This window comes from Xanthomonas sp. WHRI 8932A (assembly GCF_035012785.1).
Classification (GTDB): Bacteria; Pseudomonadota; Gammaproteobacteria; order Xanthomonadales; family Xanthomonadaceae; genus Xanthomonas.
The window spans coordinates 57672-115342 of the sequence record NZ_JAYGQQ010000008.1 but is presented as its reverse complement, the minus strand read 5'-3'; the positions used below and the strand labels follow the sequence as shown (position 1 = coordinate 115342).

Below are 57671 nucleotides of genomic sequence, written 5' to 3'. Positions count from 1 at the left end.
GCAGGGATTTCCGACCATGCCGGAACCGCCACCACTGTTCTGGCTGCCCCCAGACTGTCCCTCGCACTGGAGGGCGGTGACTTCGATCGTCGCGATGATCTCCTTATTTGCGCAGGCTTGTTCGCTGATGTACCAGTTGGTAGCAGGCTTGGGACAGTCTGTACGCTTTTGCCGGGCTATGGATGTAGTGTAGTTATAGCTAACGCTGCAATCGCTAGAAAAAACATAGGCCGTGTAAGATTTAGCCTGCATTTCCATACCAAGGTCGTACTCTGGATATGGGCCCGCTTGCGCAATCCATCCGCCTTGCGGGGCGACGGACGCGGTTCCACATTGGGGCGCCTGTTCGCTCAACTTCTGCACTAGCACTGCAACGGCTTCTTCTTCCGTTGGAATCTTGGACCTGTCCCTTGCGATATAGGTCCAATCTTCGTTGTTCGCCTTCGCGCGCCCCATCCAGTAGGTGATAAGCATCTTTCCGTCTTCCTTGACTATCTGGTCCTTGATAGTGTCGACGTACTGATAAGCCTCTTTCGCGTACTGCGGCCCAGGAATCGCCTTGATCGCCGCTTCCGCCTGCGCCTGGGTGTCGTAGACGCCGTGGGACGCTCCTTGCGCATCGCGCACAAAAAATTGCTGTTTCTTTTCTTGAGCAGAGACGAGCGGGGAAAGAAAGAAAAGGCAGAGCATCGCCATCAGAAGCGCAAAGCGCACAGAGGCAGTCTTTTTCTGCTCACGGTAAGGAGTGGTCATTGCAAGTCCTTGCAAGAAGTCAATCGATCCAATCGAATCAAATACTGCAGACGGCAACATCCGCCTGGCCGCCCTTCGGACTGATCTGGTGCGATCAATCTCCTTCAGACGCATGTTGGCTGCATGGGCAATGCTCTTCATCATCCCTGAGAGAGGCAGCGCGAAAAACGGGATACACACGTATCGCATACGACAATCCTTGTCAGCACAGGCTGCGATAGTACGTAATGGCCTCAAGGCTGACAAGCGACTTTGTTACTTGCTAGCGACTTCAGACGGTTCAGGCGCTAGGTGGATGCATATGGTGCTTGGCAATATAAGCGCGCCAGGAGGGGTGTCTGTCACGTCGCACAAGGCAAATATGCAAGACGCTGTCCGGCCGGGGCCGCCTGCCGTTTCAACCACCGGTTCCGCCTGCGCGAAATGCTGCCGCGATTTGCCACGGCGGTGACGCATTGCAAGGCCTGTCCTGGCCGGTTATGCCACGCCGAGCAGGTTTTATGGCTGAAAGTCAGGGCTAATCAGGCGTTGCAATGACATGGTGTGAGATAGGTAGAAGACGAGTATCGTGAAGCGGCAAACAGCGCACTTCATCGGAAGCTAGGAAAATGCGTCAACCATTATGACAATGGCTGACGCGTGCGGATCAACTGCGCGGCTTGCGCGCATTTGCCATTTTGCTGGCTGACTTCTTCGCTGCCACCTTGCCGACTACTGATTTGCTCAAGGTCTTTGCGGCAACTTTTGCAACTTGTTTGCTCGCGCGTTTGACGACTGCTTTTTTGGCGACCTTCCGGCTCGCGGCTGCTGCACTTTCAGTAGATGCAGCAGCCACCGCCGGCGTGCGCCTGGCTGGCGCCTTGCTCGCCTTTTTCGCGGCCTTCTTGGCGGCTTTCTTCACCGGTGTCGCAGCACCCGCACGCACTTCCGGCGGGCGGCGCGGCGGCGGTTTGCGGCCTGGGGTCAGTGCGCGCCAGGCGTGTCCGCCGTTCATGGCGAGTAGCGCGTCGGCGGCCGAGGGGCCGGCGCTGCCGGCGGCGTAGTTGGGGAAGTCGCTGGCCGGTTGTTTCCAGGCATCCAGGATAGGCTGCACGATGCGCCAGGCGCCTTCCACCATCGCCGCGTCCTGGAACAGGCCGGCTTCGCCGTTCATGCAGTCCTGCAGCAGACGCTCGTAACCCACGGTGTATTCCTTGGGGAACCAGTCGCGGTAGCGGAAGTCCATGCGCACCGGCGCCAGTGCCACCTGCGCGCCGGGGCGCTTGACGTCGAACTGCAACGAAATGCCTTCATCAGGTTGGATATGCAGCACCAGCCAGTCGGGGCCGTAGCCGCCGACCTCGGTGCTGCGAAACGGTGCCAGCGGCGCGGGTTTGAAGCGGATGGCGATCTCGGTGGTGCGCTCGCGCAGACGCTTGCCGGTGCGCAAATAAAACGGCACGCCAGCCCAGCGCCAGGTATCGACCTGCAGCTTCATCGCCACATAGGTTTCGGTTTCCGAATCGTCCGGCGCGGTGTCTTCTTCGCGATAGCCCGGCACAGCGCTGCGATTGACCGCGCCGGACGCATATTGACCACGCACCACGTCTTCCGGCTTGATCGGGCGCACGGCTTCGATCACTTCGGCGCGGCGGCGATGCATCGCCTCGGTGGTGAATGCGGCCGGCGGTTCCATCGCAATCATCGCCAGCAACTGGAACAGGTGATTGGGCACCATGTCGCGCAAGCAGCCGGTGGGATCGTAGAAGCGCCCGCGCCCTTCCACGCCGATGGTTTCGGCGGCGGTGATCTGCACATGATCGATGCGGTCGCGGTTCCACACCGGCTCGAACAAACCATTGGCAAAACGGAAGGCAAGAATGTTCTGCACGGTTTCCTTGCCCAGGAAATGATCGATGCGGAACACCTGATCCTCATGCAGCACCTTGGCCACGGTGGCATTGAGATGCTTGGCGCTGGGCAGATCGTGGCCGAACGGTTTTTCCACGATGACGCGGCGCCAGCCCTGATTTTCGCGCTGCTTGACCAGGCCGGCTTCGCCGAGATTCAACAGCACCGGCTCGAAAAAGCGCGCGGCGGTGGCGAGATAGAACAGCACATTGCCTTGCGTGCCATAGCGCTTGTGCAGTTTCTCCAGCACGCCGTCCAACGCCTGATACGCGCCAAGGTCGGTAAAGTCGCCGCGCAGGTAATGCATGCGCTCGCGCAGCCAGTCCCAGGTGTCGGTGTCGAATTCATCGGTCTGGAATTCGGCATCGCGGCTGCTCAGCAGCTGCGTCATCGACTGCCCCATGTTGCTGCGCCACGCGCGTTCGCTGATGTCGCCATGGTCCATGCCGACGATGGCGAATTCCTCGCCCAATGCACCGGCGCGGCGCAGGTTGTACAGCGCCGGCATCACCAACCGCTTGGTCAGATCGCCGCGGGCGCCGAAGACCACGATGATGCACGGCGGGGTTGTGGCTTGTTCGTTCATGGATGTGTTTCCTTTTCGCCCATGCGTCCGTGCAGGCGCAATGCCGCATTGACCAGGGCCACGTGGGAATACCCTTGCGGGAAGTTGCCAAGCATGCGTTTGCCGCGCGGGTCGTATTCTTCTGCGAGCAGGCCCACGTCGTTGCACAGACCGAGCAAACGCTCGAGCAATGCGCGCGCCTCATCGGTGCGACCGATCAACGCAAAGTTTTCCACCAGCCAGAAACTACAGGCCAGGAAGGTGCCCTCGCCTGCTGGCAGGCCATCGGCGCTGTCGTCGGCGCGATAGCGTTCGACCAGGCCATCGATGGTGAGCTCGCGCGCGATCGCATCGGCGGTGGCGGCGATGCGCGGATCGTCCGGCGGCAGAAAGCCGACGATGGGAATCAGCAACAGCGATGCATCCAGACGATCGGAGCCGTAGCTCTGCACGAAGTGGCCATCTGGATGCACGCCTTTTTCCAGTACTTCGGCGCGGATCTCTTCAGGGAGCCGGCCCCAGTGCGCGCGCTTGTCGGCATCGGCATTGGTGATGCCATCGCGACTGCCGCAATCGAATGCCAGCCACGCCATCACTTTGGAATGCACGAAATGCCGGCGCTCGTCGCGGATTTCCCAGATGCCTTCGTCCGGTTGGCGCCACAGGGTTTCAAGCGTGTCGAGAATCTTTTCCAGCAAGGACGCCGACGACCCATCGTCATCGGCAGGCGGCGCCACGCCTTTTTCGCGTGCGTAATGAAAGGCGCCGATCAGCTCGCCGTACACATCGAGCTGAAATTGATCCACCGCACCGTTACCGATGCGCACCGGAACGGAATTTTCGTAGCCGGGCAGCCAGTGCGCTTCCCATTCCTGCAATCGGCGCTCGCCGCCGATGCCATACAGCGCCTGTAATTGATCCGGCGACCCGGCGATGGTGCGCTGGACCCAGTCGCGAAACGCCGCAGCCTCATCGCGATAGCCGGCTTGCAGCAACGCGATCAGCGTAAACACCGAATCGCGCAACCAGCAGTAGCGGTAATCCCAGTTGCGCGTGCCACCCAGATGCTCCGGTAACGAGGCGGTGGGCGCGGCCACGATGCCGCCGGTGGGCAGATAGCTGAGCCCTTTCAACACCACCAGCGAGCGACGCACCTGCTTGGTCCACGGGCCGACATCGGTGCAGCGACGTGCCCAGCCATGCCAGAACGCGGTCGTGCGTTGCAGCGCCTGTTCCGGGTCGATCGCCGGCGGCGTGGGCTGATGCGATGCGCCGTGACTGAGCAGAAACCAGGTGCTTTCGCCTTCGCGCAACGTGAAGTCGGCTTCGGTGCCCAGGTCTTCGCCATGCAGTTCCTGCGGCGAGCGCAACGCGAGCTGGTCGGGGCCGGCGATCGCGCGAATGCCGCCGTCGATGCCGGTCACCCACGGCACCGTGCGGCCGTAGTTGAAACGGAACGTCAGGCGCATATGCATGGGCATCTCGCCCTGCACGCAGCGCACGATGCGCACCAGATGCTGGTGGCTGTCGTCCTTGTCGCTGGCGACCATGAAGTCGACCAGTTCCACCGTGCCGGTGTCGGTGCGCATGCGCGTGCACAACACCAGACTGTCGTCTTCGTAAGCGCGTTCGCTGCGGAATGCGGCGGCGGGCGACAACGCCCATTGCCCGTGTTGCTCGTCGCCCAGCAGCGATGCGAAGACCGCATCGGAATCGAAGCGTGGCAGACACAGCCAGTCGATGGTGCCGCGATGGTCGACCAGGGCCGCGCTGTGGCAATTGCCCAGCATGGCGTGGTCCTCGATACGCACGCTCATCGTGTGGGCGTTTCCTTCCAGCGAAAGAATCCGCAGTCTTACATGCGCGGTGTCGGGATCGGGTTACGAATACGCGGGCAAACGCAGCAACGGTGGCACCGTGTGTTCCAGCCGACGGATCAGTGCCGGATCCATATAGGTGTAGTCGTCGGGAATCTGCAACGACACCACGCGGCAATGGCGCAGATGCGCGGCGAAGCGTTTGCGCAGCAACTGCAGGTGGCGGCGCTCCATCACCAGCACCAGGTCGGACTCCTGCAGCAATTCGGGCGTGACCTGCACCTCGGCGTCCGCTGCCAGCCCGGCCGATTGGGTCTGCACGCCCGGCCAGTCGGCGAACACGCGCTCGGCGGTGGGGCTGCGCAGGCGGTTGCGGCTGCATACGAACAGCACCCGCAGCGGTGTGCCGCCGCGCTGGCTCAGCGGCCTTCGCGCAGGAAGCGCGCCATCGAAGAGACACCCGGCAACGCGGGTTCGAACTGGCCGGCCACATCGATGAAGCCGCGCATGATGGCGATCTCGCGCGGGGTGCGGTTGAGCGCATCGCGACGGTCGGCATCGGCACCGGCGCGCAGCAGGCGCTGCACCAGCAGCGGCAAGCCATGCAGGGCGGCCAGATGCAGCGGGCCGAAGCCGCGTTGGTCTGCCACATCCAGCGAGACGTCTTCGTCGAGCAGACGTTCGACGCCGGCCAGCACCACCTTTTCGTCGCAGGCGGTGCCCGGTTCGGCGCGCGCACCCAACAACAACAGCAGCGGGCTGACCCGTCCACCGGCGAGCGCGTCCGGGTCGGCACCGGCCAGCAGCAAGGTGTCCAGCAGCGCCAGCAGGCGGGTGGTGTCGCGCGCGGTGAAACCGTACAGCGCCGCGCAATGCAGTGGTGCCAACCCCTGATCATCGGTGGCATGCACGTTGGCTGCGGCCGTGAGCAGACGCGCCACGATGTCCGGCAAGCCGAGTGCGCAAGCCAGCATCAGCACGGTCACGCCACCGGGCAGGCGATGTTCGATCTGCGCGCCGGCCTGCAGCAGGGCGGCGACGATATCGGTCTGGCGCATGCTCACCGCGGCCGACAACGGCGTGGCGCCGCTGTTGGCTGCGCGCTGCGGGTCGGCACCGCGGCCGAGCAGGTGCGCAACCACACCCAGGTGGCCGCCACCGGCCGCACGCAGCAGCGCGGTGCAGCCTTGCGCATCGACAGCATCCACCGGCAGACCGAGGTCGATCAGGCGTCGCACCGCATCGGTATCGCCAGTCATCGCGGCCGCGGGCACGTCTGCTTCGCGCAGCGTGCGGCGTGGCAGCGACCAGATCCGCCAGTCCAGCCAGTCGGCCAGATCGCGGCGGCCGATCGACAGCGCCACACCCAGCGGGGTCTGCCCGTCGGCAGCGCGCGCTTCCGGCGAGGCGCCCTGCTTGACCAGCAATTTCAGCGAGGCATCGCGGCCCAGCGCGGTCGCCAAATGCAGCGCGGTCATGCCGTGGCTGTCGCGCGCTTCGCGGTCCACGCCGTGTTCCAGCAACCACTGCTGCAGGCGCAGCCAGCCCAGCCGCACGGCCAGCGACAACGGCGGATCGCCGGCCGCCGACGGCGCAAACGGGTCGGCGCCACGTTCGAGCAATTCCACTGCGAACTGTTCCAGCCCGCGCGATGCCGCATCGTGCTGCACGCAGGCGCTGAGCAGCCGGGTCAGGCCACCTGCACCGGCCGGCGACACGCCGTGACGCAGCAGCACCTGCAGCGCCGGCACCGCCTCCACACCACGCGAGAGCAGCGCAAACATCGGCACGTCGCCGCAGGCATCGCGCACTTCGGCATCGGCGCCGTGGCGCAGCAGCCAGTCCACCGCATCGGCGTTGAGCGCCAGATGCGCGTCGTGCAGCAGGCCGCCAAGTTCTTCCGGGCCGCACAGTCGCGCCAGCGCGTCCAGGCCATCGCGTTGGCCGAACTGCAGGCCTTCGCGCAGCAACACCAGCGGCGGGCGATCGGGCAGCACCGCCACGCCGGGGGTATCGCCATGCGCATCGCTGACGGCGGCCGGCAAGGGATAGTTGGGGTCGAGCAATTGCACGATCGCCCAACGCCCGGCTTCGGCGGCCACGTCCACGGCGCGACGGCCATGCACATCGACGCTGTCGGCCGGCACCTGCAGATCGAGCAGGCGGCGGATCAGCGCCGGCGACACGCTGTCGGCAGCGCAGGCCAGCATCACCGCGTTGCGGCCGTCGCCGTCGATGGCCAGCACATCGGCCTTGCGGGCGACCAGGCGTTCGAGCACCGCGCTGCGCGCCTGACGCGCGGCATCCAGCCACGGCGTGCGGCCGAGCAGATCGCGTGCTTCCAGATTGGCGCCGGCCGACAACAGCGCTTCGACGATGTCGCCGTGGCCGGCTAGCGCGGCTTCGTGCAAGGCGCTGCGGCGCTGGCGGTCGCGCGCATCCACGCGTGCCTTGTGCTTGAGCAGCAACTGCACGCCGGCCGGGTCGTCTTCTTCGGTGCCGGCGGCGGCCAGCAACACCGGCGCGCCGCCGTCCGGTTCGGAATGGGCGCCGCGTTCCAGCAAAAATTTCGCCAGCCGCCAATTGCCGACCTGGCACGCCATCGCCAGCGGTGAATGACCTTCGTTGTTGAGCGCGTCCAGGTCGGCGGCGGCATCGCGCAGCAATGCGGCCACGCCGGGGTCGGAACTGCGCACCGCATGATGCAGTGGCGTATTGCCGTCGTTGTCGGTGGAGCGCGGGTCGGCACCGTTGGCCAGCAGCGTCATCACCGCATCCGGGCGGCCATGCCAGCTGTCGCGGGTGGCGGCCAGCAGCGGCGTCATGCCGCGATGCGGCTGGTTGACGTCCACGCGGCGCACGATCAGCTCGCGCAGCAGGCGCAGATCCGGCAGCACCGCTGCCAGCGCCGGCAGGCTGCGTTGGTCGCGCCATTCCGGCAGCGGCATCGCCTGCGGGTCGGCGCCGGCCTCCAGCAATTGCAGCGCGCGATCCACCCGGCCGCTACGCGCGGCTTCGAACAATTCGGGCACCAGTTGATGCTGGGCGACCGGCTCCAGCGGGCGCGGTTCGGCGGCCGCTTCGGAGAAGAAGTCGGCAGCCTGCCGGGCCACCGGCACATCGCTGCGCGCCGGTGCGGCGGTACGTTGCAACAGCAGATGGGCGGCGGGCAGCAGCGCGCTAGCGGCAATCGCCAAACCCCAGCGCAGACCGCCGGATAACCAACCCGGCCAGGCCAGCGCCACCACCAGGGTGCACACCGCCAACACCAATGCGGCGGCCAGCAGGCCGCGCCAGGCATGCAGTTCCTGCGTGGCCAGCGCGTGCCAGCGTGGCGCCAGCGCGCCACCGTCGCGTTCCACTTCGCCCCACAACGGCCAGGTGCGCCACAGTCCCAGCAAGGCGGCGCTGACGGCCACGCTCAAGGCCAAGGCGGCGGCCAGACTGCCGCTATCGCGCAGCGCGGTCAGCGGCCAGCTGATCAATGCCGCCAAGGCGAGCAGGCCTACGCCCCAGATCGCCAGCAACGGCGGCAGCGCCTGTGCGATGGCCCGCGGCTGCGTGGCCAGCGCGCGGGTGCCACGCGCCCACGACACTGCCAATGCAAAGGCCGGTTGCGCCAGCCACAGGCTCACTGCGGCAACGGCGCCACCAAGGCCACCGAGCAGGGACAACACCACGCCGGCTGCACCTGCCAGCGCTGCGGCGCGCAATCGCGCGGCACGCTGCGGCTCAGTCATAGTCGCACTCGCCCGCCAGCACCACCGTCTTGGGCAGTTGCAGGTAGAAGCCGTGCTTGGCGAGCGCTTCGCGCACGGTCACCACGTCGGCCTGCGCCAGGCGGCGCTCAGGCGTCAACGCCACCTCCAGCACGAATGCGAATGGCGCCAACGGCGCGTGCACGGCAGCGGGAAGACCGGAGAAATCGTCACGCTTGGCGAGGTAGACGAAGGTGTCCTGCTTGCGTTGGCTTTTATAGACGTAGGCGTGCATGCGCGCGTGATCGCGCTCGTAGAGCGGTGGGTCGCAGGATTGTGTCCCAATTGCGGCGACGGCGAAAGCGCGGCCGCTGCGAAAAATCCCAGCCACGTCAGCGACATGACCGGCGCGTTCAGTTGCGCCATCGACGGGGCTGGCGTACGCCACCGATATACTGCGAGCACTTTTTGCCAGCCAGACCATCGTGAGCCAAGCGCAGCATTCGTCCCAGATGGCCCCGGTCGCCGTCACCGCCTATACCTCCACCACCGCGCTCGGCGCCGGGCTCGCGGCCCAGGCCGCCGCGCTGCAGTCGCGCCGCAGCGGCCTGCGTTACAACGATTTCGGACCGAAACCGCTGCCATGCTGGATCGGCCGCGTCGACGGCGTGGAAGAGGTGGTCCTGCCCGATGCGCTGCAAGGCTGGGACTGCCGCAACAACCGGCTGGCCTGGCTGGCCCTGCAGCAGGACGGCATGGCCGACGCCGTGCAGGCCGCCGCGCAGCGCTACGGCGCCGAGCGCGTGGCGGTGATCATCGGCACCTCCACCTCCAGCATCGGCGCCAGCGAAGAGGCGTATACGCGCCTGGTCGACGACGCCGATGGCGCGCGGTTTCCGGACGATCTGGACCGCCCCATCGTGCACACCCCGCATTCGTTGGGCGACTTCGTCCAGCACGCCACCGGCCTGCGCGGCCCCAGCGTGACCGTGGCCACCGCCTGTTCGTCCAGCGCCAAGGTGTTTGCCCAGGCGGCGCGGCTGATCGAGGCCGGGGTGATCGACGCGGCCCTGGTGGGCGGCGTGGACACCTTGTGCGGCAGCGTGCTGTTCGGCTTCAACTCGCTACAGGTGGTCGCCCCCGAACCGTGCCAGCCGTTCGACGCGCGCCGGGTCGGCCTGAGCCTGGGCGAAGCCGGTGGCTTTGCGCTGGTCGAACGCACCGCCGCCGCTCCGGATGCGACGTTGTGGCTGTACGGCTATGGCGAATCCAGCGATGCGCACCACATGTCCGCCCCGCATCCGCAGGGCCTGGGCGCCCAGCTGGCGATGCGCGGCGCGCTCGAACGCGCCGGCCTGGACGCGGCGGCGGTGGGCTATCTGAACCTGCATGGCACCGCCACGCCGGCCAACGACAGCGTGGAAGCGGCAGCGGTGGCGGCGATCTTCCCCGACACCTTGCACGCCAGCTCGACCAAGGCCTGGACCGGCCACACCCTGGGCGCGGCGGGCATCGTCGAATCGGTGATCGCCCTGCTGGCCCTGCGCGACGGCGTGCTGCCGGGCACGCTCAACAGCGAGGTGCCCGACCCCGCCTGCGGCCCGCAGATCCGCTTCGACAACGCCCATTCCCGGATCGATTACGCAATGAACAACTCCTTCGGTTTTGGCGGCAACAACTGTTCGCTGCTGTTCGGGCGGGCACGCTGATGCTGACCGCCACCATCGAAGGGATCGGCTTCTGGACCCAAGGCTTGCCCAACTGGGAGGCCGCGCATGCCTTCATGCAGGGCGGCCCGCTGCAGGAGACGCCCGCACGTCCGGCGCCGCAGCTGCTGGCCGCCAACGAGCGCCGCCGTGCGCCGGATACGGTGGCGGTGTCGCTGGAAGCCGCACTGGCGGCCTGCACCGCCGCCGGCCGCGACCCTGCCAGCTTGCCGTCGGTGTTCACCTCCACGCACGGCGATCTGGCCATCACCGATTACATGTGCACCACGCTGGCCAGCGACCCGCTGGCGATCTCGCCGACCAAGTTCCACAACTCGGTGCACAACGCCGCGGCGGGCTACTGGACCATCGGTGCCGGCGCGATGACCCCGGCCACGGCGATCAGCGCCCACGACGCCAGTTTCGCGCAAGGCTTGCTGGAAGCGCTGGTGCAACTCACCGCCGGCGTCGATGCAGTGCTGCTGGCCGGCTACGACGCGCGCTCGGTGGGGCCGCTTGGGCGCATCTCGCCCAGCCAGGGCCTGCTTGGTGGCGCGCTAGTGCTGGGCAGCGCTGGCCAGGCCAGCAAGCCGCAGCTGCAAGCGTGGCTGGACGATGGCGCGCCGTCTCCCGCTGACGGCGCGTTGGCGCGCCATGTCGCCGCCAATGCGATGGCGCCGATGCTGCCGCTATTCGCGCTGTTGGCGGGCCACGGCGACAGCGCCGCGCTGTATGCCGGCCCTGGCCGGGTGCTGCGTGTGGAGCTGCAGCGATGAGCCGGGTACCGCTGACCCGCGAGGACACCGCGATTCTGGTGCCGGCCTTGAACGAGGCATTGCGTATCCGCGAAGTGGTCAACGATGCGTTGACCTACTGCTCACATGTGATCGTGATCGACGACGGTTCCGACGATGGCACCGCCGATTGCATCGCCGACCTGCCGGTGCGCCTGATCCGCCATCCGCAGCGCATGGGCAAGGGCGCCGCGTTGCGCAGCGGCTTTGCGCAGGCGCAGCAAATGGGCATGCGCGCGGTGATGACCATGGACGGCGATGGCCAACACAAGGCCGCCGATTTCCCGCGCCTGCTGGCCGCAGCCAACCGCCACCCCGGCTGCGTGATCGTCGGCGCGCGTATGCGCAAGCGCGCCACCCAGCCCACCATCCGCCGGATCGGCAACGACTTCGGCGACTGGGGCATCGCCTGGGCCTGCGGTTTTCAACTGGTGGACAGCCAGAGCGGCCAACGGCTGTATCCGGCCTCGGTGTTCACCCTGCCCAACGTGTCCGGCGAAGGCTTCGTGTTCGAGGCGCAGCTGCTGATTTCCGCCGCACGCCAGGCCGGCGCACGGGTGGTCGCGGTGCCGATCGAAACCCGCTACGCGGGCAGCGCGCCGGGCACCTTCCGCAAGAGCCATTTCCGGCTGGTGCGCGACCTGTGGAACATCACCTCGCACGTGGTCGTGCAGGCCTGGACCTACGGGCACATCTGGCGCGAGTACCGCAACGTGCGCGCCAACCCGGTGATCATTGACGATGTCGACGGCGAATTTGCTACTGTGCCCGCGGCTACCAAGAGCAACCCGTCCCCATGAATGCACAGCGTCGCGATGTCGTCATCACCGGTGGTGGTCTGGCCGGCCTGAGCCTGGCCCTGCAATTGAAGCAACGCGATCCGGAGCTTGCGATCACCGTGCTGGAGCGCCGTGCGCACCCGGTGCGCGAGGCCGCGTTCAAGGTGGGCGAATCCACGGTGGAGATCGGCGCGCATTATTTTGCCGACGTGCTGGGCCTGCGCGAGCATCTGGAGACCGAGCAGATCCGCAAGTTCGGTTTTCGCTTTTTCTTCTCCGACAAACGCGAAGACATCGACCGCTGCACCGAGCTGGGCGTCAGCCAGATCCTGCCGACACCGTCGTGGCAGATCGACCGCGGCCGCTTCGAAAATTTCCTCGGTGAGCGCGCCCGCGCGCAGGGCATCGCGTTCCTGGACAACTGCAGCGTCAAGGGCGTGGATCTGTCCGAAGACGAGACCGACCATGCGGTGCGCTACGAGCATGCCGGCGAGCAGGGCACGCTGAGCGCACGCTGGGTGGTCGATGCCAGTGGCCGCGCCGGGCTGCTCAAGCGCAAGCTGGGCCTGGCACAGGACAACGCGCACAACGCCAATGCGGTGTGGTGGCGCGTGGAAGGCCTGATCGACCCGAACGGTTGGTCGCAGGACAGCAGCTGGCTGCAGCGCTGCACGCCGCCGGATCGCTGGCGTTCCACCAATCACATGTGCGGGCCCGGTTACTGGTTCTGGTTGATCCCGCTGTCGTCCGGCGCGCATTCGTTGGGCATCGTTTGCGATGCGCAGATGCACCCGCTGGAGACCATGAACACGCACGAAAAAGCCATGGACTGGCTGCGTCTGCATCAACCGCAGGTCGCCGCCTCATTGGACAAGGCCGACTACCGCTTGCAGGACTTTCTGTTCCTGCGCAATTTTTCATATGGCTGCAAACAGGTGTTCTCGTCGCAGCGCTGGGCGCTCACCGGCGAGGCGGGGGTGTTCCTGGACCCGTTCTATTCGCCGGGCAGCGACTTCATCGCCATCTCCAACACCTATATCTGCGAACTGATCGGCCGCGATCGCGCCGGCAGGTCGCTCAGCCCGTATACCGAGCTGTATGAGCAACTGTATTTCTCGTTCTACGAAAACACCCTGACCCTGTATCAGGATCAGTACGCGCTGTTCGGCGACGAGCAGGTCATGCCGGTCAAAGTGATCTGGGATTACACCTACTACTGGTCGTTGCTGGCGCCGCTGTTCTGTTCCGGACGCATCGCCGACCTGAGCCTGTTGTCGCGCATGAAAGCCGACTTCTTTTATGCGCGCGACATGAACCTGGCCATGCAGCGCGTGCTGCACGACTGGGGCGTGCACAACACCGCACAGGGCATCGCCACCGGCGATGGCCGTCTGCTGGACCAGTATCTGATCGGCTGGTTCAACGAGCTCAATGGCGCCTTGCACGACACCCTGGACGACGACGCGTTCGCCGCACGCATCCACACCAACGTGGCGCAGATGGCGGTGCTGGCACGCGAGATCCTGCAGCAGGCACGCCACCGTCACCCCGACCTGCCCGATCACGGGCTGGACGCACTGACCGCCAACGCCAGCGGCGACCCGATCCTGACGGCGACGTGGTACGCGGACGCGGCTTAGAGCAGCAAACAAATCTACTGTGCAGCCGCCAGGCGGGCGCGGCCGGTGCTCGGTGCGGCATGTACCACTCGTACACTCCGGTTCTTCCGCGCCGTCCGCACCCACCTAACGACTGTTCGCTACGTTTTGTTAGCCGCTCTTAAGTTAGCCAGGCGCAGATACTCGCCACATCTACCCACTCATATCTCTCACAGGAGGTGACCGATGCATCGCAGATTTGCTTACCCGCTTTTTTTGCTCATCAGCTTCACTGCAACCCAAGCTGTCGCGCAGAACGTCGTGCAATACGTACCCGAGCCGTTATTGATGAACGGTAGCGACTTAGTCCCTGTCTGCCGGCGAGCCGCCGAGACCCACTACCTTGCGCAAGGCGCAAGTGTTTACAACTGGACAGCGTCCTACCATGACCGCGGCGATGGTCTTTACGTGGACGGTCGCTTACGCGCAAATGGCAATACGGTCTCGGTGCACTGCACCGCAACGCGCGGTTCACGCGAGCGCGATCTGCTCATGAAGATAGACGAAACCGGCGGCTAAGCGTCGCCTGCGCTGCCGCCATCGGCTGCAGCGCAACGGCGCTGAGCGACGAAGGTCGTGGTCGTGCCCCGCTACGCGGCCGTTGCAGCCTGGACGTCAGGCAATCAGCCCATGCCGCCATTGATGCCGATGATCTGGCCATTGATGTAACCGGCAGACTCCGAGCACAGGAAGGCGACCAGCGCGGCGACCTCGTCGGGTTTGCCGACGCGCCCGGCAGGCACCAGTTGTTTGATCACCTCGGGCGCGAAATTTTCGCCGACCATGTCGCTTTCGATCACGCCCGGCGCCACCACATTCACGGCGATGCCGCGGCTGGCCATCTCGCGCGACAACGATTTGGTCGCGCCATGCAATGCCGCTTTGGCTGCGGCGTAATTGGTCTGCCCGCGATTGCCCAGCACTGCCGACACCGACGACACGCTGACAATGCGTCCCCAGCGCGTGCGCGCCATCGGCAACAACAACGGTTGGGTGACGTTGAAGAAGCCGTGCAGCGACACATCGATCACCCGATGCCACTGCTCGGCGTTCATGCCCGCCATCGGCGCGTCGTCGTGGATGCCGGCGTTATTGACTACGATCTGGATCGGGCCGGACGCCAATAGGTTCTCCAGCGCCGCGCCGCTGGCCTGCGCATCGGCCACATCGAAGGCCACCGCTTCGGCGCTACCGCCGTCGGCCACGATGGCGGCAACCACCTCTTGCGCGCGCGCCAGATTGCGATTGGCATGCACGATCACGTGCCGCCCCTGCGCCGCCAGATGGCGACAGATCGCACCGCCAAGATCGCCGCTGCCGCCTGTGACTAACGCACGACGCTGTGGAATGGATGTGCTCATGGACGTCTCGTCAAAACCAGCTGCAGCAGGAAGCCACCATCCTAGCGATTCGCAGCCAGCGCAGGAACAACCTGCCGCGTCCATCGCCGCAGGCATCGCGCGCAATACGCATCATCGGGCCGCCGTAGCGCACGCATGTGCGCCGCTACCAAGGGCATGGCCGCCAAGCGCTGCGACAACACGTAGCGAGCAATCGTCAGATGACGACGACGCGCTCGGAACCGGAATGCACGCGTGCCACGCCGCACCGAGCACCGGCCGCGGCTGCCTGGCGATGCACGCAATCGATGTGTTGTCTGTCGGCCGCGCTACGCCTGCGCGGCGCCCAGCATCACCGTGGCACGGCCTTCGGCGAGCAGCTGCGCCTGATGGGTCAGACGGAAACTGTATTGCTGGCTGTCCTCGCCCTGCATCAGCACCTGCGCTTCGCACTCGATGGCATCGGGCAAGGCCTCCAGATGCGTCACATGCAATTCCACCGCACGCAGCGCAACCAGCATGCCCGGGCGCACCGGCTTGCCGGACGCGCGCCCCAGCAGGCCGCCATGCACGGCCATGGCCTGCGCGCCGTATTCGCACAGATGCAGCGCGCGCAAACGTCCATCGGCACGCAGCGGATGCATGTCGCTGCAATGCGCATGACTACGCACCACAATCCGCTGCGCATCCCAGGTCACCACCTCGTCCCACAGGCACATGCTGCCCTGATGCGGGATCAAGGCGGCGATTGCGTCACGTCCCTGCATGCGATTCTCCATTGCGTGTGCGCTCCAGTGCCGGTTCGCGCGACACCAGCAACGCGAGGATGAAATTGAACAACACGCCCAGTGCCACCGTGCTGCCGATCGCGCGCAGCACCGGGATGCTGGAGGCGGCCAGCAGCGCGAACACCAGCAATGTCATCAGGCTGCAGACGATCAATGCATGCAGCGTGCGCAGCTGATCGGCGTGATCGTCGCCGGCGTGATCGAAAAACAAGGCGTAATCCAGGCCCAAGCCTGCGGCAAGAATCAGCGCGATCAAGTGGAACAGATTGAGCTCCACCCCGATGCCGCGCAGGATCGCCAGGATCAACACGGTGGTCAGCGCCATCGGCAACAGCACACGCACGATACGGCGCGGGCTGCGCAACGCGATCGCCACCGTCACCGCAAGCAGCAACGCCGCCACACCCAGGGCGCCCAGCACGCGGCCGCGGTAGGCGGCCACCAGCGATTCGGACGCGTCCTTCAGATCCAGCAACTGCGCGCCGCTGCCCTGCACCGCCGCAGCCAACACCGCAGGGTCGTGCAAGCCAGTCAGCGACACCAGGGCGGTCGTGCGATCGCCGCGGCCCAGCAGCAAGCCGCCCACCGAGGTGGCCAGCGGCGAGCCGGTCAGATCCTCCGGCAGCAGCGGCGGCGCGCGCTTGGCGGCATCCAGATCCTGCAGGAATGGCGCGAACGCATCGCTGCGGAACGGCGTGGCCGCCACCGCGCGCTCGGTCAGCGCGCGCGCCTGCGCTGCATCCGGCAACCCCGCCTGACGCGCCTGCTGAGTCTTGGCACTGGGCAGATAGCGCGCGGCCATGTCGTAGCCGGCCAGGGCGCCGTCGCGAACCAGCGCATCCAGCCGCGGCCGCAGGGATTCGCTGGCCTGCAGCGCCGCTTCATCGTTGGCGGCAGGCAGCGCGAGCACATACCGCACATCGGGCGCGCCCAGTTCCTGACGCAAGCGAGTGTCCTGCGCCAATGCCTTGGGCGGCACCGGGGTGAGTTTGGATAGATCGTTCTGCCAGAACTGGCCAGGCGCGAATGCGATCACCGCCATGCCGATCACCGCGATCACCGCCAGGCTGATGCGTGGCCGCGGCAGCCGCGCGATACCGCGCCACAGCGTTGCCAACAGACGCGAGTCGGCATAGTCGCGCGGCGCAGGGTCGATCAGCCACGGCAACAGCCAACGCGTGGTCACCGCCGCAGTGGCCAAACCGGCGATGGTGAACACCGCCAGCTGGCGCAGACCATCAACGCCAGAAAACAGGAAGGTCACATACGCGATGCAGGTAGACACCACGCCGGTCGCCAGCGTCGGCCACAAATGCCGCGCGTTGTCGCGCGGATCCAGGCCGGGGCGTTGATGACTGAATAAGTGGATCGGGTAATCCTGCACCACGCCGATCAACGTGAAGCCGAATGCCACGGTGATGCCATGCACGCCGTCGAACACCAGCGCCACCGCGCCCAGGCCAGCCAGGCCGGCGCTGGCCAGCGGCAACACGCCCAGCACCGGAATCTTCCAGCTGCGGTAGGCGATCATCAACAACAGCACCAGACCCACCGTATCCAGCGTGCCGATCCACTGCGATTCGCCCTGGGTGCGTGCGGTGATCTCCACCGCGAATGCGCCCGGGCCGGTCAAGGTCAGCTGCGTCGTGGTGCCATTACTGACGGTGGCGAACGCCGCCTGCACGGCGTCGTAGGCCAGCTGCTGGCCGGTGGGATCGAAGCCGGCTGCATGCGTCTGCACGATCAACAGTGCCGAGGTGCCGGCGCGATCGAACCACACGCCGTTGCGCGTTTGCGGTGCGCCCGCCGGCTGCAGGGTCTCGGCCAGATGCAGCACTTCCAGCGTCGGGTCGCGCGGCAGCAGCGGCTCCACCATCGCCGCTGCCGGCGAACCCAGATCCTGCACGCGTGACTGCAGCGCCGCTTCAAGCGTCGCCGCGTCCAGCGGTGCGGTGTCGAAACTGTCGCTAAGCAGATAGCGATACGGCAACAAGCGCTCCGGAATCGCCTCCAACCCCGCAGTGCCGCCGTTGCCGACCAGCTCGAACAGCGCCGGTTGCGCGGCCAATGCCTGGTGCAGTTGCTGCGATTGCTCGGCCAGGGTGGCCGGGTCGCTATTGGACAAGGCCATCAGCAACAGCCGCGAGCCCGGGCCTTCGCCGAGTTCTTCGATCAGCAGTTTTTGCGCAGGCGTCCGCGGGGCGGGCATGAACTTGCGCAAATCGCCGGTGACCTTGAGCGTCTCGCTCAACCAGAATCCGGCCACCACCAGCAAGGCCAGCCACAGCAAGGCCAGGCCAATGCGGCGGTTTGCGTTCAATTCAAACGGCATGCAACTGCCTCACTGCAATGGCTGGACGCCCACCGGCCGCGCGCGCGGCATCGGGCAACTTTGGCGCTTTTTTTCTGCGGAGGGCGGGCATGAACTTGCGCAAATCGCCAGTAACCTTGAGCGTCTCGCTCAACCAGAACCCGGCCACCGCCAGCAAGGCCAGCCACAGCAAGGCAAGCCCAATGCGGCGGTTTGCGTTCAATTCAAACGGCATGCAACTGCCTCACCGCAATGGCTGGACGTCCACCGGCCGCGCGCGCGGCATCGGGCAACTTCGGCGCTTTTTTTCTGCGGAGGGCGGGCATGAACTTGCGAAGATCGCCAGTGACCTTGAGCGTCTCGCTCAACCAGAATCCGGCTACTACCAGCAAGGCCAGCCACAGCAAGGCAAGCTCAATGCGGCGGTTTGCGTTCAATTCAAACGGCATGCGACCGCCTCACTGCAACGGGCGACGCTCAAGCCGCGCACGGCATCGGCTAGCAGGGCGACGGCAACTTGGTTGCAAGCGCGCGATCTGGCGTTTTTGACGACGGCTACCAGCAAGGCCTGCCCGCGCGTGGTCACGCGCCTGGGCCGTGGCAGAGCGTGGTCAGCGCTGCGGCGTCGTTGACGCTGGCAGCCGCACGTGCCGCGCCGGCCAGCAGCGTGCGTTGTGCATCGCCCTTGGCCGGAACGCTTTCGATGCAGCGCAGCTCATCGTTGCTGCCGTACAGACGCAGCTCGCGTACCTGCTTGGCTACTGCGGCGTCCTTGGGCTGCAAGGTCAGTTGCCATGCCTGCGCCGTGCCTTGCCCGCTGAGGCGATACTGCTGCTCCAGCAGCGCGCGATCGCCCGACAGCAGCGCGCCGAAGCCGGACTTCAGCCCGGCCAGTTCGGGCACGCGGCTCAAGGCGAACTTGCGTGGCGCTTTGCCCTCGCGCTCGAGCACGCCTTCGTCGCCGCGCAAGGTGGTGGTTTCGCGATACGGCGCACTCACCTCGCGCACCAACGTCTGCGCATCCGGGCGACGGTAATGGCCCTGCACGCGCAGCGGCGTTTTCAGCAGCGCAGAGCCGCGCAGTTCGACGAACTCGGTGCTGGCAGGCACCGGGCGTGCCAGGCGCTGCAGCACCTGGCCGACATCCAGGGCCTCAGGCGGTGCGGCGCATAGCGGTGCGGCGCTGAACAGCAGTATCAGCATCCACGGCAGGGTGCGGCGCATCGGCATGGTGGGTGTTCCAGAAATCGTAGAAGTTGAACCAGTTGTACGGCGCGTAGCGTGTGTAATGTTCCAGCCTGGCGGCGTAATCGCGCATGAGCACTGCCAGCACCGGCGCACGTTGCCTGCGCGGCACATCCAGTCCTTCGCTGAAGGTCTCGAATGCCAGCTCGTAATGGTTGCCGCCGCGATACAGGCCGAACGCCAGCACCACCGGCACCTTGAGCGCGGCAGCGATCAACCACGGCGAGGTCGGGAACATCGCATTGCGGCCAAGGAACATGGCCGGCAACGCCGGGTCGCCTTCGCGCGGGCGATCGATCAGCAGCGCCACCAGCGCGCCGGCATCGGTGGCGTCCTTGATCGCCATGACGATCGAGGTCGCGTCCATGCCGGCATCGATGATGTTGGCGGCCAGCTGCGGGTTCAGCGCGCCCAGCAGGTCGGTCATCGCGCGGTTGTGGGCCTTGTCCAGCACCACCTTGACCTGCACGTCCGGGCGCTCGGTCGCCAGTACGCGCAGCGCATCGAAACTGCCCAGGTGCGAGCCGAAGATCAGCACGCCGCGGCCGCGGTCCATCTGCGTGTGCAGTTGATCCAACCCGGTGATGTCGACGCGGAAGCGCTGCATCTGCCCGCACAACATGTACACGCGGTCCAGGATGGTCGATGCAAACGTATGGATATGCCGCGCCACATCGCGCAGCTTGGCCGGACGCCCCAGCACGCGTGCCAGATAGGCGCGCGAGGCGGCGCGCTCGGGCGCGCGCACCAGCAGGAAGTACAGCGTGATCGGGTACAGCAACGCGCGCCCCACCGAGCGCCCGGCATGCCGTGCGATACCGCGGATCAGCCACAACGCGAAGCGCCCGCCACCTTCTGGACGCTGTTTCCAATGCTTGTTCATGCCGCGGCCTCCGCCACCAGTTCGCCGCTGACCAGCACTTCGCCGGCACGCTGCACGCGGAAGCGCCAGCGCGGGCCGTCGCCTTCCAGCATGACCGACGCGGTCTGGCCGGGCAGCAACGGCTGCACGAACTTCACCTGCGGCAGCCGTGCTGCGGCACGCGGGCCATGCAGCGCTTCCACGGCCTGCAGCACATGGTCGAGCACGACCACGCCAGGCACCACGGGGCGACCCGGAAAGTGCCCGGGCAGGCAGGGATGATCATGCGGCACGACGAAATCCATAAGCGCGGAACTCAGATCCTGGGTTGAAGCATTGCAGCCACGGCCTTGTGTGCCTGCTCGGTCAATTGTTGGCGATCCGGTGCATCCGGCCCGGTGACCGCGATCGGCTCGCCGATGCGCACGCGGATGATGCCGGGACGCACCCTGAACACACCATCCACCGGCAGCACCTTGCCGCAACCGTCCAGCGCCACCGGGACAACTTGGACACCAGCATCGATAGCGGCCTGCAGTAGCCCGGCCTTGAATGGCAATAATTCGCCGCTGCGGCTACGGGTGCCTTCGGGAAACAGACACAACTGTTTGCCCTCGCGCAGCAGCGCGGCCGCCTGCCGACGGACCAGCGCCCCGGCGCGGCGGCTGTCGCGGTCCAGGAACAGCATGCCGGTGGCGCGCGCATACCAGTTCACGAACGGCACCTTGAGCATTTCCTCCTTGAGCAGGAACCGCAGCGGCACCGGCAAGGCGTAGAACAAGGCGCAGATATCGATGATGGACTGGTGGTTGCTGACGAACAGATAGTTCTTGGACCAGTCGACCCGCTCGCGCCCTTCCACGATCACCTTGGCGCCCGCGCCGCGGAACAGCACCGGCGACCACATCCAGCCGCCCATGCGCAACAGGCGATCGGCATCGCGGGTGATCGCCAGCAGGACCAACGCATACACGATCCCGCCGGCGGTAAACGTCAGCGTGAAGGCCAATTGCAGCAGATTGAATACACCCCACGCCAGGCGCGACGGCATCCTTGCCAACGGCATTTTTGTTTTGTCCCCGAAACTGTGCACGTACGTCGCTGCCCCTGGCCACGCACTCAGCGCAGCAGATCGCGCCAGAAGTCCGGCCCGAGCCGCGCCATCTGGCGCAAGAAGTCTGGCAGGTTACGATAGGGACGCTGCGGAAACCAGCGCCCGCGCAATAGATATTCCCCAACAAAGAACCCGCCAACCACGCCGTACACCAGCAAATTGGCGAACAACGAGGCGCGTTCGTCGCTGATCGGCAGCGGCGAGGCATAACCCAATTGCGCCAGCACGCCACTGGGTTCGGCGCACAGGCCCAGCACCAGGTTGAGCAGGGTCAGCCCGCACAACAGCAGCGCCCAGGCCAGCGTCAGCCCACGCGTGTAGCGCAATTGCGCCGGCGTCACTGCCATGCCGGCCCGGCCGTACAGGCCTTCCACGATGCGGGTGATCAGCGGAGTGCGCCCGCGCCGCAGGCTGCGCCCGAAGAACCAGGCGACCCATCCGGTGAACACCACCGGCGGCGCCGCAAGCACCAGCATGGCGTGCGGCGAATGCCACAACGCGCCCAGGCCGGCCAGGCTCACCAGCGCCAGCGCCCAGGCCCACGCGCGCCGCGCGACCATCGGTTCGATCAACACCATCAGCACCAGCATGACGCCGGCGATCACGGCCAGGTCGGAGCGATGGCTGGCGTTGGCCCAGTGGGCAAGCGGCGAGTACGCCACCGCCAGCAGCACGCCCAGCCCGAGCACCCACGGCGGGGCATCGCTGGGCGCGGCGGTCGGAACCTCAGACGGTCTTGTTGGCTTCGACATGCGCCGACAATGCGCGCAGCGACGCGAAGATGCGACGGTTCTCGTCGTTGTCCGAGCGCAGCTGGAAGCCATAGCGCTTGCTGATCGCCAGCGCCAGTTCCAGCGCATCGATCGAATCCAGCCCCAGCCCGGTGTTGAACAACGGCGCCTCCGGATCGATGTCGGCGGGTTGGACGTCTTCCAGGTTCAGACTTTCGACCAGGAGTTCGGCCAGTTCACGTTCGGCAGCGGTTTGCGAGGACATCCAGAAGTTCCAGGGTAAGGGTCGGTCAAAGTCGGAGCAGGCCACCGACAGCGTGCGGCAGGTGGCGGTGGCGGACGGCGCGTCGAGCCGGCAGTGTACGTGGCGTACCTGTCGATTCCGAGCGCCGGGCCCGCGTCGCGGCCGGCGATCGCCCTGTCATTGCGTTGGTCGGCATGCGTGGATCTCGGCGGCCGCACAGATGTCCGGGCCGCCGGTCAGGCTATCATGACTGCATGACGCTCGCCCGCTGCAGGTTCGTTTCAGGATGACTTCCACCGTTGTGCGCCCCACCCCGACCGCCAAGCCGGCAGCCGGGCCGGCTCCCGGACCGCAGTGTCCGGCTATTCTGATCAAGGGCGGCGGCCCGACTGGTTGTACAGCAGCGCTGACGCCTGCCTGCCTCGGTAGGGCGATGCTGCGGCACATACAGGTGCTGCACCCTCGCCTGCCTATCGGCGAGTCTCTGCGCGCAGTCCACGCCATCCCAGCACTGACATTCCTATCGACGATGCCGTACGTGCGGCAGGTGTGGCGCCCACGTCGGCGCCTGTCCACGCACGGCTTCGACGGCACCACCTTGCAACGAGAGACTCAATGACTGTTTCCCCGGCCCAGACCGCGCAGCCGCTGCGCCATCCCCGCCTGCAGGTCGATTATGTCGACCGGACCGACCCCGCGGCGCTGCTGACCGATCCACAGGTGCTGGCGGTGTTCGGGTTCGGCGATGCCGCGCCGCGCCTGGACGACCCGCGCTATCTGCGCGTGCCGCTGCAGCCGTATCGGGCCGATGTGCTGGAGGTGTGGCGGACCGATGCGCTGGTGCGCAGTGGCCGCGACGGCAACATCGCCTGGTCCAGCGATGGGCATTTGCAGTTCGGCGTGATCGAAATCGACGAGCAGGATGTCGATATCGAAGACGCCGCCGCCAAGGCCTATGCAGAGCTGACCGCATTCGTCAGCGGTAGCGCCACACCGCGCCTGCTGCGCATCTGGAACTACCTGGATGCCATCACCCTGGGCAGTGGCGACCGTGAGCGCTATCGCCAGTTTTGCGTGGGCCGCGCGCGTGGCCTGGGCGCTTTCGACGTCGCGCAGTTGCCGGCCGCTACAGCGGTGGGCCGCTGCGATGCCGAACGCATCATCCAGATCTACTGGCTGGCCGCCGCCGATGCCGGCACGCCGCTGGAAAATCCGCGCCAGGTCAGCGCCTACAACTATCCGCGCCGATACGGCCCGCAGCCGCCGAGTTTTGCGCGCGCCATGCTGCCGCCCGCCGGCAGCGACATGCCATTGCTGCTGTCAGGCACCGCCGCGGTGGTGGGCCATGCCTCAATGCATACCGGCCAGCTGCTGGCGCAGCTGGAAGAAACCTTCGCCAACTTCGATGCCCTGCTCGGCGCCGCACGCACGCATGCACCGGCGCTGCCCGCGCAGTTCGGCGCCGGCACCCGCCTGAAGGTGTATGTCCGCGAGCAGGACGATCTGGCCAAGGTCGCGCAGGCCCTCGACACCCGCTTTGGCGACGCGGTACCGCGCCTGCTGCTGCACGCAGTGATCTGCCGCGATGAGCTGGCGGTGGAGATCGATGGTGTGCACGGCTGAGTAATGCCGTGGCTGCCGGCGTGCCGCAGATTGTGGCCGCCGGTAGTTCCGTGAAAACCGCGTGCGGCACGCATCGCGAGATACCGCCGTCATCGTGACCAGGCTGTTACCCATCTCGCCACTGATCATGCGGCGCGTAGGCGCTGGCAGACCGTCGACATCGGTGAGATCGTGCGCTCAGTCGAGCAGACGACGCTCTCACGGAAACAGCATGCTTGTTCTCGCAATTCTCCTGGCGGCCGCAAGCCCTGCCGGAACGCAGAAATACGCAGGACAAGCGGCGTTCGAAGCGCTGGCAGATCAGGCAGATCGGCGCTGCCCAGCCCGACGGATCAGATCGATCACGCCAGGTGATCTGGATTTTGCGCAGGACGAGTTTCAGGCGCAGCTGACGCAGCGTGATCGCATGCGCTTGAGTGCGGCCAACACGGCAGATGCGCGCTGTGCGGATCAAAATGGATTGGCCTGCCAAGTGCATGCGACCCTGGAGGCGATGCAGAAAACTCAGCTGCTGACGCGTTTCTCGGCCTACATCTGCGCTCATCCGGCACCCGGCCACTGAGCAATCCACTCACGCAGCCGTTGGCATCGGCCTGCAGAGGGCATTGCGCAGACTCGCTCAGCCGTTGAGCAACCCCAGCACCACATCGCGCGGCAGTTTGCCGGTTTCGTTACGTGGCAACACAGCGAGCTTGCGCAGGCGGCGCGGCAGGAATACCGGGTCGACGCTGACGCGCAATGCGGCCAGGATCTGCGCGTCGTCCAGGGTCGGGGCGACCACCAATGCGGCGATGCGGCCCACCGACTGACCTGCGTCCGGTGCCAGCTGCACGATGATGCCGTCGATCACGCCGGGGATGGCGAGCAGACGGCGGGTGAGGTCGGCCAGCGATGCGCGTTTGCCGGCGATTTCCAGCAGATCGGCCTGACGTCCGCGCACCTGGAAAGTGCCGTCGTCGGCCACGTCCATCATGTCGGCCAGCAACACCGGCGTGGCCAGATGCGGCGCATGCACCAAGGTGCCTGCGGCCTGTGTTTCAAGACGCACGCCGGGCAGCGGGGTCCATGCGGCTTCCAGTGCGGTGCGGCGCACGGCGAATACGCAGGTTTCGGTGGAGCCGAACATCTCGCGCACTTCACCGCCAAACCGCGCTTCGGCTGCGGCGGCAACCTCCTGTGCTAGCGGCGCAGTGGCCGAGACGATGCCGGCCAACGGCGGCAATGCCACCCCGGATTCGACCAGGGCACGCAGATGCACGGGCGTGGTCACCAGCACGCGCGGGGCGGGAATATCGGCCAGCGCGCGCGCCACATCGTCCGGGAAGAACGGGCGGCCCGCGTGCACTGCCAGCTCGGTCACCATCGGCAGCAACACCGACAATTCCATGCCGTACATGTGCTGCGGCGGCACCGTGGCCACCACGTGCGGCACTGCGTCGGTGTGCGCCCACAGGCTTTGCAGCGCGACCAGATCCTGCCGGGTGCTGGTCAGAAAACTGCCCCAGGTCTTGGGATTGGGTTGCGGGCGACCGGTACTGCCGGAGGTGAAGCCGATCGCCACCAGTGCATCGTCGGCCAGCTGCGGAATCGGGCCGTCCGCCTGCGGCAGCACGTCCGGCAGTTGCCAGTAGCGCGGCGGCGCCAGCTCCAACGCCAGATCGCCCAGGCAGTAGGCATCGGCGTGACCGGCCTGCACTTCGCCCACCACCGCCGGCGCGCGTGACGACGGCAGCAGCGACACCTGACCGCGCAGCGCGCAGGCATAGAACGCCACCATGAAGCGATAGCGGTCTTCGCACAGATTGACCGCATGGCTGCCCTCCGGCAGCTGCTGCGCCAGGCCATGCACATGCGCGACGAAGGTCTCCAGATCCACCGACTGCCCCGCGCGCCACGCCAACGGCCGGCCAGGCGCGCCGACGGCCATGGGATGGGACACAACGGGAGCAGGCAGGCTGGACATGTGCATCGACAATCGCAAAAGCGCGCTAGCTTGGCCGCCCCCCGGGCTGCTGGCAAGTCGGGAGGTTTCCGGCTGCTGTCCGGGATCGCGACGCGTAGCTGGCGCAGATGGCAGGCGGGCAACCGCGGGACCTGGATGGCTGCGCCGGTGAATCATGCAATGGGTCCGCGCCGTCTGACGTGCGCGCGCTCACGTCGGAGGTCGCACGTCGTAGGTCGCGGGCTTCGATACTGATCACTAGAATCGCCACTGCATTGTTGGGTTAGCTCAATCGCACGCCAAACAATTTTCAACAATCGGGCGCTGAGGTGCGCAGGATCTCCGTCTGGTGTTGGCGGCCATGCATGTGTGGCCAAGCATTGCATGCGACTGTAAAGCCGCCTTCCGGCACCGGGCACACCGCGGGTCTTCGGCCTATGCGTATGGGGACGACGCGTTCGCTCACTGCGCTCGGGACATGCCTCCGTGACAACCGCGACTCCACGTAGCGGGGCACGCGCGCAGCTGGAGCGCCGTCATCGGCAACGTGCAACGTCCGCAGCCCACAACATCCACGCACGCTTATTCGCCAGTGGCCTTTCAGCCTCTCGCAACGCCTACTGCAGACAGAGGCGGTAGACAGAAAGAACGCGTGATGACGCAACGCAGCGTACGCGGTGACCGCCGACGATGGCGCTGAAGCATTTAACCCGCCACAAGCGCACAGCGATGCGCGCATGCGATGCCGTGCATGTCGCAGCGTCATTCGGCGCAACGCCGCAGTGCCACGCAGTGCGGCTGCAATGACGTGCAGCAAACACATAACAGTCGCGTCCGTCTGGCACTACCGCCATGCAACCACCCCTGCGTTACACCGCCCGCGCATGACCTGTGGCCCAAGCCTGCCGCAGAGACGAACTGCTAGGCTTGCGCGCTCTCCTTTGCGTCCAGTTGTTTCCGATGCCCAGATTGCTGCCGTTGACCCTTCTGCTGCTGACTGCCACCGCGCATGCGCAGTCCGCCGCACCGCTCACCATCGAACAGGTGATGGCCGATCCGGACTGGATCGGGCCGTCGGTCGATCAGGCGTGGTGGCAGTGGGACGGCAAGCAGGTGCAGTACCTGCTCAAGCGCGATGGCAGCCCGGTGCGCGATACCTATCGCCAGGGCATCGACGGCGCAGCGGCAGACCGCGTGGCCGACACGGCGCGCGCCGGCCTGGATGCGGCCGACCCCAGCTACGACGCCACCCGTCAGCGCATGCTGTTCGCACGCAATGGCGATATTTTCCTGCGGGATCTGCGCTCGGGCGCGCTGACCCAGCTGACCCGAAGCAACGAAGTCGAATCGCGTCCGCAATTCGCCAGCGATGGCGGTGCGATCTGGCGTGCGGGCAACAACTGGTATCACTGGCGGGCCGATGGTGGCACCGCGCAGGTGGCCGTGGTCAAGGCCGAGCGCGACCCCAAGGCCGCGCCCAAGGCCGATGTCTTGCGCGAGCAGCAACTGGCCACGCTGGCCACGCTGCGTCGCGATCGCGAACAGCGCGATGCGCTGCGCACGCAGGAAGATGCCTGGCGCCGCGCAGACGTCACGCGCGCAGCAGCGCCGGTGTATCTGGGCGATGAGGTGGAGATCGTCGACAGCGCATTGTCGCCGGACGGCCGCCACCTGCTGGTGGTGACACAGGCCAAGAACGCCGACGAAGGCCAGGCCGGCAAGATGCCCAAGTACGTGACCGAATCCGGTTACGAAGAGTTCCAGGAAACCCGCTCCCGCGTCGGTCGCAATGCACCGGTGGCGCATGCGCTGTGGCTGGTCGATGTGGCCGCAGGCAGCGCGCGCCAGCTGTCCTTCGATGCGCTGCCCGGTATCGCCACCGACCCGCTGGCTGCACTGCGCAAGGCCGCCAAGCGCGACGCGCTCAAGGGCAATCGCGCGGTGCGCGTGGAAAGCGATGGCGACGGCAGCGGCCCGGCGGTGCATTGGAGCGACGATGGCCGCAACGTGGCGGTGGAAATCCGCGCGGTGGACAACAAGGACCGCTGGATCGCCAGCGTGGATCTGGACAGCGCCAAGCTGCAGCCGCGTCATCGGCTGAGCGACAGCGCCTGGATCAACTGGGACTTCAACGATTTTGGCTGGTTAGCCGATAACCGCACGCTGTGGCTGCTCTCCGAAGAATCCGGCCATTCGCAGCTGTACACGGTGGAAGGCAATGGCAAGCCGCGTCAGCGCACCCGCGGCAAGTGGGAAGTGTCGATGCCGGTGCCCAGCGCCGATGGCAACGGCATGTATTTTCTGTGCAACCAGAAATGGCCTGGCGATTACGAGGTGTGCAAGCTGGATCTACGCACCGACCAGCTCACCGAAGTGACGGCCTTGAACGGCGTGGAAGGCTTCAGCCTGTCGCCGAATGGGCAGCAGTTGCTGGTGCGCTACTCCGGCGCCTATCTGCCGCCGCAACTGGCGGTGGTGCCGGCGGCGGGCGGTCAGGCCACGGTGCTCACCGACACGCGCACGCCGGCCTTCAAGGCGCAGACGTGGATCGCACCGCAGTACGTGCAGGTGCCGTCCAAACACGGCGCCGGCACGGTCTGGGGCAAGTATTACGGGCCGCAGACTCCCGAGCCCGGCAAGCAGTATCCGATCGTGATGTTCGTGCATGGCGCCGGCTATCTGCAGAACGTGTCGCAGCGCTACACACCGTATTTCCGCGAGCAGATGTTCCACAACCTGCTGGTGCAGCAGGGCTACATCGTGCTGGATCTGGACTACCGCGCATCGGAAGGCTACGGCCGCGACTGGCGCACCGCGATCTACCGCAACATGGGGCATCCGGAGCTGGAAGATTATCTGGATGGCCTGGACTGGCTGGTCGCCACCAAACAGGGCGACCGCGCACGCGCCGGCATCTACGGCGGGTCGTACGGCGGCTTCATGACGTACATGGCGTTGTTCCGCAGCCCGGGCACCTTCAAGGCCGGCGCGGCGCTGCGGCCGGTGGGCGACTGGATGCAGTACAACCACGAGTACACCTCCAACATCCTCAACACGCCCGAGCTCGATCCGCAGGCCTACAAGACCTCTTCGTCGATCAACTACGCCGACGGGCTGCAGGACCATCTGCTGATCGCGCACGGCATGATCGACGACAACGTGTTCTTCAAGGACTCGGTGGACATGACGCAGAAGTTGATCGAGTTGCACAAGGACAACTGGCAGGTGGCGCCGTATCCGCTGGAACGCCATGGATTTACCCGGGCCGATGCATGGTTGGACGAGTACAAGCGCATCCTCAAGCTGTTCAACGAGCAGGTGAAGCCACAGCGCTGACCGACGCGCTGCGCCCGTTGCAAGGCAGGCGTTGCCGGCACCGGCACCAACACCCACAGATGGTTGCAGTGCCGGGTGCAGCGTTTCCAGGCGCCACATCGCTGGCGACGTCACAGATGCGCATTTGAAGCTTGTTGTGGGCGAGTACTGCTCGCCGCTTTGTCCTGAAGCGATTGCCGCAGCCTGCAGACGCTTGCGGCAATCGGGCCGAGGGCAACGCGTCGCTCAGCCAGCACGCAAGCCGGTTGCGTTGCACTCACCTCTCCCTACGCAAGTGGCTCTAAGCTTGACGCAGGACCGGCAGAGGGTTCGTGTGTTCGCCCTCTGCACCGGTCTGCCGCAGAACCGGTGCGCCGCCGGCGTCGCGGCAACTTTCCACTCATTGCTGGCGCACACAAGGTAGACGCGATGGGCCTGTGGGACCGTTTGTTTGGACGCAAGACCGCCGTGGCGAAGCCGCCGCGGGCAGAACCCACCGCAGCGACAGCGCCTGGCGACGATGCCGGCGAGGCAGCTGCCGAGATCGACCCCGCATTGCAGCCGGCGCTGACGGCGTTTCAGCGCGGCGATCATGTGGGCGCCTACAACGCGGCGCAAGCGCAGTTGCAGGCCGGTGCGGATGCGCAGCGCCTGTGCGCGCTGGCATTGAGCGCGCTGGACCGCTACCACGAGGCGTATCCGTATTGGCTGGCGCTGTACGAGCTGGAGCCGACCGCGCACAACGCGCTGCAGCTGGCCACCACCTCGGTGATGTGCAACGAGGTCGAGCGCGGCGAGCAATGGCTGCTGACCTTCGACGATCTGAACGCCCAGGAGCGCTCCACCTCGCCAGCCACGGCGCGGACGGGCTTTCTGACCGCCCTTACCCGCGCCGGTCACGGTGCGCATGCCCTGCCGCATCTGGAGTGGCTGCGCGAAGCCTATGCCGGCATGTCGATCACCGACAGCCACTTTTTGTATGTCCGCGGCCTGCCGTTCTTCGAGGAATTTCTTGAGCGCAGCACGCCGTTGCTGCGCGCGTGTCTGCCAGCCGATGCCCTGCCCGGCTGGTACGCACAGCTGCAACCCGCGCTGGACCCACCCGGGCAGGCGGCAGTCGCGGCGCATATCGCGTCGCTGCAATGAACGCAGCGCCGCGCACATCGCCCCAATCGAACGGCGGCTTTGTCTCGCCGCTGGCATGGGTCTCGTTGTTGCTGGGCGCGGTCAGCGCACTGGCCAACCTGTTTCAGATCGTGGTGCTGTTGGCGGTACCCGACGCCACCACACTCGCCCTACCCCTGGGCATGACCTTGCCGCCGTCGTGGCAATGGGTGATCGACCACGGCATGGCGTTGTCGGTGATCGGGGTGGTGCTGTCGGTGGCGTTCGCATGGCTGAGCTGGGCACTGCTGCAGCGACGCGAGTGGGCGCGCATCGGGTTTGTGGCGGTGCTGATCGTCACCGGGCTGCTCAATTTTGCCGGGCTGGCGTTGATCGGGCCGTTGTTCGACGGCGTGCAGGCCATGCTGCCGGCCGATGTACTGCACAGCCCGGAGTGGCCGCAGATGCAGGCACGCCTGCAGGCCACGCAACAGATGGCGCTGGTGCTCACCGGCGCGGGCGCTTTGGCCATCGGCTGCGTGCATGCAGCACTCGCCTGGCGACTGTGCAAGCCAGCTGTTCGCGCGGAGTTTGCCTAGGTCTAGTGACTTTGGCGCAGGCAAGGGCCATGCAGTCCGAGCGCAGATCGGCTGCCTTGCAACCAATGCTCCGCGCTAGTCAATCACGTTGAGAAGACTGACAGCTTGCCTGTTGCGGTTGCCTGGCGATCTTCGAACCTGGTGAGTGGAGGGCGCGGTGCCCTCACCGCACCAGACCGTTTGCTGGTGGTTTTGCTGAAGAACCAAACCGCCGCGTCGCGCGATGTCGGGGGTTGCTGGTTGCTGTGCCGAAACCCTGGGCACCGATCAACGCGACTGGCCCTTGCCCGCTCACCGTCGCGGGACCCTTGGCGGCATGGATGCCGCCACGGAGCTTACATGGACGTACTTGCAGCGTGCCCTGCGATGGTGGGCGGGCAAGGGCCCTGCAGCAAACGCGAAGACATCGAGTGCGCAACGCCCTCACCGCTCGCGGGACACGCCGTAAACCCGTCCCTGCGGGCTCGATGGCGGCATCCATGCCGCAAGCGGCGAGGACACCGCACCAGACAGTGTGTCGGTGGTTTTGTTGAAGAACGGAAACCACCGTGTCGTGCGGTTTAGTGGTTGCTGTGCTGTGCTGAAACGTTACACACAGACCAACTCGACTGACCCTGACACGCTAACCGCTGCGGGACCTTCTCCACCTTCCGCATCGCCCTGCGACAAACGGCCACGTTCGGGTGAGCGCACCCACCCTGATGCACGGCTTAGAATTGGGCCATGAACGAATTCGACCGTGTACGCGATTATCTGACCGACCTACAGGACCGCATCTGCGCTGCTGTGGAAGCCACCGATGGGCGAGCGCGGTTCTCCGAGGATCTGTGGCAGCGCGAGGAAGGCGGTGGCGGGCGTACCCGCATCCTGCGCGACGGCGCGGTGTTCGAGCAGGCCGGCATTGGGTTTTCGGATGTGTCCGGCACGCGCTTGCCGCCCTCGGCCAGTGCCCACCGGCCTGAGCTGGCGGGCGCGACCTGGCGGGCCTGCGGGGTCTCGCTGGTGTTTCATCCGAACAACCCGCACGTGCCGACCACGCATATGAACGTGCGTTACTTCCGCGCCGAGCGCGATGGCGAGGTGGTTGCCGCGTGGTTCGGCGGCGGCTTCGATCTGACGCCGTTCTACCCGGTGGATGAAGACGTGCAGCACTGGCACCGCACCGCGCAGACGCTATGCGCGCCGTTCGGCGAGGAGCGCTATGCCGCGCACAAGCGTTGGTGCGACGAGTACTTCTTCCTGCGCCACCGCAACGAAACGCGCGGCGTCGGCGGGCTGTTCTTCGACGACCTGGGCCAGGACTTCGAGCGCGACTTTGCCTACCAGCAGGCGGTGGGCAATGGCTTCCTGGATGCCTACATGCCGCTCGTGCAGCGCCGCAAGGACACGCCATTTGGCGAGCGCGAGCGCGAGTTCCAGCTGTACCGCCGCGGGCGCTACGTGGAGTTCAACCTGGTCTACGACCGCGGCACCCTGTTCGGGCTGCAGAGCGGCGGGCGCGCCGAGAGCATCCTGATGAGCCTGCCGCCGCGGGTGCGTTGGGAATACGGCTACACCGCCGAGCCCGGCAGCGCCGAGGCGCGGTTGCTGGACTACCTGGTGCCGCGCGACTGGCTGGGCTGACTTTGACGTTGCCGTGATCGGAGCGGGCCGGAGTGAAGGGGCCGCCAGCGCTGCTGCCCTCCGAGGCACTGCGCCACACCCGTTGAATCCGAAGGCGCTGAAATCTTCCCCGTGCAGGGATTGGTTTCAGCGCCTTTATCCGTTGGGTCATCCACACAGATTCACGCATTCAGAGTCGCTCACAGTTAAACCTGAATTGCGGAAATGAAACGCTGTGTTGATTGAGCGAGTTAATCACCCCCATTTAAATTTGTGATTGCTCACGCAGCCATTGTGCAATCTGCGGACGCTGTCCAGCAGCGCCGTGTCTTTCCGGCTACTCTGAACGCTGGAAATAAAAAAGCCCCGCAGACCAGGGGGAGGTCGGCGGGGCCAGGGAACGGAAACTTGGGGAGGAGTTTCCGCTCCGAGATCTGCTCCAGGGGATGGGAGAGATCTGCCGACAGGCGTTGCGCCCGTCGAGGGATATAACACCATTTTCCACATTGATGGATCGTGAAGATAACTGTTAAAAAAATGTAGAATTTAACGGTTATTCATTCCTCCAATCCTGCTGCGCGCGCATTATGTTTCGACCAACTTATGTCTGGTCTGCGCATTCAGCATATCAGCGTGATGCACTGCGTCAGTGCGCCTCGTCCCAGTTATCGCCCACGCCCGAATCCACCACCAGCGGCACGCGTAATTCGGCAGCGGACGACATACGCGCGGTGACTTCGCTCAGCAACGTGTCGACGAAATCGGTGTCGGCTTCGAACACCAGTTCGTCGTGCACCTGCAGGATCATCAGTGCGCGCTGCGCGTGGTCGGCGATCCAGCCATCCACGCTGACCATGGCGCGCTTGATGATGTCGGCGGCGGTGCCCTGCATGGGCGCGTTGATCGCGGCGCGCTCGGCACCGGCGCGCTGGCCCTGGGTGCCGGCATTGATGAAGTCCAGATACAGCCGGCGGCCGAACACCGTCTCCACGTAGCCCTTGTCGCGGGCCTGCTGGCGGGTGGTTTCCATGAAGTCGCGCACGCCCGGGTAGCGGCTGAAGTACAGCGCGATGTAGTCCTGCGCCTCGCCACGGCCGATGCCGAGCTGGCGGGCCAGGCCGAACGCGCTCATGCCGTACATCAGGCCGAAGTTGATCGCCTTTGCTGCGCGGCGTTCGTCGTTGCTGACGGTGTCGATGGTGCGGCCGAACACCTCCGCCGCAGTGGCGCGGTGCACGTCGGCGCCGGAGTCGAACGCGCCCACCAGGCCGGGGTCGCCGGACAGGTGGGCCATGATGCGCAGTTCGATTTGCGAATAGTCGCAGGCGATCAGCTTGCGCCCGGGCGGGGCGACAAAGGCGCGGCGGATGCGGCGGCCGTCTTCGGTGCGGATCGGGATGTTCTGCAGGTTGGGGTCGGACGAGGACAGCCGCCCGGTGGCGGCGCCGGCCTGGTGGTAGCTGGTGTGCACGCGCCCGGACTGCGGGTGGATCATCTCCGGCAGCTTGTCGGTATAGGTGCTGCGCAGCTTGGCCAGGCCGCGGTACTCCAGGATCACCCGCGGCAGCTCGTGCTGGTCGGCGATGGCTTCCAGCGCTTCTTCGTTGGTCGAAGGCTGGCCCTTGGGCGTCTTGACCACGGCGGGCAGCTTGAGCTCGTCGAACAGCAGCGCCTGCAGCTGCTTGGGCGAATCCAGGTTGAAGGTACGCCCGGCCAGCTCGGTGGCCTTTTGCTGGGCGGCGAGCATGCGCTTGGACAGGTCCGCGCTCTGGCGGCGCAGTTCGGCCGCGTCCACGCACACGCCGTTGGCCTCGATGCGGGCGAGCACTTCCACCAGCGGCATCTCGATCTCGCGGTAGACGCGCTCCAGCCCCGGCTCGGCGGCCAGCTTGGGGCCGAGCACCTGGTGCAGGCGCAGGGTGATGTCGGCGTCTTCGGCGGCGTAGCGGGTGGCATCTTCCAGGCTGACCTGGGCGAACTTGATCTGCTTGGCGCCTTTGCCGCAGACGTCTTCGTACTTGACGGTGTCGTAGCCCAGATAGCGCTTGGCCAGGCTGTCCATGTCGTGGCGGGCGCTGCCGGAATTGAGCACGAAGCTCTCCAGCAAGGTGTCGTCGCTGTAGCCGGCCAGCTCCACGCCATGCCGGCGCATCACGTGCAGGTCGTACTTGCCGTGCTGGCCGAGCTTGCGCAGCGCAGGGTCGGTGAGCAGCGGCGCCAGCTGGGCCAGCGCCTGGGCGCGGTCGAGCTGGGCCGGCGCGCCGGGGAAGTCGTGGCCGAACGGCAGGTACGCCGCCTGGCCGGGCTCGGCAGCGACGCTCAGGCCGATCAGGTTGGCCTGCAGCGGGTCCAGGCTGTCGGTTTCGGTATCGAAGGCGAACTGGCCGGCCGCACGCAGGCGGGCGATCCAGCTGTCCAGCTGTTGCTGGGTGAGAATCGTCTCGTACTGACCGGGCGCGGCCAGGGCCGGGTCCAGATCCACCGGCGCGCTGGCCGGGCCGGAGACGAAGCCGGTGCCGCGGGCGCGGCCTGGTTCGGTACGCGCCACGGCCATGGCTTCGGTCTGCGCGCCGGCGGCCGCTGCGCCGCCAAGCTCGCGCAGGGCCTGACTGAAGCCGTAGCGGGCGTACAGGACGGCCAGCGTTTCGGCATTGGGCTCGCGCAGCTCCAGCGCGCGCGGGCCGTTGGCCAGCGCCACGTCGGTCTTGATGGTGACCAACGCGCGGTTGAGCGGCAGCCGCGGCAGTGCGGCACGCAGGTTCTCGCCGATCTTGCCCTTGATCTTGTCGGCATTGGCGATGACGCCGTCGAGCGAGTCGTACTCGGCCAGCCATTTGGCGGCGGTCTTGGGGCCGCACTTGTCCACGCCGGGCACGTTGTCGATGGCATCGCCCATCAGCGCGAGCAGGTCGACGATCTGGTCGGCCCGCACGCCGAACTTGGCGATCACCGCCTCGTCCGAATCCATGCGGCTGCCGCTCATGGTGTTGACCAGTTCGATGCCTGGACGCACCAGCTGCGCGAAGTCCTTGTCGCCGGTGGAGATGGTGACGCTCAATCCGTCCGCGGCGGCCTGCAGCGCCAGCGTGCCGATCACATCGTCCGCTTCCACGCCGTCGATGCGCAGGATGTCGATGCCCAGCGCATGCACGATGTCGCACATCGGCTGCACCTGTGCGCGCAACTCGTCGGGCATCGAGGGACGGTTGGCCTTGTAGTCGGCATACAAGTCATCACGAAATGTCTTGCCCGGCGCATCCACCACGAACGCGACGTAGGCGGGGCGTTCCTTCAAGGTGGCGCGCAACATGTTGACCACGCCGAACAACGCGCCGGTGGGCTCGCCCTGGGCATTGGTCAGCGGCGGAAGCGCGTGGAACGCGCGATACAGGTAACTGGACCCGTCGATCAGGACTAATTTGCTCATCGGACAATTCTAACGCTGCACGCCCGCGCCACACCGCGCCAGCGCATACTCACCGACGACCTAAAACGGATGACGACGATGAAGAGAGCATGTCTTTTGCTGCTGCCGTTGCTGCTGCTTGGCGGCTGTGCCACAAGCGGTGGTGGCCGCGCGGGTGGCGATGTTCCGGCCGGCGCAGATGTCACCAGCAAGACCATGGGGAATGGCGACAAGGTCGACGAATACCGCGTCAATGGTCAGCTGGAAATGGTGCGCGTGACGCCTGCCCGCGGTGCGCCCTACTTCCTGTACGACCGCGACCACGACGGGCATACCGATGCCGAGAAGGACAAGGTCAACAAGGTGTATTGGCAGTTGTATCGTTGGTGATTGGGGAGTTGGGATTCGGGATTCGCAACAGCGCGGTGTGACTGCGTTTTGGTAGGCGGTGGGCTGGTTGGGCTGCCGCCGTAGGGCAGTCGATAAGGCAATCGACAGCATTGCGGACCTCCCTTGCTGCGGCTGCCTGTTGGGCTGAGCCGGTGGGGTGGAGCCGCTCACAGAATGCTGGCGCTCATCGCCGAGCGGGTGCGACCGACGTTCGGTACGGCATGTCCCACGCACGCACTTGGTCTCTGAGCGCGTTGTCCACATCCACCTGACCACTGCTCGCCAGGTGTCGTTCGCCGCGCTCAGCCGTTTTCCAGCGGGCCGGTGACGCGTTGCAGGTCGTCGATGCCGGCCGGGGCCAGTTCCTTCATCAAGGCCAGGAAATCGCAGCCCACCAGGCGCTGTGCACGCCGCAGCAGCATCGGCACCGGGCTGGAAGGTTCGCAGCGCGCGTAATAGGCGCAGATTTCATCCAGGCGACGCAGCACATCGTCCGGGCCGGCAATGGCGCCGGCCGGGCGGGCGCTGGTGGTCGCGCCGTCGTTGCCCTCGCCTGCCGGCGCAGTGTCAGCGTCCGGCGCGGCGGGGTTGGCGCTGCTGTCGCGCGCCTGCCAGTGCGGCAGCACGAAACGTTCCAGCTCGCGCAGGTCGGTCAGCAGCGGGCGCAGGTCCGGCGCGGCGGTGCCGACGTGTTCGGTGAGCAAGGCATCGATGGCGCGCGCATGCGCCGACGCAGCGCTGATGGCCTGGGCGGAGGCGGCCAGCGTTTCCGGCGTGCAGTCCTGGCAGCAGGCTTCGATCTCGGCCAGGCTGGGGCCGGTCTGGCCCTCGGGCAGTTTGAGGGTGCCGTTGGCCACGCGCAGGTCGCGCAGGCTGAAGCGGCCCAGCCGCGGCGATTGCACGAACGGTGCGGTGCGCAGCGCGCCAAGCAGACCCATCGGGTCGCTCAAGCCGACCAGCGCGTTGATGCGCGAGGTCGGGTCGTTGTCGTCGTCGGCATCCAGCTGTGGGTGCACGCTGTCCCAATGCTGGTCCAGCAGGCCGTGGATCAGCGCCAGGGTGTCGGCCCAGCCCGGCAGGCCGCGCAGGCGCAGCCAGGCCGCGCCCAGCTTGCTGGCGATGCGCAGGTCGCGGCTGCGTCGGCTGAGTTCCAGCGCCAGCGCCTGCACCTTGTCCCAGTCGGGTTCTTCGGCGGCGATGACGCTCTCGCCCAGGGTGCGCTCGGCGCGGACGGCCGAGTCGCGCTCCAGGCGCAGGAAGTCCGGGTCGTATTCCAGGTCCGGGCCGGCCGGGGCATCGTCGCTGATCGGTGCCAGCAGGGTCTGCAGGGAAGTGTCGTCGTGCATGGCAGGCTCCATCGGGAGAGCCGCCGCGGTGGGCGGCGGCAGGGCTTAGAGTGGCTGACAAAACGTAGCGAGCAGTCGTCAGGTGGGTGTGGACGGCGCGCTCAGAACCGGAATGTCCGAGTGGTACATGCCGATTCCGAGCACCGGCCGCGCCCGCCTGGCGGTGAGCACAGTCGTTTTGTTAGCTGCTCTTATTGCGGGGTGCAGACCGCGTCCGGGTCGCCGGCGTCGCACGCCGGTTGCTGGTCGTCGGGCAGACGCAGGCCGGGACGGACCAGGCCGAAGGCGCGATACGGCGTCCCGCTGGCGGACAGATCGACGAAGGCGATGGTGCGGCTGGCCGAGCTCTGCGCGCGGCCGGCAAACGCCGAGGCCGGCACGTTGAAGCTGGAACCGCCGCTCAACTCGAGCAACCCGCCCTCGGCGGTGGTCGCGTTGAAGTACGCCGGTGGCGCGCCCACCGCGCCGATCACCTGGGCGCCGGTGCCGATCAGGTAGATCGGGTCCTGCTGGGTGCCGATGCGGCCGGTCGCGGAGAAATTGCCGGTGCCATCGCGCAGGGTGGCGCGGCCTTCCTGCAGCAGATCGCCGCGCACCGACAGCAACAACGCGTTGTTGCCGGCATCCACGCTGTAGCTGCTGCCGTTGGCCAGCACCAGCGTGAGGTCGCCGGCATTGGTGAGGCTGAAGCCATTGCTGGCGGTGAAATCGCCCAGCCGCACCACGCGGTTGTCGATGAAGGTGGTGGCATCGCCCAGCACCACCGGGCCACCGGCGCTGCCACTGAGCAGGTTGGTGCTGATGGCGCTGCCGGCGCGCTGGCGAATGCCGGCAACCGCCTGCAGCCAGGTGGTCGCAGCGCTGAGCTGACCATCCAGCAGCAACGCATCACCGCTGCGCAGCCGCAACAGGTTGCCGCCATCCACGCGCCCGCTCACCTGCAATGCGCCGGCACTGAACAGGTCCAGGCCTTGCGCACGGAAGTCGCCGAGCGTGCCGATGGCATTGCCGGCGCCGGTCAACGTGGCCGCACCCGCGGCGCTGCCGCTGAGGTGCGCTGCGCGCAGGCTGCCGCCGCTTTGGGTAATGGCACCGCCGCTGCGCACGCTGAGATTGCCGGCGCTGTTGATGTCGTGCCCCAGCTGCATGCCGCCACCGCTGCTCAACGCAACCGCGTTGCCGGCAATCGCACCGCTGGTGGAGAGCTGGCCGCCGGCCTGCAGCGCGACCGCACCGCTCGCCTGCGCCGCCACGGCCAGGTCGTTGCGATCGACCAGCACGATGCTGCTGCCAGTGGCCTGCACGCTGCCCTGGAAATCGTTGCCGGCATCGGTGAGCACGATGGCGCCGCTGCCCGCATCGAGCACGCTGTTACCGACGACGGTCAACGCGCCTTGCTGGGTGATGCCGGCATCGGTCGCCGCCGGCGTGGGCAGCGCCTGCGCGAGACTGCGTGCAGCCGGTGCAACGCCGCTGCGCGCGACCAGCGTGCCGCCGATGCGGCCCTGACCCAGATTCAATGCCTCGCCACTGCTTGCCTCCAGTGCGGCGACATCCACGTTGCCCAGCGTCAGCGCATTGCGGTCGCGTACGCGAGTGTCGCCACCACGGAGGTTCACTGCCGACTGGAAATCGTTGCCGGCATCGGCCAGCGCGATGGAAGCGCCGGCACTGTCGATGCGGGTGACGCCGGTGACGGTCAGCGCAGCGGTCTGCGACAGCCCACCGCCGTTGCTGGCAGCGTCCAGATCGCCATTGACCAAGCCGAAGCCCAGATTGAGCGCCCCGTTGCTGGCGACGTCGAGCGCGCCGGTGTTCAGCGCACCCAGCGTCAGCGCAGTGGCAGCGCGCACACGCGTGGCACCGCCGCTGAGCGCGAGCAGGCCCTGGAAGTCGTTGCCGGCGGCATCCAGCACGATCGCTCCGCTGCCGGCATCGACCACGCTGTTGCCTGCCACCTGCAGCGTGCCCGCGCGTTGGGTGATCGCCGCGTTGGTGCTGCGCACTGCCAGATCGCCCGACGCAGCGATGGTATTGCCAAGCACGATGCCGTTGGCGCCGGTCAGCTGCACATCGCCGCCACGCAGCGCACCGACCGTGGTGAGGGTACCGCCACGCGCGATCAAACTGAGCGCACCGGTACCGGTGTCGATCGTGGTAGCCGGCAGCAGCAGCGCACCGCCGGCATCCAGCGTTACCGCGCCAGTGCCGGTGCTTTGCACGCTGGCGAGCTGCAGGTCGTTGCGGTCGACCAAGGCGATGCCATCGCCTGTGGCGGCGACTGCACCGACAAAATCGTTGTTGGCGTTGGTCAACGCAATCGCTCCGTTGCCGGCATCGAGCGTGCTGGCGCCGGTAATGCTGAGCGCGTTGGTCTGCGTAATGACACCGCCGTTGCTGATGGCGGTCAGTGCGCCATTGACGCTGCCCTGGCCGAGATTCAACACACCGGTGTTGGTGACGGTGAGCGCGCCGGTGTTGAGCGTGCCCAGCGTCAGTGCGTCGCTGTCGGTGAGCTGTACGACGCCACCAGTGAGGTTCACTGCACCTTGGAAATTATTTGCGCCGTTCAAGGTAATGGCGGCAGTGCCGGCGTTGACGGTGGTGAGGCCGCCGACCAGCAATTGGCCGCCGCTCTGATTGATTGCGGCATTGGTAGTGCGTAGCGTCAGCGTGTTGCCGGCGCTGATGGTGTGCGCCAGGGTCAGGCCATCGCGTGCAGTGAGCACCACGTTGCCGCCGCTCAACGCGCCACCGGTGCTGAACGTGCTGCCGGTGGAGGTGAGCGTCAAGCTGCCGGTGCCGGCGGAGATCGCCGATGCAGGCAGGTTGAGCGTTTGCGCAGTGAGCGCGATGTTGCCGTTGCTATTGCCATTGATCGAGGAGACGTTCAGCACGCTGCGATCGGTCACGGCGATGCCGTTGCCGGTCAGGCTGACGGCACCCTGGAAATCGTTGTTGCTGTCGGTCAGTGCGATCGCGCCGCTGCCGGCGTTGACGGTGCTTGCGCCGGTGACGGTGAGTGCACCGGCCTGGGTGATGGCGCCGTTGTTGCTGGTGGCGGTTAGGCTGCCGGTGGAGCCGGTGCCCAGGTTCAACGCACCGTTGCTGGTAACGGTGAGCGCGCCGGTATTGAGGCTGCCCAGGGTGAGCGCGTTGGCATCGACGATCTGCGCCGCGCCGCCGGTGAGGGCGACCGCGCCGGTGAAGTCGTTGGCATTGGTCAGTACGATCGCGCCGGAGCCGGCGTTGACGGTGGTGAGGCCACCGACCAGCAATTGGCCGCCGCTCTGGTTGATTGCGGCATTGGTGGTGCGCAGCGTCAGCGCGTTGTCGGCGCTGATGGTGTGCGCCAGGGTCAAGCCATCGCGTGCAGTGAGCACGACGTTGCCGCCGCTCAGCGCGCCGCCGGTGCTAAATGCACTGCCGGTGGAGGTGAGCGTCAAGCTGCCGGTACCGGCGGAGATCGCCGATGCAGGCAGGTTGAGCGTTTGCGCAGTGAGCGCGATGTCGCCGTTGCTATTGCCATTGATCGAGGAGACGTCCAGCACGCTGCGAGCGGTCACGGCGATGCCGTTGCCGGTCAGGCTGACGGCACCCTGGAAATCGTTGTTGGCATCGGTCAACGCGATCGCGCCGCTGCCGGCGTTGATGGTGCTTGCGCCGGTGACGTTGAGTGCACCGGCCTGGGTGATGGCGCCGTTGTTGCTGGTGGCGGTCAGCGCGCCATTGACGCTGCCCTGACCAAGATTCAACGCACTGTTACTGGTAACGATGAGCGCGCCGGTATTGAGGCTGCCCAGGGTGAGCGCGTTGGCATCGACGATCTGCGCCGCGCCGCCGGTGAGATTCACCGTGTTGCTGAAATCATTGCCGATGTCGGTCAGTGCAATCGTGCCGCTGCCGGCGTTGATGCTGCCAACCCCATTAACGCTGAGCGCACCGGTCTGGCTGATGGCGCCGTTGTTGCTGGTGGCGGTCAAGGCACCGGTGCTGCCGGTGCCAAGATTCAACGCACCGGTGCTGGTGACGGTGAGTACGCCGGTGTTGAGCGTGCCCAGGGTGAGCGTGTTGGCATCGACCACCTGCACGGCGCCGCCGGCCAGATTCACCGCGCCGGCGAAATTGTTGGCGCTGTCGGTCAACGTGATGCTGCCACTGCCGGCATCGAAGCGACTGCTGCCGCTGACGGTCAGCGCGCCTTGCTGGTCGATGTCGGTGTTGCTGCTGTCGACCAGCAGGCTGCCGACGCTGCTGTTGCCCAGGGTGAGCCGATCGCGATCGACCACCTGCACGGCGTTGCCGCTCAGGCCCACGACACCGCGAAAGTCGTTGTCGCTCGCAGTCAGGGTGATGTTGTCGGTGCCGGCCGTGAATTGCGCCGCGCCACCCACCTCAAGCCCGCCGGTCTGGGTGATGCCGCCGCTGGCGCTGGTGGCGGTCAGCGAGGTGGCCACGCTGCCCTGCCCCAGATCCAATGCGCTACCGCTGCTGACCGTGAGCGCGTTGGCGCTGAAGCTGCCCAGGGTCAACGCGCTGAGCGCGTTGATCTGCACCGCGCCACCGGTCACCGACAGCGCGCCGGTGAAGGCGTTGGACGCGCCGTTCAACGCCACGGCGCCGCTGCCGGTATTGACCGTGGTGGTGCCATCGATGGCGAGCCTGCCGGCGAGCTGGGTGAGCGCAGCGTTGGTGGTGCGCAGCTGCAGGTTGCCGCTGCTGGTGATGTCATGCGACAGCGTGATGCCCGTGCGCGCGTTGAGGCTGACATTGCCGCCGCGCAATGCGCCATTGGTGGCCAAGCTGCCGTTGTCCGAACGCAGTTGCAGCGTGGCGCTGCCGGTGTCGATCGATTGCGCCGGCAGGCTCAGCATGCCGCCTGCGGTGAGCGCGACCGCGCTGTTGGCGGCGCTGACCAGCGAGACGATGGACAGGTCGTTGCGATCGTAGATGCCGATGGCGCCGCCGGTCACGTCCAGTCCGGCGGTGAAATCGTTGCCCGGACCGAGCAAAGAGATCGCACCGGTTCCGGCGTTGACGGTGCCCAGTGCGCCAGCGCTGATCGCCCCACCGCCCTGGGTGATGGCGGCGTTGGTGGTGGTCAACGCCAGCGTGCTGGTGGCATCGATGTCGTGGTCCAGGGTCAGCCCGTCGCGAGCAGACAGGTTGATCTGATTGGCACTGAGCGCGCCCTTGATCGCCAGCGTGCCGCCCTGCGCGCTTAGCCGCAGATTGCCCGCGCCGAGGTCGATGACCTGCGCTGGCAACACCAGGTCGGCGCCAGCGGTGAGGGTGACATCCCCGCCGCTACCGGCGGTGAGCGAGGTCACGCTGAGCGTGTCGAGATCGCTGACCGCGATACCGGTGCCGACCAGAGTCAGCGCGCCCTGAAAGTCGTTGCCGCCGTTGCCCAGCGAAATCGCGCCGCTGCCTGCATTGAGCGTTGCCGGGCCGGTCAGGGTCAGTGCGCCGTTCTGGGTGATCGCGCCACCGTTGCTGCTGGCAGTGACGATGCCGCCGATGCTGCCCTGGCCCAGGTTCAAGCTGCCATGGCTGGTGGCGGTGAGCGTGTTGGTGGCGATGGCGCCCAGGGTGAGTGCGTTGCTGTCGTTGACCATCACCGTGCTGCCGGTGAGCGAGACCGCGCCGCCGAAATCGTTGCCGGCACCGCCCAGGCTGATGGCGCCGGTGCCCGCTGCCGCCGTGGCGTTGGTGGTGCCGGTGACAGCGAGCAGGCCGGCGGTCTGGGTGATGGCCCCGGTGTCGCTGGTCAGTAGCAGGTTGCCGCCGGCCTGGACGCTGTGGCCAAGGTTCAACGCATCGCGCGCGCGCAGGCTCACCTGGTTGCCGGACAGTGCGCCCCCGGTGCTGAGCCCGCCACCGAGCGCGCTCAGCGACAGCGCGCCGGTGCCGGTGGCAATGGCCTGCGCGGGCAAGTTGAGCGCGCCGCCTGCGGTGAGCGTAATGGCGCCGTTGCTGCCGTTGGTGAGCCCGACGATGGTGAGATCGTTGGCATCGCGTACGGCGATACCGATACCAGTCAGCGTGAGCGCGCCAACGAAGTCGTTGCCGCTATCGCTCAGCGCAATGCCCCCGTTGCCGGAATCGAGCGTGCTGGTGCCGTTCACCGTCAACGCGCCTGTCTGGCTGATCTGCCCACCATTGCTGGTGGCGCTGAGCGCCCCGGTCACCGCACCACTGCCGAGATTCAACGCACCGCTGCTGGTGGCGGTGAGGTTGCCGGTGGCCAGCGTGCCCAGGGTCAGTGCGCCGCTGTCGCTGATCTGGGTGGTGCCCCCGCGCAGGCTGACCGCCTGCTGGAAATCGTTACCTGCAGTGGTCAGCGAGATGGCTCCCGTGCCGGCCTGTAGATCGCTGGTGCCGGTGACGGTGAGGCCTGCGTTGCCAGCCTGCTGGATCGCGCCATTGTTGCTGGTGGCACTGAGCGCGCCGGTCACCGTGCCGCTGCCAAGATTCAGCGTGCCGGTGCTGGTGGCGGTGAGGTTGCCGGTGGTCAGCGTGCTCAGCGTCAATGCACCGCTGTCGGTGATCTGGGTGGCGCCACTGGTGAGGCCGACACTGCCGCCAAAATGATTGCCGCCATCGCTCAGCGTCAGCGCCTGGTTGCCCAGCGAAAAGGTGCTGGTGCCGCCGACCGTCAGCGCGCCCTGTTGCGCCAGGCCGATGGTGTTGGTCAGGCCCAGGTTGCCGGCCACCTGCAGGAAGCCGAGGTTGGCGATCTTGTTGGAGCCGCTGAAGCTGGCATTGCCGCCGATGCTGCCGGACACGTTGCCGGCGGTGAGCACGCCGCCCTGCTGTACGGCGACGTCAGAGACATAGCTGATGGCACCGCTGCCGACATCGATACTGCCATTGCCGACGATGCCGTTGCTGCCGGCGCCGTTGGCCACCAGCGAGACGCTGCCGTCGCTGCCGCCGGCAAGTGCTGCAGCGCGGACGACGCCGCTGTTGTTGACCAGCGCGTCGAACACGCCCTGTGCTGCGCGTGCGCTCAGGGAGATGGTGCCGCCGGGTGCGATCAGGCTGCCGGAGTTATTCACCGCGAACGTGCCCTGCGCGAATTCCAGCGATTTGTCGATGACCACGCCAAACCCACCGCTCTCGAAACTGAGGGTGACCTTGTCGGCGCCGGCCAGCGTGATGTTGCCGGCGTTGGCGGTGATGGTGCCGCTGTTGAGCACTTCGGCGCCGATCAGATTGACCGCGCCGGCGGCGGCGGTAATGGTGCCGGCATTGGACACCCGGGCGATCCCACCGTTTGCATCAAAGACGTCGTTGCCGTTGATGAAGTTGATGTCCTGGGCCCCCAGGGTGGTGGCGACCAGGCCGCCGACATTTACCTGCGCGGTATTGCCGAAGAGGATGCCGTTGGAATTGAGCAGGAACACCTGACCATTGGCGGTGATGTTGCCGAAGATCTGCGTGGGATTGCCGCCGATGACGCGATTGAGGATCACCGAGCTCGCAGATGGCTGGTTGAAGCGCACCGTGGCGGCCGAACCGATATCGAAGCTCGTCCAGTTCAGCGCCATGCGCGAGCCGGTCTGGTCGATCACCTGCGTTGTGCCGTTGGGCGCATTGATCGTGCCGGTGCCGCCCACGATACTGCCGCCGGTGGGCAGCTGGGTGCTGGCAACCTGCGCCATCGCCGGTGCGCTGAGCATGAGTGCGGCGGCCAGCGCCAGCGCAAGCGGCGATCGACGCAGCAGGCGTTCTGAGGGGCGGGCTGCAACGGTGGAAGCGGTGTGGTTGGCGTGCATGCGCAGATCCCTCAGAAAGTGAAGCCGAAACGCGTGTAGATGCGGGCGTCGTCGCGTCCATCGGACGCGTTGCGGCGTCCGGTCGGCAGGGCGGCAGTGAGGCGCCATTCGAAATTGGCGTACTGCGGCAAGCGGAAGGTGAAGCCGACACCGGCGGCGTCGAAGCTGGTCGGCGCAGCGACGCCATTGGCCGCAAACACGCGGGCGTGATCGGCGAACACGTCCAGCTCCAGCAGCTCGCGCCACGGCCGGCCATTGAACGGCGAGGCAGCATCGGCAAAACCGGGCGCATCGACGTGATATTCCAGCGCGGTGTAATAGCCGAGATCGCCCAGTGCATCGGACACCGGATAGGCGCGCACGCTGTCCGGCCCGCCCACCGCAAATTGCTCCAGCGGCGCCAGCGTGTCGCTGCTGTATTGGCCGCTGAACTTGAAGTACAGGCGTTGGGTGCGGGTGAGGTATTGCAGGCGCGTGTACGACAGCCGCGTCAGGGTGAAGTGGCTGTCGCGGTCGGGGCTGACCAGATCCGGGTCGGCCGAGCCATCGCGCAGGGCCTGGCGCACGCTGAGCTGCAGCAGGTCCACCCCGCGCCAGCGCAGATCGGTGCGGCGCAGCGAGACGCCGAGTTCGGCGACGTCGAAGGATTGGTCCGACAGCGTGATGCCGGCGGCATCCAGCCGCGATTTTTCGCGCAGGTAGCGTGCCGAGCCTTGCAGCTGCAGCAGATCGTGATTGATGAATTTCCAGTCGGCGCCGGCATATACCACCGAGGTGGGGCCCTTGAGGCCGAGCCGGGCGAACACGCCGTTGCGCACCTCCAGCTCGCTGCGGCTGGCGCCGACCACCGCGCTCAGGCCGGACACCTGCCCCACCGGCAACGCATACGACAGCGCGCCGATCTGGCTCTGCCGCGGCGCCAACGAATAAGCGTAGTTGGCGGCGAACACATCGCCCAAGCCCAACGGGCTGTTCCAGGTGATGCCGGCCTGGGCGCGATAGCGGCCGGTGAGTTCGGTGCCGTAATTGTTGCCGCCCAGGCTGATCACATACGGGCGCGCAGCTTCGCTGGCAACCAGCACCACATCGGTTTCTCCGGCGTTCTGGCCCGGCTGCAGCACCGACGACAGCGATACGCCCGGCAGATCACGCGCGTACAACAGCGCGGTGTCCACGTCCTGCTTGCGCAGCGGGCGGCCCTGCAACTGGCGCAGCGGCGCCGACAAGGTGGTACCGCGATAGCGCGCGGCGCCTTGCACGGTGACCTGGCCGATGCGGCCTTCGAGCACGCGGATCTCGATCAGCTGGTCCGGGCCGGGCGTCTGCGCCGGCAGATAGGCGGTGCTGACGATGAAGCCGGCTTCGCGATAGGCGCGGGTGATGGTGTCGGCCACCGCCTGCAGCTGGTCGAAGCGCAGCGCCACCACCGGCTGGCCCTGCGCCAACGCGGCGAACGCGGCATCGGCCACCGCCTGCACGCGCGCCGGGTCGATGCCGGCCTCCGGATAGTTGCCCACATCGCGCACGCGGAATCCGCGTACCGGCAAGGTGACAACGGCATCGCCGCGGTCCTTCATCGCCGGCAACGCGGCGCCGCCTGCGGGCGCGCCATCGGAGGCGCTGTGGTCCTGCGCCCACGCAGGTGCGGCCAGCAACAGGCACGCAGACACCGCCGCGGCCAGACACGTCATACGCATACGTCACTTACCCCTGAAAACATCCGTTGTTGCGCATGCCCGACGTGCCGTGCTGCGCATGCGGACGTGTGCACGCTCGCATGGCGATCGGCATGGTTGCACTCGCCCCTGACTGAACGCCGGTCGAACCCGGACGTACATTTATAGAATGTTAGCAACATTAATGCGACGACGGTCACTGTTACGACAATTGCCGTGGCACGCCTGCGCAATCGGCTGGCGCGATCACGCGGCAAGGGCGGACTGGAGCGGTTGTCGAGCGACCGCGGCTGCGGGTTGCGCAAGGTCGCGCCCTGCGCCTGGCGGGCGGCGTCCAGCACGCTGCGCCGACGGGCGCGGTACTGCGCGCGATCGATCTGGCCAAGCTGGTGCGCCTGGGCCAGCGCATGCAGCTGTGCGTTGGCCGGGTGCTGCGTGCTGCCGCTCATGGCAGCTCCCGCAGCACGCGAAAGCCCACGTCCGGCTGCGCCGAGCCGTTGTCGGCGCGACTGGCCTGCACGGTGCAATCGGACCAGTAACTGGCAAAGCTGCCGCCGCGCGCCTGCACGCCGGCGCCACTGGAGACCCATTCCCACACATTGCCGGTGAGGTTGATCAGCCCCCATGGGTTGGCATCGCGGCCGCGCGCCGACACCGGTGCGCGCACCGCATCGGTGGCGCTGGCGGTGGGCGGTACGCAGTTGCTGTCTTCGGCTTGCCGCCAATTGCTGGCGGCCTGCGCGGCATGCAGCCATTCGGCATCGCTGGGCAGGCGGTAGCGCCAACCGCCGCTGCCGATGGTCAGCCAGCGCAGATAGGCGCGGGCCTGGGTCAGGCTGATGTTGCGCACCGGCGCGCGCGCCAGCTCGGGCGTGCTGGCGGCCTGCGCGGTGCAGCGGCCGGTGGCCTGGCAGAACAGGTTGAAATCGGCCACCGCCACTTCACCGCGCGACAACGCATACGGCGTGCCGCCGTCGATGCCGGGCACCACCACCAGCATCGGGCCGCGGGTGTCGCCCAGCGTGTCGAAACAGGCCGCGCCACGGCCGGGCAGGCCGGCACCGCCGCATGGGTCCGGGCCGGTCGGCACCGGCGGTAGGGCGGCGTCGTCCACGCTGGTGGGCAGTGCGGCAGCGGCCATGGTGCTGCGGGCCGCACCGGTGGTGGCCGTGGTGGGCTTGGCGGTGGATCTGCCGCGCGTCGATTTTGGTGGCGACGCGGCAGCCGGTGCGTCGGTAGCGCTGCCGGCGGGCACGCTGTCGGATGCGGGCGCATCGACGCCAGGCGCACGTTGCAGCCGCGCGGACAACGCGCCTTCGGGCAGTTGCCCGGCGGCTTTCATCTGCGCTTCCAGTTGCGCCATCGCGGTGGCATCGCTGCGATACAGCGCCTGCAGGCGCTGACCCAGTTGCTGGCGCTCGGCGGCCGGCAAGGTGCCAGCAGCCATTACCGCGGCGGCGACGGCATAACGCGCCTGCGCACTGCGTAGCTCGACGCGTTGGCCCAGCGTCTGCACCCCCTGGGCAAGCAGGTCGGCGGCCTGCGCATAGCGTCCTTGCGCAAAGGCATCGCTGGCGTTGTTGCGATACACCTGCGACAGCAGTTGCGGGCCCTCGCTGCGCAGCAACGGATGGTTGGGCTGCAGCACGCGGATACGCGCCAACGCATCGCCGGTCTTGCCCAGATCGTTGGCGGCGGCGGCACGCCGCAGCGACTCCACCCGACCGGCCAGTTCGGCCTCGGCACTTTCGCGGGCGAGCGCCTGCTGCAGCTGTTGCTCCAAGGTGTGCAGGCGCGTGCGTTGCGCCAGCAGCGCGCCGGACTGCGGTGCCAGCTGCAGACCAAAGCTGACCAGTGCCTGCGCGCCCGCCAGTTGCGCCGGGTCGGACTGGGCGGCGACCAGGCCCGCGATGGCCTCGGCCACTGCGCCCTCTTGCGTGCTGCGCTCGGCCGCCGGCAGGGCGGCCAATGCCGCAGTCACGCGGTCGCGCCACGCCGCATCGGTGCCGGGCTGGGCCAGCGCGGCGGCCAGCGTTTGACGTGCGCCAGCGGCATCGCGCGGCGCCGCAGCCACCGGCGTGCGGCGGGCTTGCTGTTCGGCCACCGCGACCTCTGCGCTGCGCAATTGCAGGCGCAGCGAGTCGGGAAAGGCCGCACGTGCCTGATCGCTCTCGGTCCGCGCGGTGCTGAGCTGGCCTGCCGCAACCGCCTGTGCAATGGCGGCATCCAGCCGCACTTCCAGCGCGGCGTGATGCAACAGACTGCTGGCCAGGTCGATGCGGCGCACCTGGTCGAGCGTGGCCAGCGCGTTGTCGGCCTGATTGCGGAACAGCAGACCGGCGTCGAGTTGGCGATTGAGCGTGGTGTCGAGCGCGTTGAGGCGCTCGTTCTTTTCGCGCTCGATGGTCTGCCGGCGCGCATCCAGTGATGGCGAATACAGCCGCAGCCGGTCGCGCAGCGCAAAGACCTGCAACGCGCCGCGATAATCGTTGCGGCCGTTGGCCGGATTCCACACTGCATCCAGACGACGCAGCAGGAAATCTTCGATCAGATCGCTGCGGTCGGTGAGCAGGCGGAGGCGGTCGTCCGGCTCCAGGCTGGACAGCGCCTGCATGGCCTGGGTTTCATCGCGATAGCGCTGCGGGTCCTGCGCACCGAAACGGGCGACCACCTCGGCCAGATGCTGCTGATGCAGGTAGCGCTGCACGCCCCACCCGCCCGTGCCCAGCGCCGCCAGCGCAGCGGCGCCGTAACCGAGCAGGGGCAGTGCGCGCTCGCGCAGCGGCACCTGGCGCAGGCCATCGAGCAACTGATCCACGCGCTTGAGACGCTGGCTTGCGGGGAACGCGACGGCGGCGCACAGCGTGGCGTATTGGCGCCGGGTCAGGCCAGGCACCGGTGGCGGGCGGCGGCCATCGCGCAGCGCCACTTCGGCACTGAGTTTGTCGAACGGGTGCTTGCCGGTGAGCAGTTCGAAACACACGCAACCCAGCGCATACAGATCGTCGGCCGCGGTGGGCGCCTGCCCACGAATCATTTCCAGGCTGGCATAGGCCGGCGTCAACGCACCGAGCGTGGCGGCATCGAACACGGTCTGTTCGCCGGACACATCGGCGGCGTGTTTGCCGGCGCGTGCGATGCCGAAGTCGAACACCTTGGCCACGCCTTCGCGGGTGACCATGACGTTGCCGGGTTTGAAGTCCGAGTGCACCACGCCGGCGGCATGCGCGCGGATCAGCGCGCGGCCCATGCCATCGATCAGCGGCCACGCCTGCTTGAGCGGCATGCCGTTGTAGGCCTGCTCGCGGATCAACGTTTTCAGGTCGCTGCCGTCGATGTACTCCATGGTCATGAAGACCAGGGTGCGGTCCTTGTCGAAGTCGTACACCCGCACGATGTTGTCGTGCGCCAGCTTCTGCGAGCGCCGCGCTTCGCGTTGCAACGCGACCAGCGAATCGGGATGACGGCGGAACTCGTCGCTGAGTACCTTGATGGCCAGCCATGGGTCGCGGTCGCGCGCTTCCACCTTGCGCTCGTCGCGTGCCAGATACACCACGCCCATGCCGCCGCGCCCGAGTTCGCGTTCCAGCAAGAACCGCCCCTTGAGCAAACTGCCGACGCTGGCGTGGTCGCCGCCGGCCGCCTCGGCCAGGTGTTGCCAACTGGACAGGCTGGCGGTGCCTGCGGTGCCGGTACCGGTTTGCGTGCCCACACCGGTCTGGGTGCCCAGGCCCAGGCTGGTGAGGCTGGGCACATCGCCGGGCAGCGGCTGCGCCGGTTGCACACGGGTGATGTCGTCTTCGACCGGCGCCGCAGCGCGGCGCGGCATCACCACGGTGGCGTCGTCGTCCGCTGGCGGCGCGGCGATTGCAGCGGTTGGCGAAATTGCTGGCGACGCTGCCGATGCGACGGCGTGCAAGGCATTCAATCGATGCATCAACGTGGTAACGGTGACATCGTCCAGCAGTTGCTGGCGCTGCAGTTGCGACAGCGTTTCCACGCCGTCGCGGTATTCGGCATCCGGCACGGCCGCGCGCTTGCCCAGCGCGGCCAGCACGGCCTCCAGATTCAATGCGCCGGTGCGCATGGCGGTGACCAGTTCGGTCACGGTGGCAGTGTCTTGGTGCATGCGCTCACTCCTGCAGGCGGACGACGACGGCGGTGACGTTGTCGCGCGCCGCCCTGCCCATCGCCAGTTCGAACAACCGCGCCAGTAACGCGCGTGGATCGCCGAAGCGATGGCATTCGGCATCCAGCTCCGGGTCGGGGATTTCCTTGTTGATGCCGTCGCTGCACAGCAAAAATTGCGTGCCCGGCAGACTTGGCAGCAGCACCCAATCGACAAACAACGGCTCCTGCGCGCCTACTGCACGCGTGAGCACGCCCGCCGCTGCGGCGGCGGCCTGGGCACTGCCGAACTGGGTGACGTCCTCGCGCACGCCGTGCACGTGATCGCGGGTGAGCTGGCGTAGCGGGCCACCGTGTTGCGCATAGATGCGGCTGTCGCCGACCCAGCCGCACAGCATGAAGTCCGGGTCGTGCACCAACACCACCACGGTGGTGGCGATCATGTCCACGCGGCGTTGCCGCGCGACCTGCAGCAGCTCGGCGTTGATCTGCGCCAGGGTGTCGTCGATGGCGTCGAGAAAGTCGCACAGGTCCGGTGGGCGCACCAACGCGCCCAGCCGCTGCACCAGCAACTGGCTGGCGTAATCGCCGGCGCTGTGGCCGCCCAGGCCGTCGGCCACCACCCACAACCCGGCGTCGTCGCGCAGCAGCAGCGCATCTTCGTTGAGCCGGCGCACCTTGCCGGTTTCGGTGTGTCCGGCCGATTCATAGAACGCGCTCATCGGGTCACCTCGGTGATGTCCGCATCGGCGAGCAGCCAGTCCAGATAGCGTTCGGCTGCAGGTAAGCCATCCAGCGCCTGCACAGCGCCGCCCAATGGCCACCACAGCGACTGGCCGTGCGCCGGTGCATGCGTGGTGGATGACGTGGCCGCCACCGCGAACGCGCGCACGGCGGCGTCGAAACTCACCGCATCGGCGCGTGCGCGCAGTGCACGGCCCAGGCACGCCGCCAACGCGCCAAACCAGGCGTGTGTGGGCAGGCAGGCATGCGGCAACGGCATCGCCACGACCAGCGGGAAGCAACGCCCCACGCGGTCTTCGCCCGGGCCAATCACGCCGGCCCAGGCCTGCGGGCCGCACACACCCGGCCCCAGGGCGAACGCGCGCAAGCCGCTGCTGCGATACGCACCTGGCCAGCGCTCGCCGAGCTGCTGGCGCACCGTGTCCAGGCAGTTGGCAAAATGCGCGTCCCACGGCTGCACGAAGCTGGCCGGCAAGCGCCGCTGCACGAAGTCGCCCACGCCGGGCAACTTGCCGTGGAAGCCAATCTGATCGGTCGCGGGCATGTTCATCCGCCGCACGCAAACTGCTGGACGTCGCTGTCCAGAAATGGATGGCGCAAGTTGCCCGCGCGCAGCGGCACCTGGACGTCGTGGCCACCGAGCGCGAAGCTGGCGACGAAGCGTAGATCGGACGGATTTTCCAGATGCCCGGCCTGCAGCGCGCGAAACAGCGCCCAGTCGCCTTGATAGTCGAGCGTGCCCAGCGCCACGCCATCGGCGCCGAAGGCGGCAATCGAGACATGCCCCGGTACCGGCCCGGGCCAGATCATCGGCATGCTCTGCGCCGCACCGGGTTGGTAGTCGTAGCGCTGGCCTTCGATGTCCAACGTCAGCCGGGTGACGCCCTCGCCCAGCGTGGGCGCCAGCACGGTGAAGCCGATCTGCGGGGTAGGCCCGCCGCGAAAATATTTTTGCCGGATGCGCTGTGCCAGTTGCAGCTGTACGGGCAGGCCGGGCGCGCCGACCACCGCATCCGGGCCTTGTTTCCAGCGCCACTGCGGCGCCTGTGTGTCCAGCAGCGGTTGCACGGTGCCGGTGTAGAGCGCATCCAGGCGCCCGCCGGTACCGAACAGTTCGCCAAAATTCTGCAGCGGGATATCGACCTGCGCCGTTGGGTCGAAGGGGTAGCGGCCGCGCACGAAATCGCTGCACACCTCGCCCACCGATTGGCGCACCTGCGCATCCAGCGCGGCGCGTGCGCCCTGCGTCATCAAGGTGGCGCTACTGCCGGCCAGGGTTTGCAGCCAGTCGGTCACCGGTGGCGGCAGCTGCGCCATTTCCTGCCGGGCCACTGCCAGCTGCGCGTTGGCAGCCGCCGCATCGCCGCCGCCTTGCGACACTACCAGCAACTGCTTGCCCAGCTGATCGAGCACGCTCAGCAGATGATCCAGCGGCGTGGCGCCAGGTGCGCCGGCAGTCAGCGCGTTGAGCGCCAGAAAGTGCTCGCTGATCGCCGCGCCTGGCACCGGTGCGTTGGCGGCGGCAGGGTCGGCCGGGGTGGCCAATGCCGCGCTCATCGCCGCGCCGCCCGGCAGCTTTGCCGCTGCCGCGTTGGCCTTGGCAGCCGCCTTGCCGGCCGCTGCAGCCACGGCGCGCTGCGCCGGGTCTGCCGGCGGTGCGCGGTCCATCGCCTGGGTGTGTTCGCCGACCACACCGAGCAACAGCCGCAGCGGCGAGCTGGGGCCGGCCAGTTTGGCGGCGGTTGCGCTGGCAGCGGCCAGATCGGCGGCCGGACGCAATTGCAGATCGGCCAGCAGCGCATCCCAATAGCGGATGTAGTCGGCGGCGTAGCGCTGGCCCACCTCACGCACCAACGCGGCCTTGGCGGCTGCATCCAGCGGCGCGCCGCCGAACACCCAATCGTCGTGCCCGAAGCGCTCCACCGCCTGGCCGATGCCATCGCGCTGCAGACCGGCAAACACCGGCTGGGTGTACAGCGCCGGCACCGCGGTGGACAGCGCGGTGCCGCTGCGCCGCCCGAAGGTATCGGCAAGCAAGCCCAACGCCTTGTCCAACCGCAGCGGGGTGCCGGCCGGCGGCGTGAGCAGCAGGTTGCCGTAGATCAACGTAGACAGATCGGCCGCACGCAGGCTGGCGCGCGCCTGTGCGATGCGCTCGCCGTCCAGCGACAGCGCGCGCACGCGCTCGGGCGCATCGAGCAAGGCCTGCAACTGCGTGCTCAGCGCTTGTTGCTGCGCCACGTCGCGCGGAAACAGTTTGCCGGCCTCGATGGCCGCCAGCGCGCTGAGTTGTGCCGCATCCAGATGCTGCGGCTGGCCGAGCATGAGGTAGCCCTTGAGCGTGTAGTACAACGCCTGCGGCGCCTGCGCGTTGTCGACCAGACCGTTACGAAAGCGCACCGCCAGCGCCGGCAACAAGGTGGCATTGAGCTGGCGCAGATAGCCGGCCTGCACTTCATCGCCAAGCGCGGCGCCCTGGAACAATCCCATCCGCAGCGACCACGGCGTGTGCGCGTGATACTGCCGTGCCACCCGCACCACCGCCTGCGTGGCCGCGGCCTGCTGCAGCGTGCGCGTCACGTACTCGGGCATGGCGGTGGCGGCATTGGGGTCGGGCACTGCCGGGCGTGCATCCAGCGCCTGACGCACCTGGTCGAGATAGGCGCGATTGCCCAGATAACTGACGCTCAACCCGGCCAGCAGCGCACCACTCAACACCGCAACGCCTACATAGGCGGCCGCCTGCAACCACGCCATGCGGCGCTGCTGCGTGGGCGGGGTATTGGCCAGCCCGGATTCGCGCAGCACCACCTCGCGCAGCAATCGCTCGACAAAGAACGTGCGGCGTTGCGCGCCGGGAGCATGCACCCGCGCATCGTCCACACCGAAGGTGCGTGCCACCGCGCCCATCATGCGATCGATCGGCGTACCTTCCTGCGTGCCGGAGGTGAAGTACACCCCGCGCAGCAGCGGTGCCGGCCCGTAGGCGTTGCCGGCGAAAGTGCCTTCGACAAACTGCCGTGCACGCTCGCCGAGCGCGGCGACCTGCTGTGGAAACGACAGGATCGCTGCACGCCGCAAACGGTCGCGCTCCAGATTCAGACGCTCGAACAGGCGTGCGCTCAACTGCTGCTGCAGCAGGTTGAATTCGTCGGCAAAACCACGCGCGGCGCGGCCATCGAGCGTGTGCGCCAGCGGAAACGACATGCCCCAGACCTGGCTGCGCTGCGCAGGCGTGAGATCGTCGAAGAACTCGCCAAAGCCACCGACCAGATCGCACTTGGTAAAGATCAGGTACACCGGCACGCTGGCCTGCAACTGCTCGGCCAGCTCGTCCAGGCGGCGCCGGATCGCCTGCATGTGCGTGTCGCGTTCGCCATCGTCCAGCAGCAACAGGTCGGACATGCTCATGGTCACCAGCACGCCATTGAGCGGCCGGCGTGGGCGATGGCGCCGCAGCAACCGCAGAAAGTCGCGCCAGGCGCCGGCATCGACGGCTTGATCGGAATCCTGCGTGGTGTAGCGCCCGGCGGTGTCCAGAAACACCGCTTCGTCGGTGAACCACCATTCGCAATCGCGGGTGCCGCCCACTCCGCGCAGCGCGGCATCGCCCATGCGCGCGGCCAGCGGAAACTGCAGGCCGGAATGCTGCAGCAAGGTGCTTTTGCCCGAGCCGGGCGGGCCGATCAGCGCATACCAAGGCAGCGTGTACAGATCGCTGCCGCCGCGTCGCTTGCGCAACAGTTGAATGGCTTGCTGAAAGCGCGCCTGCAACTGCGCGCGCTCCTGCCCGCTGCGCAGTTCGCGGTCGTCATCGCGCCCCGGGGCGGCCAATGCGCTGGACAAACTGCCGGCGCGCCGCTGCGTGCGCCAACGCCGCCATGCCAACACCCCCAGCCACACCGCAATCATCACCACGATTGCCAACAGCCGTGCCGCCACACCGGTCAGCGGGCTCCAGCCATCGATGGCCACATACGGGCCGCCCACCCACAGCAGCAACGACAGCAGGCACAGCGCCAATACGCTCACCACCATCGTGGCACTCAGCTTGGACAACAGCGTTTTCATCGTCATTCCCCAGGCTGAAACAGAATCTCGACGCGGCGATTGCGCGCGCGATTGGCAGGCAATTGCATTGGCTGCGCCACCGGTTGCGAGTCGCCGGCGCCCAGCGCTTCCACCCGCCCCGGCGTGCGCAGATGCGTGCGCAACAGCTGCGCCACCGCGTCGGCACGCGCGCCCGACAAGGCGTAGTTGTCGGCAAAGCGCAGCGAGCGCACCGGCACATCGTCGGTGTGCCCGACCACGATCACCCGGCCCGGCAATTGATCGATTGCCGCGGCGATCTGTGCGATCAGGCCACGTTGGTCCGGCTCCACCTCGACGCCGCCGGAGGCGAACATCGCCGCGCTGCTCAAGCGCACGCGCGTCTGCCCATCGGCCTGCTCATCCACGCTCAGCAGACCGGCGCGCTCCTGGGTCGACAGCAATTGTTTGAGGCGCACCTGCGGCGGCGGCAACGGGGTTGCATCCGGTGGCGTGGCCGGCGCCAGCCCCCATTGCGCGACCTGCGCACTGATCGGCGCCGACAAGGCGTTCAAGCGCGTCTGCATCCACACAAAGGCCACCACCAGCACGCTCAGCCCCAGCAGCGCAGCGGCCCACAGCGGCAAGAAGCGACCCAGCCGGCGACGGTCTTCCACCCCGCGCCAATGCGGCGCAAGACTGTCCGGCGCGGCGCCGCGCGCAGCGCGGATACGGCGGAACAGGTCGTCCTGAATTTCGCCGAGCTTGGCCAGCCCGCCGGCTTCGATCTGATAGCGGCCAACGAATCCCAGCGCCAGGCACAGATACATCAGCTCGATCAGGTCCAGGTGCCGCGGCACATCGGCGCAGAGACGCTCCAGGATCTGGAAGAACTTGGCGCCGCCGTACGACTCGCTATGAAAGACCACCAGCAAGGTCTTCTGCGACCAGCCGCTGCGCTCGCCCCACGGTGCATTGAGCACGGCCTCGTCGAGCAAGGCGCACAACACATAACGCGCGGCGGTGACCGCTTCGACCGGCGCGCCGCCATCGCGGGCGCGTTGCTCGAAGCGGCGGATCTGCGCCATCACCTGCTCGCGCAGGCGGGCCACATCGGGCAGTTGCGCGCTGTGGCGCAGTTGCACGGCCAGCAGCAACAGCGGCGTGGCCGCCTGCACCAACGGGTTGACGCTGCGGCCCAGCAGCTCGCTGATGTCGGCGTCTTCGACAGCGACCGGTTCGGCAGCGACCGGGTTGGCCAGTGGCGGCGCGACCAACGCAGCATCGAAGTCGGTAACGGGACGGCTCATGCGTTCAACTCCGGATCGCCCACAGTTGCAGGTCCAGCCCGGCAAATTCGCTGCCGAAGTGGAATGCGATGCCGCCAGAGGTCTTCAGCGTTCGCCACAACGCAGCGCTCTTGTCGAACTCGAAATACAGATAGCCGGCGTGGTACGGAATCTGCCGCGGGGCCACCGCCATCGGCGTTGCGACGATGCCGGGCAACTGCAGATTGACCAGATCGCGGATCTGCTCCACCGGCCCGATCTTGGCGTGCGCAGGCAACTGGCGGCGCAACTCTTCGCTGGGCATGTCGGCTTTTGCGGCAAGCACGAACGCGGCGCTGTCCAGCAAGGTCGGGTCGGGCACCATCGCCACCCACACCCCGAATTTGCGTGCCTGCATCGGCA

40 protein-coding genes, 2 other RNA genes and 2 pseudogenes (2 of these 44 cut by a window edge) are annotated in these 57671 nt (G+C 67.0%); 14 read left to right on the top strand and 30 right to left on the bottom strand.

What is annotated here, in order from left to right; genetic code table 11:
* Positions 1-753, bottom strand: partial view of an RHS repeat-associated core domain-containing protein gene (locus tag VC212_RS14245; RefSeq protein WP_323526158.1) — the 5' end (the start) only. It extends 3987 nt beyond the left edge of the window; only the first 753 of its 4740 coding nucleotides appear in the window; the start codon lies at positions 751-753; its stop codon lies off the left edge, out of view.
* Between the two features lie 265 nt (positions 754-1018).
* On the opposite strand from VC212_RS14245, the pseudogene VC212_RS14240 reads away from it, so the two are divergent.
* A pseudogene (locus tag VC212_RS14240) lies at positions 1019-1290 on the top strand (hypothetical protein); the annotation flags it as partial.
* 109 nt (positions 1291-1399) lie between these two features.
* On the opposite strand, the gene zwf reads toward VC212_RS14240, so the two are convergent.
* The 5 genes from zwf to VC212_RS14215 all read right to left on the bottom strand — a co-directional run bounded on the left by zwf (position 1400) and on the right by VC212_RS14215 (position 9018).
* Positions 1400-3229, bottom strand: coding sequence for a glucose-6-phosphate dehydrogenase (gene zwf / locus VC212_RS14235; RefSeq protein WP_323526157.1), 1830 nt, complete (start codon positions 3227-3229; stop codon positions 1400-1402).
* Positions 3226-5025: a glycoside hydrolase family 15 protein gene (locus VC212_RS14230; RefSeq protein ID WP_323526156.1), complete on the bottom strand. Its 1800-nt coding sequence runs from the start codon at positions 5023-5025 to the stop codon at positions 3226-3228. The genes zwf and VC212_RS14230 overlap by 4 nt, the downstream gene beginning before the upstream one ends.
* 63 nt (positions 5026-5088) lie before the next feature.
* Entirely contained in the window at positions 5089-5418 is a 330-nt protein-coding gene (locus VC212_RS14225) for a phosphotyrosine protein phosphatase (protein WP_115514228.1), read from the bottom strand.
* Positions 5419-5444: 26 nt separating this feature from the next.
* On the bottom strand, positions 5445-8765 hold the full coding sequence (locus VC212_RS14220; protein WP_323526155.1) for an ankyrin repeat domain-containing protein: 3321 nt from the start codon (positions 8763-8765) through the stop codon (positions 5445-5447).
* Positions 8758-9018 (bottom strand): YcgL domain-containing protein, encoded by a 261-nt coding sequence (locus tag VC212_RS14215; protein WP_055847027.1) that lies wholly within the window; start codon positions 9016-9018, stop codon positions 8758-8760. The genes VC212_RS14220 and VC212_RS14215 overlap by 8 nt, the downstream gene beginning before the upstream one ends.
* Positions 9019-9235: 217 nt before the next feature.
* Between VC212_RS14215 and VC212_RS14210 the strand changes: the two genes are divergently transcribed.
* From VC212_RS14210 to VC212_RS14185, 6 genes are all read left to right on the top strand, one after another.
* Positions 9236-10432, top strand: coding sequence for a beta-ketoacyl-[acyl-carrier-protein] synthase family protein (locus VC212_RS14210; RefSeq protein ID WP_323526154.1), 1197 nt, complete (start codon positions 9236-9238; stop codon positions 10430-10432).
* Positions 10432-11205, top strand: coding sequence for a beta-ketoacyl synthase chain length factor (locus VC212_RS14205; protein WP_323526153.1), 774 nt, complete (start codon positions 10432-10434; stop codon positions 11203-11205). Before VC212_RS14210 ends, VC212_RS14205 begins: the two co-directional genes overlap by 1 nt.
* Positions 11202-12023 carry a glycosyltransferase family 2 protein gene (locus VC212_RS14200; protein ID WP_323526152.1) on the top strand — a complete coding sequence of 274 codons (822 nt, stop codon included), beginning with the start codon at positions 11202-11204 and terminating at the stop codon, positions 12021-12023. Before VC212_RS14205 ends, VC212_RS14200 begins: the two co-directional genes overlap by 4 nt.
* Positions 12020-13642 (top strand): NAD(P)/FAD-dependent oxidoreductase, encoded by a 1623-nt coding sequence (locus tag VC212_RS14195; RefSeq protein ID WP_323526151.1) that lies wholly within the window; start codon positions 12020-12022, stop codon positions 13640-13642. The genes VC212_RS14200 and VC212_RS14195 overlap by 4 nt, the downstream gene beginning before the upstream one ends.
* Positions 13643-13701: 59 nt before the next feature.
* A non-coding RNA gene (locus tag VC212_RS14190) (sX9 sRNA) lies at positions 13702-13777 on the top strand.
* Positions 13778-13846: 69 nt separating this feature from the next.
* Positions 13847-14179 (top strand): hypothetical protein, encoded by a 333-nt coding sequence (locus VC212_RS14185; RefSeq protein WP_323518145.1) that lies wholly within the window; start codon positions 13847-13849, stop codon positions 14177-14179.
* Between the two features lie 104 nt (positions 14180-14283).
* On the opposite strand, the gene fabG is transcribed toward VC212_RS14185, so the two are convergent.
* The 11 genes from fabG to xanC form a co-directional block, all read right to left on the bottom strand.
* Positions 14284-15021 (bottom strand): 3-oxoacyl-ACP reductase FabG, encoded by a 738-nt coding sequence (gene fabG, locus VC212_RS14180; protein WP_115514233.1) that lies wholly within the window; start codon positions 15019-15021, stop codon positions 14284-14286.
* Between the two features lie 308 nt (positions 15022-15329).
* Complete coding sequence (locus VC212_RS14175) at positions 15330-15767, bottom strand: phosphotransferase (protein ID WP_323526150.1); 438 nt, start codon at positions 15765-15767, stop codon at positions 15330-15332.
* Complete coding sequence (locus VC212_RS14170) at positions 15754-18120, bottom strand: MMPL family transporter (protein WP_323526149.1); 2367 nt, start codon at positions 18118-18120, stop codon at positions 15754-15756. Before VC212_RS14170 ends, VC212_RS14175 begins: the two co-directional genes overlap by 14 nt.
* Positions 18110-18334, bottom strand: coding sequence for a hypothetical protein (locus tag VC212_RS14165; RefSeq protein WP_323526148.1), 225 nt, complete (start codon positions 18332-18334; stop codon positions 18110-18112). The genes VC212_RS14170 and VC212_RS14165 overlap by 11 nt, the downstream gene beginning before the upstream one ends.
* Complete coding sequence (locus tag VC212_RS14160) at positions 18324-18548, bottom strand: hypothetical protein (RefSeq protein WP_323526147.1); 225 nt, start codon at positions 18546-18548, stop codon at positions 18324-18326. The genes VC212_RS14165 and VC212_RS14160 overlap by 11 nt, the downstream gene beginning before the upstream one ends.
* Before the next feature lie 133 nt (positions 18549-18681).
* Positions 18682-19329, bottom strand: coding sequence for a LolA-related protein (locus tag VC212_RS14155; protein ID WP_055850181.1), 648 nt, complete (start codon positions 19327-19329; stop codon positions 18682-18684).
* Positions 19253-20227 (bottom strand): acyltransferase, encoded by a 975-nt coding sequence (locus tag VC212_RS14150; protein WP_055847003.1) that lies wholly within the window; start codon positions 20225-20227, stop codon positions 19253-19255. The genes VC212_RS14155 and VC212_RS14150 overlap by 77 nt, the downstream gene beginning before the upstream one ends.
* Positions 20224-20451, bottom strand: coding sequence for a hypothetical protein (locus tag VC212_RS14145; RefSeq protein WP_236699212.1), 228 nt, complete (start codon positions 20449-20451; stop codon positions 20224-20226). The genes VC212_RS14150 and VC212_RS14145 overlap by 4 nt, the downstream gene beginning before the upstream one ends.
* 71 nt (positions 20452-20522) lie before the next feature.
* On the bottom strand, positions 20523-21272 hold the full coding sequence (locus VC212_RS14140) for a lysophospholipid acyltransferase family protein (protein ID WP_055846997.1): 750 nt from the start codon (positions 21270-21272) through the stop codon (positions 20523-20525).
* Between the two features lie 53 nt (positions 21273-21325).
* Entirely contained in the window at positions 21326-22009 is a 684-nt protein-coding gene (locus VC212_RS14135) for a ketosynthase (protein ID WP_082473429.1), read from the bottom strand.
* Positions 22010-22046: 37 nt separating this feature from the next.
* Entirely contained in the window at positions 22047-22316 is a 270-nt protein-coding gene (gene xanC, locus VC212_RS14130; RefSeq protein ID WP_011260626.1) for a xanthomonadin biosynthesis acyl carrier protein XanC, read from the bottom strand.
* A 594-nt stretch (positions 22317-22910) separates the two neighbouring features.
* Here xanC and VC212_RS14125 point away from each other — a divergent pair.
* Both VC212_RS14125 and VC212_RS14120 read left to right on the top strand, forming a co-directional pair.
* Positions 22911-23918 (top strand): pteridine-dependent deoxygenase, encoded by a 1008-nt coding sequence (locus tag VC212_RS14125; protein WP_323526146.1) that lies wholly within the window; start codon positions 22911-22913, stop codon positions 23916-23918.
* Positions 23919-24129: 211 nt separating this feature from the next.
* The gene (locus VC212_RS14120; RefSeq protein WP_323526145.1) at positions 24130-24480 is read left to right on the top strand and encodes a hypothetical protein; all 351 of its coding nucleotides are present in this window, start codon (positions 24130-24132) and stop codon (positions 24478-24480) included.
* A gap of 57 nt (positions 24481-24537) precedes the next feature.
* On the opposite strand, the gene VC212_RS14115 is transcribed toward VC212_RS14120, so the two are convergent.
* Positions 24538-25881, bottom strand: a complete 1344-nt coding sequence (locus tag VC212_RS14115; protein WP_323526144.1) for an AMP-binding protein — start codon at positions 25879-25881, stop codon at positions 24538-24540.
* A 948-nt stretch (positions 25882-26829) separates the two neighbouring features.
* On the opposite strand from VC212_RS14115, the gene VC212_RS14110 reads away from it, so the two are divergent.
* The 4 genes from VC212_RS14110 to hemF all read left to right on the top strand — a co-directional run bounded on the left by VC212_RS14110 (position 26830) and on the right by hemF (position 32501).
* Positions 26830-29196 (top strand): prolyl oligopeptidase family serine peptidase, encoded by a 2367-nt coding sequence (locus VC212_RS14110; protein WP_323526254.1) that lies wholly within the window; start codon positions 26830-26832, stop codon positions 29194-29196.
* 408 nt (positions 29197-29604) lie between these two features.
* Positions 29605-30321, top strand: coding sequence for a hypothetical protein (locus VC212_RS14105; protein WP_115554904.1), 717 nt, complete (start codon positions 29605-29607; stop codon positions 30319-30321).
* The gene (locus VC212_RS14100) at positions 30318-30878 is read left to right on the top strand and encodes a hypothetical protein (RefSeq protein WP_323526142.1); all 561 of its coding nucleotides are present in this window, start codon (positions 30318-30320) and stop codon (positions 30876-30878) included. The genes VC212_RS14105 and VC212_RS14100 overlap by 4 nt, the downstream gene beginning before the upstream one ends.
* A gap of 723 nt (positions 30879-31601) precedes the next feature.
* Positions 31602-32501 (top strand): oxygen-dependent coproporphyrinogen oxidase, encoded by a 900-nt coding sequence (hemF, locus tag VC212_RS14095; protein ID WP_115514243.1) that lies wholly within the window; start codon positions 31602-31604, stop codon positions 32499-32501.
* A gap of 625 nt (positions 32502-33126) precedes the next feature.
* Here the strand turns inward: hemF and polA are convergent.
* Positions 33127-35907, bottom strand: a complete 2781-nt coding sequence (gene polA, locus VC212_RS14090; RefSeq protein ID WP_323526141.1) for a DNA polymerase I — start codon at positions 35905-35907, stop codon at positions 33127-33129.
* A 78-nt stretch (positions 35908-35985) separates the two neighbouring features.
* Between polA and VC212_RS14085 the strand changes: the two genes are divergently transcribed.
* The gene (locus VC212_RS14085; protein WP_055846968.1) at positions 35986-36276 is read left to right on the top strand and encodes a DUF2782 domain-containing protein; all 291 of its coding nucleotides are present in this window, start codon (positions 35986-35988) and stop codon (positions 36274-36276) included.
* A gap of 302 nt (positions 36277-36578) precedes the next feature.
* Here the strand turns inward: VC212_RS14085 and tssA are convergent, their stop codons facing one another.
* The 11 genes and pseudogenes from tssA to tssK form a co-directional block, all read right to left on the bottom strand.
* Positions 36579-37622: a type VI secretion system protein TssA gene (gene tssA, locus VC212_RS14080; protein ID WP_323526140.1), complete on the bottom strand. Its 1044-nt coding sequence runs from the start codon at positions 37620-37622 to the stop codon at positions 36579-36581.
* Between the two features lie 52 nt (positions 37623-37674).
* Positions 37675-37751: non-coding RNA, sX9 sRNA (locus VC212_RS14075), on the bottom strand.
* A 62-nt stretch (positions 37752-37813) separates the two neighbouring features.
* Positions 37814-45403: a filamentous hemagglutinin N-terminal domain-containing protein gene (locus tag VC212_RS14070; RefSeq protein ID WP_323526139.1), complete on the bottom strand. Its 7590-nt coding sequence runs from the start codon at positions 45401-45403 to the stop codon at positions 37814-37816.
* A gap of 11 nt (positions 45404-45414) precedes the next feature.
* Complete coding sequence (locus tag VC212_RS14065; protein ID WP_323526138.1) at positions 45415-47094, bottom strand: ShlB/FhaC/HecB family hemolysin secretion/activation protein; 1680 nt, start codon at positions 47092-47094, stop codon at positions 45415-45417.
* Positions 47091-47528: a hypothetical protein gene (locus VC212_RS14060; protein WP_323526137.1), complete on the bottom strand. Its 438-nt coding sequence runs from the start codon at positions 47526-47528 to the stop codon at positions 47091-47093. The genes VC212_RS14065 and VC212_RS14060 overlap by 4 nt, the downstream gene beginning before the upstream one ends.
* On the bottom strand, positions 47525-51208 hold the full coding sequence (locus tag VC212_RS14055; protein WP_323526136.1) for a bifunctional serine/threonine-protein kinase/formylglycine-generating enzyme family protein: 3684 nt from the start codon (positions 51206-51208) through the stop codon (positions 47525-47527). Before VC212_RS14055 ends, VC212_RS14060 begins: the two co-directional genes overlap by 4 nt.
* A gap of 4 nt (positions 51209-51212) precedes the next feature.
* Complete coding sequence (locus VC212_RS14050; RefSeq protein ID WP_323526135.1) at positions 51213-51929, bottom strand: PP2C family serine/threonine-protein phosphatase; 717 nt, start codon at positions 51927-51929, stop codon at positions 51213-51215.
* Complete coding sequence (gene tagF / locus VC212_RS14045; RefSeq protein WP_323526134.1) at positions 51926-52501, bottom strand: type VI secretion system-associated protein TagF; 576 nt, start codon at positions 52499-52501, stop codon at positions 51926-51928. The genes VC212_RS14050 and tagF overlap by 4 nt, the downstream gene beginning before the upstream one ends.
* Positions 52498-56028 (bottom strand): type VI secretion system membrane subunit TssM, encoded by a 3531-nt coding sequence (tssM, locus tag VC212_RS14040; protein ID WP_323526133.1) that lies wholly within the window; start codon positions 56026-56028, stop codon positions 52498-52500. The genes tagF and tssM overlap by 4 nt, the downstream gene beginning before the upstream one ends.
* Positions 56025-57313: pseudogene (gene icmH / locus VC212_RS14035) on the bottom strand (type IVB secretion system protein IcmH/DotU). Before icmH ends, tssM begins: the two are co-directional and overlap by 4 nt.
* Positions 57295-57671, bottom strand: partial view of a type VI secretion system baseplate subunit TssK gene (gene tssK, locus VC212_RS14030; RefSeq protein WP_055850177.1) — the final stretch only. The gene runs 958 nt beyond the window's last position; only the last 377 of its 1335 coding nucleotides appear in the window; the start codon falls outside the window, past its right edge; its stop codon occupies positions 57295-57297. The pseudogene icmH and the gene tssK overlap by 19 nt, the downstream one beginning before the upstream one ends.

Excerpts from the sequence above, each read along its gene's own strand:
- tssA (WP_323526140.1), bottom strand. The coding sequence starts at position 37,622 with ATGCACGACGACACTTCCCTGCAGACCCTGCTGGCACCGATCAGCGAC.
- VC212_RS14215 (WP_055847027.1), bottom strand. The coding sequence starts at position 9,018 with ATGCACGCCTACGTCTATAAAAGCCAACGCAAGCAGGACACCTTCGTC.
- tssM (WP_323526133.1), bottom strand. The coding sequence starts at position 56,028 with ATGACGATGAAAACGCTGTTGTCCAAGCTGAGTGCCACGATGGTGGTG.
- tagF (WP_323526134.1), bottom strand. The coding sequence starts at position 52,501 with ATGAACATGCCCGCGACCGATCAGATTGGCTTCCACGGCAAGTTGCCC.
- VC212_RS14185 (WP_323518145.1), top strand. The coding sequence starts at position 13,847 with ATGCATCGCAGATTTGCTTACCCGCTTTTTTTGCTCATCAGCTTCACT.
- VC212_RS14050 (WP_323526135.1), bottom strand. The coding sequence starts at position 51,929 with ATGAGCGCGTTCTATGAATCGGCCGGACACACCGAAACCGGCAAGGTG.
- VC212_RS14140 (WP_055846997.1), bottom strand. The coding sequence starts at position 21,272 with ATGCCGTTGGCAAGGATGCCGTCGCGCCTGGCGTGGGGTGTATTCAAT.
- VC212_RS14065 (WP_323526138.1), bottom strand. The coding sequence starts at position 47,094 with ATGACGTGTCTGGCCGCGGCGGTGTCTGCGTGCCTGTTGCTGGCCGCA.
- VC212_RS14160 (WP_323526147.1), bottom strand. The coding sequence starts at position 18,548 with ATGCCGTTTGAATTGAACGCAAACCGCCGCATTGAGCTTGCCTTGCTG.
- VC212_RS14200 (WP_323526152.1), top strand. The coding sequence starts at position 11,202 with ATGAGCCGGGTACCGCTGACCCGCGAGGACACCGCGATTCTGGTGCCG.
- VC212_RS14230 (WP_323526156.1), bottom strand. The coding sequence starts at position 5,025 with ATGAGCGTGCGTATCGAGGACCACGCCATGCTGGGCAATTGCCACAGC.
- VC212_RS14100 (WP_323526142.1), top strand. The coding sequence starts at position 30,318 with ATGAACGCAGCGCCGCGCACATCGCCCCAATCGAACGGCGGCTTTGTC.
- VC212_RS14165 (WP_323526148.1), bottom strand. The coding sequence starts at position 18,334 with ATGCCGTTTGAATTGAACGCAAACCGCCGCATTGGGCTTGCCTTGCTG.
- VC212_RS14220 (WP_323526155.1), bottom strand. The coding sequence starts at position 8,765 with ATGACTGAGCCGCAGCGTGCCGCGCGATTGCGCGCCGCAGCGCTGGCA.
- VC212_RS14105 (WP_115554904.1), top strand. The coding sequence starts at position 29,605 with ATGGGCCTGTGGGACCGTTTGTTTGGACGCAAGACCGCCGTGGCGAAG.
- VC212_RS14060 (WP_323526137.1), bottom strand. The coding sequence starts at position 47,528 with ATGAGCGGCAGCACGCAGCACCCGGCCAACGCACAGCTGCATGCGCTG.
- VC212_RS14155 (WP_055850181.1), bottom strand. The coding sequence starts at position 19,329 with ATGCCGATGCGCCGCACCCTGCCGTGGATGCTGATACTGCTGTTCAGC.
- hemF (WP_115514243.1), top strand. The coding sequence starts at position 31,602 with ATGAACGAATTCGACCGTGTACGCGATTATCTGACCGACCTACAGGAC.
- xanC (WP_011260626.1), bottom strand. The coding sequence starts at position 22,316 with ATGTCCTCGCAAACCGCTGCCGAACGTGAACTGGCCGAACTCCTGGTC.
- VC212_RS14150 (WP_055847003.1), bottom strand. The coding sequence starts at position 20,227 with ATGAACAAGCATTGGAAACAGCGTCCAGAAGGTGGCGGGCGCTTCGCG.
- zwf (WP_323526157.1), bottom strand. The coding sequence starts at position 3,229 with ATGAACGAACAAGCCACAACCCCGCCGTGCATCATCGTGGTCTTCGGC.
- polA (WP_323526141.1), bottom strand. The coding sequence starts at position 35,907 with ATGAGCAAATTAGTCCTGATCGACGGGTCCAGTTACCTGTATCGCGCG.
- VC212_RS14070 (WP_323526139.1), bottom strand. The coding sequence starts at position 45,403 with ATGCACGCCAACCACACCGCTTCCACCGTTGCAGCCCGCCCCTCAGAA.
- VC212_RS14115 (WP_323526144.1), bottom strand. The coding sequence starts at position 25,881 with ATGTCCAGCCTGCCTGCTCCCGTTGTGTCCCATCCCATGGCCGTCGGC.
- VC212_RS14085 (WP_055846968.1), top strand. The coding sequence starts at position 35,986 with ATGAAGAGAGCATGTCTTTTGCTGCTGCCGTTGCTGCTGCTTGGCGGC.
- VC212_RS14120 (WP_323526145.1), top strand. The coding sequence starts at position 24,130 with ATGCTTGTTCTCGCAATTCTCCTGGCGGCCGCAAGCCCTGCCGGAACG.
- VC212_RS14055 (WP_323526136.1), bottom strand. The coding sequence starts at position 51,208 with ATGCACCAAGACACTGCCACCGTGACCGAACTGGTCACCGCCATGCGC.
- VC212_RS14205 (WP_323526153.1), top strand. The coding sequence starts at position 10,432 with ATGCTGACCGCCACCATCGAAGGGATCGGCTTCTGGACCCAAGGCTTG.
- VC212_RS14175 (WP_323526150.1), bottom strand. The coding sequence starts at position 15,767 with ATGCAGGGACGTGACGCAATCGCCGCCTTGATCCCGCATCAGGGCAGC.
- VC212_RS14170 (WP_323526149.1), bottom strand. The coding sequence starts at position 18,120 with ATGCCGTTTGAATTGAACGCAAACCGCCGCATTGGCCTGGCCTTGCTG.
- fabG (WP_115514233.1), bottom strand. The coding sequence starts at position 15,021 with ATGAGCACATCCATTCCACAGCGTCGTGCGTTAGTCACAGGCGGCAGC.
- VC212_RS14210 (WP_323526154.1), top strand. The coding sequence starts at position 9,236 with ATGGCCCCGGTCGCCGTCACCGCCTATACCTCCACCACCGCGCTCGGC.
- VC212_RS14125 (WP_323526146.1), top strand. The coding sequence starts at position 22,911 with ATGACTGTTTCCCCGGCCCAGACCGCGCAGCCGCTGCGCCATCCCCGC.
- VC212_RS14195 (WP_323526151.1), top strand. The coding sequence starts at position 12,020 with ATGAATGCACAGCGTCGCGATGTCGTCATCACCGGTGGTGGTCTGGCC.